55 protein-coding genes are annotated in these 55,198 nt (G+C 63.7%); 28 read left to right on the top strand and 27 right to left on the bottom strand.

Annotated elements, in window-relative coordinates; all coding sequences use genetic code 11:
* Positions 1–122 precede the first annotated feature (122 nt).
* The gene (mbfA, locus tag LB565_RS20765) at positions 123–1,106 is read right to left on the bottom strand and encodes an iron exporter MbfA (RefSeq protein ID WP_224587248.1); all 984 of its coding nucleotides are present in this window, start codon (positions 1,104–1,106) and stop codon (positions 123–125) included.
* A gap of 180 nt (positions 1,107–1,286) precedes the next feature.
* On the opposite strand from mbfA, the gene LB565_RS20770 reads away from it, so the two are divergent.
* Positions 1,287–1,610 carry a hypothetical protein gene (locus LB565_RS20770; RefSeq protein WP_224515182.1) on the top strand — a complete coding sequence of 108 codons (324 nt, stop codon included), beginning with the start codon at positions 1,287–1,289 and terminating at the stop codon, positions 1,608–1,610.
* Positions 1,611–1,739: 129 nt separating this feature from the next.
* Here LB565_RS20770 and LB565_RS20775 read toward each other — a convergent pair whose 3' ends face one another.
* Both LB565_RS20775 and LB565_RS20780 read right to left on the bottom strand, forming a co-directional pair.
* On the bottom strand, positions 1,740–2,144 hold the full coding sequence (locus tag LB565_RS20775) for a GFA family protein (RefSeq protein ID WP_224587250.1): 405 nt from the start codon (positions 2,142–2,144) through the stop codon (positions 1,740–1,742).
* A gap of 35 nt (positions 2,145–2,179) precedes the next feature.
* Positions 2,180–3,139 carry a cation diffusion facilitator family transporter gene (locus tag LB565_RS20780; RefSeq protein WP_224587252.1) on the bottom strand — a complete coding sequence of 320 codons (960 nt, stop codon included), beginning with the start codon at positions 3,137–3,139 and terminating at the stop codon, positions 2,180–2,182.
* A gap of 211 nt (positions 3,140–3,350) precedes the next feature.
* On the opposite strand from LB565_RS20780, the gene LB565_RS29875 reads away from it, so the two are divergent.
* Both LB565_RS29875 and sugE read left to right on the top strand, forming a co-directional pair.
* Complete coding sequence (locus tag LB565_RS29875; protein WP_140752416.1) at positions 3,351–3,476, top strand: hypothetical protein; 126 nt, start codon at positions 3,351–3,353, stop codon at positions 3,474–3,476.
* A gap of 197 nt (positions 3,477–3,673) precedes the next feature.
* Positions 3,674–3,988 carry a quaternary ammonium compound efflux SMR transporter SugE gene (gene sugE / locus LB565_RS20785; RefSeq protein ID WP_224587255.1) on the top strand — a complete coding sequence of 105 codons (315 nt, stop codon included), beginning with the start codon at positions 3,674–3,676 and terminating at the stop codon, positions 3,986–3,988.
* A gap of 70 nt (positions 3,989–4,058) precedes the next feature.
* Here the strand turns inward: sugE and LB565_RS20790 are convergent, their stop codons facing one another.
* A complete protein-coding gene (locus LB565_RS20790; RefSeq protein ID WP_224587257.1) occupies positions 4,059–4,487 on the bottom strand; it encodes a DUF6481 family protein in 429 nt (142 codons plus the stop codon).
* Between the two features lie 232 nt (positions 4,488–4,719).
* Between LB565_RS20790 and LB565_RS20795 the strand changes: the two genes are divergently transcribed.
* Positions 4,720–5,781 carry an LLM class flavin-dependent oxidoreductase gene (locus tag LB565_RS20795; RefSeq protein WP_224587258.1) on the top strand — a complete coding sequence of 354 codons (1,062 nt, stop codon included), beginning with the start codon at positions 4,720–4,722 and terminating at the stop codon, positions 5,779–5,781.
* Positions 5,782–5,808: 27 nt separating this feature from the next.
* Here LB565_RS20795 and LB565_RS20800 read toward each other — a convergent pair whose 3' ends face one another.
* Entirely contained in the window at positions 5,809–6,621 is an 813-nt protein-coding gene (locus LB565_RS20800; protein WP_411970680.1) for a helix-turn-helix domain-containing protein, read from the bottom strand.
* A gap of 162 nt (positions 6,622–6,783) precedes the next feature.
* A complete protein-coding gene (locus tag LB565_RS20805; protein WP_224587260.1) occupies positions 6,784–7,347 on the bottom strand; it encodes a carboxymuconolactone decarboxylase family protein in 564 nt (187 codons plus the stop codon).
* A gap of 261 nt (positions 7,348–7,608) precedes the next feature.
* Here LB565_RS20805 and LB565_RS20810 point away from each other — a divergent pair, with 261 nt between their 5' ends.
* The 4 genes from LB565_RS20810 (at position 7,609) to LB565_RS20825 (ending at position 11,635) form a co-directional block, all read left to right on the top strand.
* Positions 7,609–8,778, top strand: coding sequence for an AI-2E family transporter (locus tag LB565_RS20810; protein WP_224587262.1), 1,170 nt, complete (start codon positions 7,609–7,611; stop codon positions 8,776–8,778).
* 86 nt (positions 8,779–8,864) lie between these two features.
* A complete protein-coding gene (locus LB565_RS20815; protein WP_224587264.1) occupies positions 8,865–9,701 on the top strand; it encodes an arylamine N-acetyltransferase family protein in 837 nt (278 codons plus the stop codon).
* 3 nt (positions 9,702–9,704) lie between these two features.
* Positions 9,705–10,703 (top strand): LLM class flavin-dependent oxidoreductase, encoded by a 999-nt coding sequence (locus LB565_RS20820; RefSeq protein WP_224587266.1) that lies wholly within the window; start codon positions 9,705–9,707, stop codon positions 10,701–10,703.
* A 131-nt stretch (positions 10,704–10,834) separates the two neighbouring features.
* On the top strand, positions 10,835–11,635 hold the full coding sequence (locus LB565_RS20825) for an inositol monophosphatase family protein (protein ID WP_224587268.1): 801 nt from the start codon (positions 10,835–10,837) through the stop codon (positions 11,633–11,635).
* Here LB565_RS20825 and LB565_RS20830 read toward each other — a convergent pair.
* On the bottom strand, positions 11,625–12,644 hold the full coding sequence (locus LB565_RS20830) for a LacI family DNA-binding transcriptional regulator (protein WP_224587270.1): 1,020 nt from the start codon (positions 12,642–12,644) through the stop codon (positions 11,625–11,627). The genes LB565_RS20825 and LB565_RS20830 overlap by 11 nt on opposite strands.
* A gap of 219 nt (positions 12,645–12,863) precedes the next feature.
* Between LB565_RS20830 and LB565_RS20835 the strand changes: the two genes are divergently transcribed.
* The 9 genes from LB565_RS20835 to LB565_RS20875 all read left to right on the top strand — a co-directional run bounded on the left by LB565_RS20835 (position 12,864) and on the right by LB565_RS20875 (position 23,110).
* Positions 12,864–14,444, top strand: coding sequence for a sugar ABC transporter ATP-binding protein (locus tag LB565_RS20835; RefSeq protein ID WP_224587272.1), 1,581 nt, complete (start codon positions 12,864–12,866; stop codon positions 14,442–14,444).
* A complete protein-coding gene (locus tag LB565_RS20840; RefSeq protein WP_224587274.1) occupies positions 14,441–15,736 on the top strand; it encodes an ABC transporter permease in 1,296 nt (431 codons plus the stop codon). Before LB565_RS20835 ends, LB565_RS20840 begins: the two co-directional genes overlap by 4 nt.
* A gap of 18 nt (positions 15,737–15,754) precedes the next feature.
* Positions 15,755–16,723, top strand: coding sequence for a substrate-binding domain-containing protein (locus tag LB565_RS20845; protein WP_224587275.1), 969 nt, complete (start codon positions 15,755–15,757; stop codon positions 16,721–16,723).
* Positions 16,724–17,243: 520 nt separating this feature from the next.
* Positions 17,244–19,157, top strand: coding sequence for a molecular chaperone DnaK (gene dnaK, locus LB565_RS20850; protein ID WP_224587277.1), 1,914 nt, complete (start codon positions 17,244–17,246; stop codon positions 19,155–19,157).
* Positions 19,158–19,358: 201 nt separating this feature from the next.
* Positions 19,359–20,486: a molecular chaperone DnaJ gene (dnaJ, locus tag LB565_RS20855; protein WP_224587279.1), complete on the top strand. Its 1,128-nt coding sequence runs from the start codon at positions 19,359–19,361 to the stop codon at positions 20,484–20,486.
* A gap of 147 nt (positions 20,487–20,633) precedes the next feature.
* Positions 20,634–21,239, top strand: a complete 606-nt coding sequence (gene pmtA / locus LB565_RS20860; protein ID WP_224587282.1) for a phospholipid N-methyltransferase PmtA — start codon at positions 20,634–20,636, stop codon at positions 21,237–21,239.
* A gap of 106 nt (positions 21,240–21,345) precedes the next feature.
* Entirely contained in the window at positions 21,346–21,942 is a 597-nt protein-coding gene (locus tag LB565_RS20865) for an NADPH-dependent FMN reductase (RefSeq protein WP_224587283.1), read from the top strand.
* Positions 21,943–21,965: 23 nt separating this feature from the next.
* Complete coding sequence (gene pyrF, locus LB565_RS20870; RefSeq protein WP_224587452.1) at positions 21,966–22,649, top strand: orotidine-5'-phosphate decarboxylase; 684 nt, start codon at positions 21,966–21,968, stop codon at positions 22,647–22,649.
* A gap of 173 nt (positions 22,650–22,822) precedes the next feature.
* Complete coding sequence (locus LB565_RS20875) at positions 22,823–23,110, top strand: DUF1330 domain-containing protein (protein WP_224587284.1); 288 nt, start codon at positions 22,823–22,825, stop codon at positions 23,108–23,110.
* Here the strand turns inward: LB565_RS20875 and LB565_RS20880 are convergent.
* The 7 genes from LB565_RS20880 to LB565_RS20910 all read right to left on the bottom strand — a co-directional run bounded on the left by LB565_RS20880 (position 23,107) and on the right by LB565_RS20910 (position 31,154).
* On the bottom strand, positions 23,107–24,168 hold the full coding sequence (locus LB565_RS20880; protein WP_224587285.1) for a D-alanine:D-lactate ligase-like protein: 1,062 nt from the start codon (positions 24,166–24,168) through the stop codon (positions 23,107–23,109). The two genes, LB565_RS20875 and LB565_RS20880, sit on opposite strands and share 4 nt — an antisense overlap.
* A 98-nt stretch (positions 24,169–24,266) precedes the next feature.
* A complete protein-coding gene (locus LB565_RS20885; RefSeq protein ID WP_411970677.1) occupies positions 24,267–25,139 on the bottom strand; it encodes an SMP-30/gluconolactonase/LRE family protein in 873 nt (290 codons plus the stop codon).
* 2 nt (positions 25,140–25,141) lie between these two features.
* Positions 25,142–25,777, bottom strand: a complete 636-nt coding sequence (locus tag LB565_RS20890) for a 2-dehydro-3-deoxy-6-phosphogalactonate aldolase (protein WP_224587289.1) — start codon at positions 25,775–25,777, stop codon at positions 25,142–25,144.
* Entirely contained in the window at positions 25,774–26,709 is a 936-nt protein-coding gene (locus LB565_RS20895; protein WP_224587292.1) for a 2-dehydro-3-deoxygalactonokinase, read from the bottom strand. Before LB565_RS20895 ends, LB565_RS20890 begins: the two co-directional genes overlap by 4 nt.
* Complete coding sequence (locus tag LB565_RS20900) at positions 26,706–27,473, bottom strand: SDR family NAD(P)-dependent oxidoreductase (RefSeq protein WP_224587294.1); 768 nt, start codon at positions 27,471–27,473, stop codon at positions 26,706–26,708. The genes LB565_RS20895 and LB565_RS20900 overlap by 4 nt, the downstream gene beginning before the upstream one ends.
* A 265-nt stretch (positions 27,474–27,738) precedes the next feature.
* Complete coding sequence (locus LB565_RS20905; protein WP_224587297.1) at positions 27,739–29,088, bottom strand: putative bifunctional diguanylate cyclase/phosphodiesterase; 1,350 nt, start codon at positions 29,086–29,088, stop codon at positions 27,739–27,741.
* A 266-nt stretch (positions 29,089–29,354) separates the two neighbouring features.
* A complete protein-coding gene (locus LB565_RS20910) occupies positions 29,355–31,154 on the bottom strand; it encodes a GtrA family protein (protein WP_224587298.1) in 1,800 nt (599 codons plus the stop codon).
* A gap of 126 nt (positions 31,155–31,280) precedes the next feature.
* Here LB565_RS20910 and LB565_RS20915 point away from each other — a divergent pair, with 126 nt between their 5' ends.
* The 5 genes from LB565_RS20915 (at position 31,281) to LB565_RS20935 (ending at position 36,797) form a co-directional block, all read left to right on the top strand.
* Positions 31,281–32,285, top strand: a complete 1,005-nt coding sequence (locus LB565_RS20915) for a glycosyltransferase (RefSeq protein ID WP_224587300.1) — start codon at positions 31,281–31,283, stop codon at positions 32,283–32,285.
* A complete protein-coding gene (locus LB565_RS20920; protein ID WP_224587302.1) occupies positions 32,285–32,659 on the top strand; it encodes a GtrA family protein in 375 nt (124 codons plus the stop codon). The genes LB565_RS20915 and LB565_RS20920 overlap by 1 nt, the downstream gene beginning before the upstream one ends.
* A 385-nt stretch (positions 32,660–33,044) precedes the next feature.
* The gene (gshB, locus tag LB565_RS20925; RefSeq protein WP_224587304.1) at positions 33,045–33,986 is read left to right on the top strand and encodes a glutathione synthase; all 942 of its coding nucleotides are present in this window, start codon (positions 33,045–33,047) and stop codon (positions 33,984–33,986) included.
* A gap of 199 nt (positions 33,987–34,185) precedes the next feature.
* The gene (locus LB565_RS20930; RefSeq protein ID WP_224587306.1) at positions 34,186–35,136 is read left to right on the top strand and encodes a glycosyltransferase family 8 protein; all 951 of its coding nucleotides are present in this window, start codon (positions 34,186–34,188) and stop codon (positions 35,134–35,136) included.
* A 131-nt stretch (positions 35,137–35,267) separates the two neighbouring features.
* Positions 35,268–36,797, top strand: a complete 1,530-nt coding sequence (locus LB565_RS20935; protein WP_224587307.1) for a YifB family Mg chelatase-like AAA ATPase — start codon at positions 35,268–35,270, stop codon at positions 36,795–36,797.
* A gap of 130 nt (positions 36,798–36,927) precedes the next feature.
* Here the strand turns inward: LB565_RS20935 and LB565_RS20940 are convergent, their stop codons facing one another.
* The 11 genes from LB565_RS20940 to LB565_RS20990 form a co-directional block, all read right to left on the bottom strand.
* Positions 36,928–39,102: a malate synthase G gene (locus LB565_RS20940; RefSeq protein WP_224587308.1), complete on the bottom strand. Its 2,175-nt coding sequence runs from the start codon at positions 39,100–39,102 to the stop codon at positions 36,928–36,930.
* 266 nt (positions 39,103–39,368) lie between these two features.
* On the bottom strand, positions 39,369–41,387 hold the full coding sequence (locus LB565_RS20945) for a hydantoinase/oxoprolinase family protein (protein ID WP_224587309.1): 2,019 nt from the start codon (positions 41,385–41,387) through the stop codon (positions 39,369–39,371).
* 249 nt (positions 41,388–41,636) lie between these two features.
* Positions 41,637–41,939 (bottom strand): cupredoxin family copper-binding protein, encoded by a 303-nt coding sequence (locus LB565_RS20950; RefSeq protein WP_224587310.1) that lies wholly within the window; start codon positions 41,937–41,939, stop codon positions 41,637–41,639.
* Positions 41,940–41,992: 53 nt separating this feature from the next.
* Positions 41,993–42,619: a CDGSH iron-sulfur domain-containing protein gene (locus tag LB565_RS20955; RefSeq protein WP_224587311.1), complete on the bottom strand. Its 627-nt coding sequence runs from the start codon at positions 42,617–42,619 to the stop codon at positions 41,993–41,995.
* A gap of 158 nt (positions 42,620–42,777) precedes the next feature.
* On the bottom strand, positions 42,778–43,149 hold the full coding sequence (locus LB565_RS20960; protein ID WP_224587312.1) for an endonuclease domain-containing protein: 372 nt from the start codon (positions 43,147–43,149) through the stop codon (positions 42,778–42,780).
* Positions 43,150–43,276: 127 nt separating this feature from the next.
* Positions 43,277–43,648, bottom strand: a complete 372-nt coding sequence (locus LB565_RS20965; protein WP_224587313.1) for a hypothetical protein — start codon at positions 43,646–43,648, stop codon at positions 43,277–43,279.
* Between the two features lie 212 nt (positions 43,649–43,860).
* Positions 43,861–44,232 carry an endonuclease domain-containing protein gene (locus LB565_RS20970; RefSeq protein WP_224587315.1) on the bottom strand — a complete coding sequence of 124 codons (372 nt, stop codon included), beginning with the start codon at positions 44,230–44,232 and terminating at the stop codon, positions 43,861–43,863.
* Between the two features lie 129 nt (positions 44,233–44,361).
* On the bottom strand, positions 44,362–44,709 hold the full coding sequence (locus LB565_RS20975; protein WP_224587317.1) for a hypothetical protein: 348 nt from the start codon (positions 44,707–44,709) through the stop codon (positions 44,362–44,364).
* 237 nt (positions 44,710–44,946) lie between these two features.
* Positions 44,947–45,453 carry a hypothetical protein gene (locus LB565_RS20980; protein ID WP_224587318.1) on the bottom strand — a complete coding sequence of 169 codons (507 nt, stop codon included), beginning with the start codon at positions 45,451–45,453 and terminating at the stop codon, positions 44,947–44,949.
* 11 nt (positions 45,454–45,464) lie between these two features.
* Positions 45,465–45,977 carry a hypothetical protein gene (locus LB565_RS20985; RefSeq protein ID WP_224587320.1) on the bottom strand — a complete coding sequence of 171 codons (513 nt, stop codon included), beginning with the start codon at positions 45,975–45,977 and terminating at the stop codon, positions 45,465–45,467.
* Positions 45,978–46,058: 81 nt separating this feature from the next.
* Positions 46,059–46,505 (bottom strand): very short patch repair endonuclease, encoded by a 447-nt coding sequence (locus tag LB565_RS20990; protein ID WP_318012182.1) that lies wholly within the window; start codon positions 46,503–46,505, stop codon positions 46,059–46,061.
* Positions 46,506–46,539: 34 nt separating this feature from the next.
* On the opposite strand from LB565_RS20990, the gene LB565_RS20995 reads away from it, so the two are divergent.
* Together LB565_RS20995 and LB565_RS21000 are read left to right on the top strand one after the other, a co-directional pair.
* Positions 46,540–47,598: a DUF262 domain-containing protein gene (locus tag LB565_RS20995; protein WP_224587322.1), complete on the top strand. Its 1,059-nt coding sequence runs from the start codon at positions 46,540–46,542 to the stop codon at positions 47,596–47,598.
* Positions 47,595–48,269 carry an MAE_28990/MAE_18760 family HEPN-like nuclease gene (locus LB565_RS21000; RefSeq protein WP_224587323.1) on the top strand — a complete coding sequence of 225 codons (675 nt, stop codon included), beginning with the start codon at positions 47,595–47,597 and terminating at the stop codon, positions 48,267–48,269. The genes LB565_RS20995 and LB565_RS21000 overlap by 4 nt, the downstream gene beginning before the upstream one ends.
* Here LB565_RS21000 and LB565_RS21005 read toward each other — a convergent pair.
* Positions 48,256–49,419, bottom strand: a complete 1,164-nt coding sequence (locus tag LB565_RS21005; protein WP_224587332.1) for a DNA cytosine methyltransferase — start codon at positions 49,417–49,419, stop codon at positions 48,256–48,258. The two genes, LB565_RS21000 and LB565_RS21005, sit on opposite strands and share 14 nt — an antisense overlap.
* A 47-nt stretch (positions 49,420–49,466) precedes the next feature.
* Positions 49,467–51,272 (bottom strand): translation elongation factor 4, encoded by a 1,806-nt coding sequence (gene lepA, locus LB565_RS21010; protein ID WP_224587342.1) that lies wholly within the window; start codon positions 51,270–51,272, stop codon positions 49,467–49,469.
* Between the two features lie 326 nt (positions 51,273–51,598).
* Here lepA and LB565_RS21015 point away from each other — a divergent pair, with 326 nt between their 5' ends.
* The 4 genes from LB565_RS21015 (at position 51,599) to msrA (ending at position 55,167) form a co-directional block, all read left to right on the top strand.
* Entirely contained in the window at positions 51,599–52,696 is a 1,098-nt protein-coding gene (locus LB565_RS21015) for a TadE/TadG family type IV pilus assembly protein (RefSeq protein WP_224587344.1), read from the top strand.
* A gap of 344 nt (positions 52,697–53,040) precedes the next feature.
* The gene (locus LB565_RS21020; RefSeq protein ID WP_224587345.1) at positions 53,041–53,739 is read left to right on the top strand and encodes a DUF1223 domain-containing protein; all 699 of its coding nucleotides are present in this window, start codon (positions 53,041–53,043) and stop codon (positions 53,737–53,739) included.
* A gap of 88 nt (positions 53,740–53,827) precedes the next feature.
* Positions 53,828–54,112 carry a hypothetical protein gene (locus tag LB565_RS21025; RefSeq protein ID WP_224587347.1) on the top strand — a complete coding sequence of 95 codons (285 nt, stop codon included), beginning with the start codon at positions 53,828–53,830 and terminating at the stop codon, positions 54,110–54,112.
* Positions 54,113–54,423: 311 nt separating this feature from the next.
* Positions 54,424–55,167, top strand: coding sequence for a peptide-methionine (S)-S-oxide reductase MsrA (msrA, locus tag LB565_RS21030; protein WP_224587349.1), 744 nt, complete (start codon positions 54,424–54,426; stop codon positions 55,165–55,167).
* Positions 55,168–55,198: the final 31 nt, after the last annotated feature.

The following is a 55,198-nucleotide window of genomic DNA, read 5'->3' on the forward strand; positions in this document are numbered from 1 at the left end:
CATGCTGCGCAACAATCAGGAATGGAACCCTCAACACACCTGAAAAACACAGTTGCTCATCCGTCTCGGCGCTACGCGCCGATCCACCTTCTCCCACAAGGGGGAGAAGGGGAGCGCCGGCGCTACGCGTTCCCGATCAGCACGCCCGCTCCGAACACCAGCGCGCCGCCCAGCACCACCTGGAAGGCGGCGCGCCAAAAGGGCGTCTGCATGTAGCGGTTCTGGATGAAGGCGATCGCCCAGAGCTCGAAGAACACTACGACCGCGGCGACGATCGTCGCCGTCCAGAAATGGGGAATGAGATAGGGCAGCGCGTGGCCGAGCCCGCCCAGCGTGGTCATGATGCCGACGGTGAGGCCGCGCTTGATCGGTGAACCGCGCCCCGACAGCTTGCCGTCGTCGGAGGCGACTTCGGTGAAGCCCATCGAAATGCCGGCGCCGATCGAGGCGGCGAGGCCGACGAGGAAAGTCTGGAATGTCGCATGCGTGGCAAAGGCAGCGGCGAAGATCGGCGCCAGCGTCGACACCGATCCGTCCATCAGTCCGGCCAGTCCGGGCTGCACATAGGTGAGGATGAACTGGCGCTGTTCGGCCGTCGCCTCCTCCATCTTGACCGTGCCCGGCACATGCTCCTGTTCCAGTTCATGCGCCGAGCTTTCATGGCCCTGCTCGGCCACGGCGAGATCGTCGAGCAGCTTTCGCGTCGAGGCGTCGGTGGTGCGCTTGGCCGCCTCGACATAAAAGCGATAGGCCTGCCGCTCCATTTCCTCGGCCTGCCGCCGCACATGCTCGATGCCGAGCGGCTTCACCAGCCAGTCCGGCTTGCGCTCGAAATAGCCTTTCACATGCTCGCGCCGGATCAGCGGGATGCGCTCGCCGAAGCGCTTGCGGTAAAGCTCGATGAGGGAATCGCGATGGCCATCCTCCTCCTCGGCCATCGCCTCGAACACTTTTGCCGATTGCGGAAATTCCTGCGCCAGGCCGTCGGCATAGGCGCGGTAGATGCGCCCGTCATCCTCCTCGGAAGAGATCGCCAGCGCCAGGATCTCCTGCTCCGACAGCGAATCGAAGGAACGGCGGCCGAAGCCGAAAACACGGGAAAGCATGATGGGATCACTCTAGTTTAGAATTGTTCTAAACTAGGATCTTGGCCGCTTGCCGTCAATCGCCGGAGCCGCCGACGCGCTCGCAAATGATTGATCCCAGCGCGTTCGGGCCGCTCTTCATTATTGCCGAATGTTTGCCTATATGGACGGCAACGGCCGAAATTGAAGGAGACCAGCCGAATGACGGACAAGAAGCCTCCGCACGCATTCGATGCGAAGCCCGTTCTCGACCTCATCGCCAGCATCGAGGCCGACCTGCAGCGCCTCAAGGATTTGGTCGAGCAGCAGATCGAGAAATTCGATCCCGCCAATCCGCACAACAAGACGCCTGATGGCAAGCTCACCGAGGAAGGCGTCGAGTGCTGCTATCGCATGTTCGACGAGGGCAAGTCGCGCTACACCGTCGCCCAGCAGATGAAGATCTCCTTCGCCGCCGCCACCCACCGCTTCAACAATTGGCGCAAGCTGGGCGGCAGCAAAAGGACGAAGACGCTCTTGGGGTGAAGGGCGGTCCTTCGCTTCGTCAGGATGTCGATCCTTGCAAGATGTTGAGTCGTGCAAGGCGGGCGAAGGCGACGGCGGGCTTCTGCTAATTCCTGAGGTCCGGGACGCTCCGCCCGAATTGTATAGCCGCTACTGCTCCTCGATCGTCGTGATGCCTTCGATTTCCGGCAGCCAGTGCAACGCCGAGCGGTGCCAGACCTGTCTTCTCGGCACCAGTTGGTCGTGCTGGCGCGCCGTGCCCACCCTGATGCCATAGGTTTTCGGTCCATCGCCTACCGACGTCGCATAAAGATGCGATCCGCATTCGCCGCAAAACGCCTGCGCGCGCTTGGCGCCGCTGGATCCGGTCTTGATATACACTTTCGGCGTGCCCTTCGTGATCCTGTAGTCGCTTTCCGGCGCCGGAACGGTCACGCGAAAGGCCGTGCCGGTCAGCTGCTGGCAGTCCGTGCAGTGGCAGATCGAGGTCTTCTCAGGATCGACCTCCGCCTCATAGGTGATCGCGCCGCAATGGCATCCGCCGTCGATCTTCATCGGCCGTCCTCCTCACAAATTTCGCTGTGCTCAACCTAACTCTCGTCCGCAGCCTCGGCCATGGCCTTGCGCCGCCGCTCCCATGTGCCGGTGGCCTGCGGCTTGACGAAGAGCCTGGAGATTTGCGGCATTTCCTGCTGGAGCCTTGTTTCCAGGCGCTCGACGCATGCTTCGATCTCGGGCGCGGTGAGATGATCCTCGAATTCGATGCTCAAGCCCGCGACGATCTCCTCGGGCCCGATATGGACGCTCACTATGCCGTTCGCCCGCTGCACCGCCGGATCCGCCTGGGCGATCTCCAGGACCTGGCGCTGCACTTCCGGCGAGGCGGGCTCGCCCAAGAGCAGTCCCTTGCTTTCGCGCGCCAGGAAGACCGCCGTCGCTCCGAGAATGATTGCAATGCCGATCGAGCCGGCGCCGTCGAGCTCGGGGATTCCCAGGAGTTCGGCGGACAGGATGCCGGCGAAGGCGACGGTGAGGCCGAGCAGCGCGGCGCTGTCCTCGAACAGCACCGTATAGACGCTGGGATCCTTGCTGCGGCGCACCGCCTGGATCCAGCCTTGCCTGCCCTTCTGCTGCCGAAACTCCTTCAACGCGACCAGCCATGAGCTGCCCTCGAAGAGGAAGGAGAGGCCGAGCACGGTATAGTTGACCTTGGCATTGACGACCGGTTCGGGCGCTATGATGTGGATAACGCCCTCGTAGAAAGACGCGCCGGCGCCGAGCGCGAACACCAGAAGCGCGACGATGAGGCTCCAGAAATAGAGCTCGCGCCCGTGGCCGAGCGGATGCGTGCGGTCGGGCGGCCGCGCGGCGCGATGCATGCCGTAGAGGAGCAGCGTGCCGTTGCCGGTGTCGACCAGCGAATGCACGCCTTCCGATAGCATGGCGGACGAACCGGTGATGGCTGCCGCCGCGAATTTGGTGAGCGCGATTGCCAGATTGCCGGCAAGCGCAGCGTAGATCACCCGTCTCGATCCGCTATGTCCTGCCATCCGATCTCCGACCTGCCCCGCGCCCGAGCTTAGCGGGCCGCCCGCCGAAGCTCTACAGACAATGCGCCAGCCCATGCGAGGTTTCGAACCGGTGTCGAGCCGGAAAATCGGTTGACAGCCGATCGGCCGGCTTCGCAAAGCGGCACAGCCTCTTGCAGTCCGGCATTTCTCTTGTTTCACTTGGACCGCCCACAAACCGGAGGAGCGAATCATGGCAAAAGGTGCGATGAAGGCGGGCAAGGAACCCCGCAAGCCGAAGAAGGACGCCAAGAAGCCCGCCGCGGCCCCAGCTCCTAAGGCGCCGCCGGTCAAGGCGCTGCGCATCAAGGAAAAGTAGGCGGCCGGATTCGGTCGGCCCGGCTCGATCCAGGCTTCAACCGGCAGCATGACCATGCTGCCGGTGTTTTGTTGATCGTAAAAACAAGGGCATCCTATATCCAAGGGGCGAGGACGACCTCGCTTTGCCCGAAAAACCGGCCGGGACGACCCGCCACACCAAGCATCCCAACCGATGCTGGATGACGGAGTGTTTAGATGTCCTGGATCTTTCTTTTCTTCGCCGGCCTTTTCGAGATCGGCTGGGCGATCGGCCTCAAATATACCGACGGCTTCTCCAAACCGCTGCCGACCCTTCTTACCATCGGCTCGATGATCGTCAGCCTCGGCCTGCTCGGCCTGGCGCTGAAGACGCTGCCTGTCGGAACGGCCTATGCGGTGTGGACCGGCATCGGCACCGTCGGCACGGCGCTGCTCGGCATCTGGCTGCTCGGCGAGCCCGCGACCGCTGTCCGGCTCGCCTGTATCGGCTTGATCGTTTGCGGCATCGTCGGCCTCAAACTGGTAGCCTGAGCGTTTTCGGGCACAAACGCGTTCAGGGCCGCTTTCGGCGACCCTGACCCATTTTTCAGCAAACCCGAACTTAGCGGGCGGAGAAGCCCGGAGGCGTCCTGCCGACGCGCGCCTTGCGGGCGGCGTAACGTGCGTCACGCTTGGCCTTGCGCTCGGCCTCTTCGGCAAGCTGGAGCGCGATCCGCTCGGCCTCCTCGGCCTCGCGGCGCCTGGCCTCTTCGGCCGCCGCTGCTTCCGCCGCAAGACGCGCCGCTTCGGCAATCGCCTCGCGCTCGGCCTTCTCGGCCGCTTCACGCGCCAGCTTTTCCTGCTTCAGTCTCGCCTTTTCGGCCTCGCGGATGGCGCGGGCCTCGAGGATAGCCTTGCGTTCGGCCTGGCGGGCCAGAACGGCCGGATCATCCGCCGCCGGCTTTGCCTTGAAGCGCTCGAGCAGCGCCTTCTTTGCCTCGTTCGCGGCGTTGCGCCGCTCGAAAATGTCTTTTTCCCTGTAGATAGCCAAGTGTACTTCCCTGCAGTCTATTCGCGACGCTTACATACGCGCGAAAGCGGCGAGTTCAAGCGTCAATTCGGTATGCCAGCCATGAAAAATCCGGGCTTGTTGCCGCAGGGATACGACTCGGCGATGCATGATGCACTGTTCACAGATCGCACCTCTGGCGGTCGGCAAGGCAGATCGTTACGTCTAGCGCCGACAAGCAACATCCACATGCAAGCCGTTAGGACGCAACCAGATGGAACTCGGTCTCTACACTTTCGCCGATGTCAGCCCGGAGCCGGGCCCCGGCGCGATCGGCCCGCATGAGCGGCTGCGCAACCTCATGGAGGAAATCGAGCTGGCCGACCAGGTCGGCCTCGACGTGTTCGGCCTCGGCGAGCATCACCGCCCCGATTACGCGGCCTCGGCGCCTGTGGTGGCGCTGGCTGCGGCGGCCGAGCGCACGAAGCGCATCAGGCTCACCAGCGCGGTCACCGTGCTTTCCTCCGACGATCCGGTGCGCGTCTTCCAGCAATTCGCGACGCTCGACCTTCTGTCCAACGGCCGCGCCGAGATCATGGCGGGGCGCGGTTCCTTCATCGAATCCTTCCCGCTGTTCGGCTACAACCTCGAGGACTATGACGAGCTCTTCGCCGAAAAGCTCGACCTGCTTTTGGCCATCCGCGACCAGGTGAAGGTGACATGGCAGGGCAAGCTGCGCGCGCCGATCAACGGCCGCGGCGTCTATCCGCGTCCATTGCAGGAAAAGCTGCCGATCTGGATCGCCATCGGCGGCACGCCGCAATCCGCCGCCCGCGCCGGCGTGCTCGGCCTGCCTCTGGCGCTTGCCATCATCGGCGGCGAGCCGGCCCGCTTCGCGCCGCTGTTCGAGATCTACCGCGAGGCGGCGTGGCGCGCCGGCACCGATCCGGCAACGCTTGCCACCAGCATCAACGTGCACGGCTTCATCGCCGAGACGACCGAACAGGCGGCCGACGATTTCTACGGACCGCAGGCCGAGGTGATGAACCGCATCGGCCGCGAGCGCGGCTGGGGTCCGACCTCGCGCGCGCATTTCGATCAGGCGCGGGGCCCGAACGGCGCGCTCTTCGTCGGCAATCCTGAGGCGGTGGCGGAAAAGATCGTCGCCCAGCACAAGATCTTCGGCAATGACCGCTTCCTGCTGCAAATGGCGATCGGCACCATGCCGCACGCCAGGATCATGAAGGCGATCGAGCTCTACGGCACCAAGGTGGCGCCGATCGTGCGCAGGGAGACGGCCAAGGCCGCGCCCGCCATCGTGGCGCCGGTCGACTGAGCGGCAGTCGAAGCCGGTCTCCGGATGCTAGGCCTCTGGATGGCCGGCGCCGACGGCCATCATTTCAGCATGAAGCGTCTCGGTTGCCTCGTCAGCCGGGAACATGCACTCGACACGCAGTTCCTGGGCGGCGACGGTTTGCGGCGTCCCGACCGTGGTGACCATCGAAAAGTAGTTGAGGACCCTGCCTTCCCTGACGAACCCCAGCGGAATGACTGGCGTGAAGCCCAGTGCCACCGGGTTTTTCCATTCGTTTTCAACATCCGGATAGGCGAGCAATTCCGCCAGCAGGGTCTTCGTCTTCTCGTCGAGAACGCGGCCGATGGATTCGCGATAGACACGCTCGAACAAGCTTCTGGCGACATCGGGCCAATTGGCAATGAACGGACGCATGCCTTGCGGATCGAACATCAGATGCAACATGTTGCGCGGTCCCTGGCGGGCGGACATGTCGATGAAGCAGCCGAAGAAGCGCGGCGCGGATTCATTGGCCATGAGCACGTTCCAGTAGCGATCCATCACGATTGCCGGAAAGGGCTCATGCTGCCGCAGGATGCGCGTCAGGGCGTCGGTCACGCTTTTCATTTCCACCGAATCCCACGCGCTTTCGGAAAACATCGGCGCATAGCCCGCGGCGAGCAGCAATGTGTTGCGCTCGCGCAAAGGCACATCGAGCCCGCGGGCGATGGCCATCAGGGTTTCGCGGTTGGGCACGCTGCGTCCGCTTTCGATGAAGCTGATCTGTCGTTGGGAGATGCCGGTATCAAGCGACAGATCGAGCTGGCTCGCGCCGCGCAAATCGCGCCAGTGGCGCAGGAGCACACCCAGATCGGGCCTCATGCCTGTCCTGAGATTCGACGGGTTCATGGTCTGCAATCCTCGCGCGCCGCTACGATACCCTTCAATCCGGCTCAAGCTTTGGCGGCGCAGCGATCGTGCCGATCCATGCGCCGCCAATCACCCTGAAGTTCATAGCGCTCCAGGTCTCGGTTTTTACGCCGGTCAGGCTGCCACCGCGAGCGGAGACCATGCCTGCGCCCGGAAGCGCTCCTCGATCGGCGTGCCGGCCATGTTGGTCGTGGTTGCCGCCATTGTCGAAACGCCGACGCCGGTCACCACCTCCAGAACCTGGGCCTTCGAGTAACCCGCCGCGGTGAACGCATCGATGTCGGCATCGGTGACGTTTCCCTTTTTTTCGATCAACGCCTTCGTCAATGCCGAGAGCGCCGCGTATTTCGGGTTGGCTGGCAGCCCGCCCTTCCGGATCGCTTGGACTTCGCCCTCATCGATGCCGTCTTCGATGGCGAATGTCGAATGCGCGGCAACGGTCCAGGGGCACTTGATCGTCACCGCATTGGTAAGCAGCAGGACCTGCTTTTCGATTTCATCGAAGCTGCCGCTGTGAAAACTGCCGAAAGCGGCGACGAATCCGTTGAGAAGCACCGGACTGTTGGCCATCGTCGCCATGACGTTCGGAAGAAAGCCGAACTTCTCTTCCAGCGCCTTGAGCGCAGGCCTGGATTTTTCGGGTGCCGAGCCGATCGTCGGAAGGTCGAATCTTTGCATTGTAACGTCCTCTTGCAAAATCGGATGTGATCGCGCGGACGAAGTCGTCGCCGCGCCAGCCCTCTGCTCTGTCGTCGCAGAAAGCCTGCCCGTATTAGGCCCGGCCGTCGCAGCGGCTCAATTACACGTCATGTAATAGCGCGACCGCATGTGCGGTGCCGGGAGAGCCGGCTCATGGAACCTTGCCCGGAACTCCCGCGTTTCGCGCAGAAGCCTGCCATGCATTTCATTGTTTGGGTGACGGGCTTGCAAGGGGAACCGATGAAAGCCGAACCGATCGCTTCGGGCGCGAGCGTTGCCGAAAGCCCTGATCCGCGTGCCAACGCTCGGGCGGACATGCGCCTGACGCGGTCGCTGGTGATCGGGATTTTCATTCTGCTGACGATCGCAGCGCTCTATTTCGCCCGCGCCTTCTTCATGCCGGTGATACTTGCCTTCCTGCTGGCGTTGACGCTGACGCCGATCGTGCGCTTCCTGCGCAAGCGCGGCATTCCGGAAGTGGTTTCGGCGACGCTGCTGGTGCTGCTGTCGATCTTCATTTTCGCCACCGCCGGCTATCTGCTCAGCGGTCCGGTCATCGACCTCATCAACAACTCCTATTCGATCGGCCAGCAGCTCACCGAGCGGCTGGCGCCGTTCAAGCGGCCGCTCGAACGGGTGATGGATCTCGCGCATCAGCTGGAAGCGCTGACCGAGACTTCGCAGGAGCCGGGCGTGCAGCGGGTCGCGGTGGCGCCTTCCGGCGTCCTGTCGACGGCGGCGAGCAACATCCTGGAAGCCGGCACCTCGATCACCATCGTCTTCGTGCTGTCGCTGTTCCTGCTTGCCTCCGGCACGCTGTTCTACGAGAAGATCGTCCAGTCCTTCACCAGTATGACGCAAAAGAAGCGGGCGCTGCGCGTCGTCTATGACGTCGAGCGCGAGATTTCGCACTATCTGCTCACGGTTTCCATGATCAACATGGGCCTCGGCACGGTGATCGGGCTGGGTCTCTGGGCGCTCGGCATGCCCAATCCGCTGGTCTGGGGGGCGATGGCGGCATTGCTCAATTTCCTGCCCTATGTCGGCGCGCTGATGACCGTCCTGATCGTCGCCATCATCGCGCTGATCAGCTTCGATACGATCGCCTATGCGCTCCTGTCGCCGGCCTTCGTGGTGTTGTGCGACATCGTCGAAGGCCAGTTCGTGACGCCGATGGTGGTGGGGCGGCGCCTCGAGATCAATGCGGTGGCGATCTTCATCGCCATCGCCTTCTGGTCCTGGCTGTGGGGCTTCGTCGGCGCGCTGATGGCGGTGCCGCTGCTGGTCGTCATCAAGGTCTTTTGCGACCATTTCGAAAGCCTGAGCCCGGTCGGCAATTTCCTGGCGGCGCAGCACACGGCTGTCGTCGATGACGAGCCGGCCGGGAACAACCACAATCAAGCGGCCTGAGGCTGCCCGATCTCAAATCTCGCCATTGTTTGCGACACCGGTGACCAGTGCCTATATCGGACCGGTCAAGCCGGACCTGCCTCTGAATGAGCGACTTCGATCTCGATGGCTATTTCGCCCGCATCGGTTATGGCGGACCGGCCGACGCTTCGCTGGCCACGCTGCAGGCGCTGCATGCCGCGCACCCGCAGGCGATCCCGTTCGAGAACATCGACGCCTTGATGGGCGTTTCCGTCAGCCTCGACATCGCTTCGTTGCAGGACAAGATCTTTCGCCAGGGCCGTGGCGGCTATTGCTTCGAGCACAATCTCATCTTCATGCACGTGCTTGACGCGCTGGGCTTCGCCGTCGGCGGACTTGCCGCCCGCGTGCTCTGGGGCCAGCGGGACGACGCCGTTACCGCGCGCAGCCATATGCTGCTGCGCATCGAGCTTGGCGGCCGCACTTACATTGCCGATGTCGGCTTCGGCGGCCTGACGCTGACGGCGCCGCTGCTTTTGCAACCTGGGCTGGAGCAGCAGACGCCGCATGAAACCTTCCGCCTCGTCGAGACCGGCGGACAATTCCGCCTGCAGGCCGATATCGGCGGTGCCAACATCGCCGATAATTGGCGCACGCTCTATCGCTTCGATATGAGCCAGGCCCATGAGGTCGACTATCGGGTCGCCAGCCATTTCCTGTCGACGCATCCAAGCTCTCATTTCCTGTCGACGCTGGTCGCCGCGCTCGCTTTGCCCGAACGGCGCTATGCGCTGCGCAACAACCGGCTGTCGACGCACCATGCCGGCGGCCGCGACGAGCAGCGCGAGATCGCGACGGCCACTGAGCTCGCCGACGTGCTGGAGAACCAGCTCGCCATCGTCATCCCCGACCGCGCCGCCTTCGAGGCGAGGCTGCGGGAAAAACGCATCGTGGAGACCTGACCAATGACTGAGCTTTCGGTTCTCGACCTGTCGCCGATCACGCAAGGCAGCACCGCCTCGCAGTCGCTTGCCAATTCGCTTGACCTCGCCCGTCATGCCGAGCGTCTGGGCTACCGGCGCTACTGGCTGGCCGAGCATCACAACATGCCAGGCATCGCGAGCGCGGCGACCTCCGTCGTGATCGCGCATGTCGCCGGCGGCACCAAATCGATCCGCGTCGGCGCCGGCGGGATCATGCTGCCCAACCATGCGCCGCTGGTGATCGCCGAGCAGTTCGGCACGCTGGCGGCGCTTTTTCCCGGCCGCATCGACCTCGGTCTCGGTCGCGCGCCGGGCACCGACATGCTGACCGCGCGGGCGCTGCGGCGGAATCTCGAAAGCGCCGACAATTTCCCGCAGGACGTCGTCGAGCTGATGGGCTATTTCCAGCCGGCCGAGGAAGGCCAGCGCATCCGCGCCGTGCCCGGCGAAGGCCAGACCGTACCAGTCTGGATTCTCGGCTCCAGCCTCTATGGCGCGCAGCTCGCGGCGCTTCTCGGCCTGCCTTACGCGTTCGCCTCGCATTTCGCGCCGGCCGAGCTCGACCATGCGCTGGAGGTTTATCGCACGCGCTTCCAGCCGTCGGCGCAACTCGACAAGCCCTATGTGATGCTCGGCCTCAATGTCTTTGCCGCACCGACGGACGCCGAGGCGAAGCTTCTGTTCAGCTCGCTGCAGCAAGCCTTCATCAATCTGCGCAGCGGCCGGCCGGGACAGCTGCCGCCGCCGGTCGAGAATTACGACCGCGATCTCGATCCTATGGCGAAAACCATGCTTGCCCAGGCGCTGTCCTGCGCCGTCGTCGGTTCGCCGGAAACGGTGCGCCAGGGCATCGACGCCTTCATAAGCCGGACCGGCGCCGACGAATTGATGGTGACGGCGCAGTGCTTCGACCACGCGGCACGCGTGCGCTCCTTCGAGATTCTCGCCGACGTGCACAAGTCGATGTCGAAAGCGGCCTGACGGCGCAATGGTTTTTGCCTGACTTGTTGGTCAGCCTCTTTGTTTTCGACGCAATTCCAAACGGAAAACCGCTCACACTTTTCCTGGAATTGCTCTAAGGGCAGGCTCCCTGCCCAAGCGTGAGCCTGCTCATGACCCAAGATCTCGACGACCGCATGCATTTTGCCATCGATCTGGCGCGGCGCGCCGGCGAGCTGGGGCTGAAATATTTTCGCGACCTCGACAACCTGGCCGTCGAGAGCAAGGGCCACCAGGACCTGGTTTCCGAGGCCGACCGCGAGGTCGAGCTGTTCATCCGCGCCGCGATCGCCGAGGCCTATGCGCAAGACGGAATCGTCGGCGAAGAGCATGCGGCGGTGGCCGGAACAACCGGTCATGTCTGGGTGATCGACCCGATCGACGGCACCGCCAATTTCGTGCGCGGCATTCCCGCCTGGTGCGTGGTGATCGCCTGCGCCAGGGATGGCGAGACGATCGTCGGCGTCACCCACGAACCCTCGACCGACGAAACGTTCTACGCCCGCCTGGGCGGCGGCGCCTTCGTCAACGGCAAGCCGATCAAGGCCAGCAATGCGACGTCGCTTTCCGAGGGCGCCGTCGGCACCGGGCTTTCCAATCGCGCCTCGACCACGAATGTCGTCGTGCTTATCGGCCTGATCATGGGCGAAGGCGGCGTCTTCTTCCGTAACGCCTCGGGCGCGCTGATGCTTGCCTATGCAGCGTCCGGCCGGCTGCTCGGCTATATCGAGGAGCACATGAATGCCTGGGACTGCCTCGCAGGCATGCTGCTGGTCGAAGAGGCCGGCGGCACGGTGCTGAAAGCCGATCCGAAGACGGTGCTCGGCCGAGGCACACGGGTGGTCACCGGCGGCAGGCACATCTTCCCCAGGTTGCAGCTGCTGTGCGAGACCGCCTTCGGATTTACGCGCTGACGCTCTGCGCGATCGCGCCGAGCGGCCGGCAGGAATTGCGGATCATCAGCCGGCCCTTCAGCACGAGCCTGCGCGGCGGCGCGTCGCGGTTGCCGGCCAGCCGGTCGAGCAGAAGGTTCGCCGCCTGCTCGCCGATTGCCTGCACCGGCTGCGCCACGGTGGTCAGCTGCGGCACGAACACGTCCGACCAGGGAAAATCGTCGAAACAGGCGACCGAAATGTCCTCGGGGCAGCTGAGACCTATGTCGCGGATCGCCTTCATGGTGCCGATCACCATCGGATTGTTGGCAGAGAAGATCGCGCTCGGCCGGTCGTGCAGCGATAAGAGCTGCATGGTTGCGTTGTAGCCGTCGACCTCGTGGAAATTGCCGGAGCGCACGAGCTCCTCCGCCACCGGCAGGCCGGCTGCCTGCAGCGCCTCGCGATAGCCGATCATGCGGTCATGCATTGGGGATATGTCGGATGTGCCGGTGATGTAGCCGATGCGGCGATGGCCAAGATGGATCAGATAGGTGACGGCGTCGAACACGGCGCGCCGATTGTCCAGCACCACCGCGTCGGTATCGACGCCTTCGCAGAGACGATCGAGCAGCACCACCGGCACATTGGCGTCCTCGACGATGCCCTTCAGGATGCCGCCGTCGCCGACACGCGCCACGATCAGCCCGTCGACCATGCGGTCGAGCAGCAGGCGGATCTGCTCGTCCTGGGTGTTCAGATCCTCGTCGGTGCAGCACAGCATGACGGCATAGCCGGCGCGGTCGAAGGCCTGCTGGATGACCGAGACGACATCGGTGAAGAACGGGTTGGTGATGTGCGGCACGGTGAGGCCGATGGTGCGCGTGGTGCCCATCTTCAGGCTGCGGGCAATGGCATTGCGCTTGTAGCCGATGTCGCGGATCGCCTGCTCGATGCGTTGCGTAAGCTCGGGGCTGACGGTGGCGGTGCCGTTGAGCAATGCCGATACGGTGGCCACCGACACACGCGCCGCCTCGGCTACGTGCAGCATGGTCGGCGCCGTGGATTTCCGCTGGTTTTTCCGCCCTGACACCGTCATTTTCGAAACGTTTAGCCGCCCCTATTCGACCAACCCTACGTAAAGCCGGCATTTTTCGCAAGAATTGAAATGCGTTAATCCTCAGTGACCTAGATAGGCGCTTGACAGATTCGAAACGTTTAGATTAGCGTTCGGGCAATCGAAGACGACGGAGGGAGGCCGTCCTTTGCCATGCAGCGCGCTGATTCCATCACGACTGGCAATGTGGCCGCCGACGGTCCCGTCGTCGTCCTGAGCGCGACCGGCATTTCCAAGCGGTTTGGCGGCATCACCGCGCTGTCCGATGTGAGCCTGGACCTCAGGAGCGGCGAGGTGCAGGCGCTGATGGGCGAGAACGGCGCCGGCAAGTCGACGCTGATGAAGATCCTCTCCGGCGTCTATACGGATTACGAAGGCACTGTTGCCGTCGACGGCCAGGCGGCCCGTTTCGCTGGTGTCCGCGACGCCGAGGACGCGGGCATCGCCATCATCCACCAGGAGCTCAACCTCGTTCCCGAGCTCAGCGTCGCCGACAACATCTTCCTCGGCCGCGAAAAGCTGATCGCCGGGCTGGTCGTCGACCGCAAGGCGAGCAGCCGTGCGGCCAGCGCGCTGCTGCAGCGTCTCGGCATCGAGCTCGATCCGGAAGCGCGCATCGGCGCGCTGAGGGTCGGCGAGCAGCAGCTGGTGGAGATCGCCAAGGCGCTGTCGAAGTCGGCGCGCATCCTGATCATGGACGAGCCGACCTCGGCGCTGTCGGCGGCCGAGTGCGAGCGACTGTTCCGCATCATCCGCCAGCTAGCGGCAAGCGGCGTCGCCATTGTCTACATCTCGCATCGCATCGACGAGGTCATGCACCTGGCGAGCCGGGTGACGGTGCTGCGCGACGGGCGCCATGTCTTCACTGAGGACATGGCGGGACTGGGCGAAGACGCCATCATCTCGGCCATGGTCGGGCGCGACCTTTTGGCGTCCTCCGATCATGAGCGCGGCCCCGGCGGCAAGGTGGTGCTCTCCGTCAGGGACCTGTCGCTGTCGAAACCCGACCGGCATGGCTGGCGCACGGTGATCGACGGCGTCGGCTTCGATCTTTGCGCCGGCGAGATCCTCGGCATAGGCGGGCTGCTGGGTTCCGGCCGCACCGAAATCCTGGAGGCGATCTTCGGCTCCAGCGACGGCCGCATCGGCGGCGAGATCCGGCTGGACGGCCTGCCGGTCGAGATCGGCTCGCCGCGCGAGGCCCGCCGGCTCGGCATCGCCTTGGTCACCGAGGACCGCAAGACGCAGGGCCTGCATCTCAAGGCCTCGATCACCGACAATGTCGCGCTGCCGCTGGTTGGCGCGCTAGCGCGCTTCGGCCTGCGCTCGCGTTCGGGCGAGCAGGGCCTGGCGCGCGAGGCGGTGAGCGCGCTCGGCATACGCTGCGGAAGCATCGAGCAGGCCGCCGGCACGCTGTCCGGCGGCAACCAGCAGAAGGTGGTGATCGGCAAATGGCTGGCGACGCGGCCGCGCGTGCTTTTGCTCGACGAGCCGACGCGCGGCATCGATGTCGGCGCCAAGCGCGAAATCTACGACCTCATCTTCAAGCTCGCCGGCGACGGGCTGGCGATCGCCGTGATCAGCTCCGAACTGCCCGAGCTCCTGCATCTGGCCGACCGCGTCCTGGTTATGGCGGAGGGCCGTCAGCGCGGAATCCTGTCCCGCGCCGAGGCCAGCGAGGAGGCGATCATGCGGCTTGCCGCACCAAGACGGGCAGCGAGAACAGCCGCATGAACCTCATCAGCCTTCTCTCTCGCACCAAGCTCTACTGGGGGCTGATCGCCATCTTCCTGATCGGCGTCTTCGGCTCGCCGATCAGCTCCAAGGGCAACAACATCTTCTTGTCCTACGGCAACCTGCTCGACGTGCTGCGCCAGGTGTCGACCACCGGCCTCATCGCCACCGGCATGACCGCGGTGATCCTGACCGGCGGCATCGATCTTTCCGTCGGCTCGCTGATGGCGATTTGCTCGGTCGTCTGCGCCATGCTTCTCACCGTGCCGGGCGCCACCCCGTCGGCGGCGCTCGGCGTGCCGACGACCGCGCTGGCGGCTCTCTGCCTCGGCGCGCTGGCCACGCGCTTCATCCTGCTCAACATCGAGAAATCCCGCGCTGGCGCGCAAGCCGGCCGCGAGGTGCGGCTGGACAAGGCGCGCGGGCTTGTCATCCCGGGTATCGTCGGCGTGGTGCTGTGCTGCCTTTCGCTGTGGTACCTGCTGCCGCAGGTGGAGACCAAGTTCGGCGTGCTCGGCGTGCTTCTGGTGGCGCCTTGCGTCGGCCTCCTGTTTGGCACCATCAACGGCTTCATCATCGTCGCGGGCCGCCTGCAGCCCTTCATCGTGACACTTGCGATGATGGTGACGGCGCTCGGCATCGCCAGGCTGACGGCCGGCCAGAACAACGCGGTGCTGCCGGTCTATACCGGCTCCAACGCCACCGCCGACTTCGAGATCTTGCGCTCGCTGGTGTTCGGTGTCGTGCCGATGCCCGGCCTCTTCTTCCTCGGCGCGGTCGTGATCTACGGCGCGGTGCTGCGCTTCACCCCCTTCGGCCGCTATGTCTACGCCATCGGCGGCAATGAGGAGGCGGCGCGGCTCTCCGGCATCGCAGCCGGGCGGGTCAAGATCGCCACTTATGCTATGTCCGGCCTGCTCGCCGGCATCGCGGCGGTGCTTTACGTGGCGCAATACCGGCAAGGCAAGCCGGATGCCGGCGCCGGGCTGGAGCTCGATGCCATCGCCGCCGTGGTCATCGGCGGCACCAGCCTGATGGGCGGCCGCGGCAGTCTCATCGGCACCTTCTGCGGCGTGCTCATCTTCGGGCTGCTCTCCAACATCCTGCAGCTGCACAACATCAACTCGAACCTTCAGTTGGTGCTGAAGGGGGCGATCATCATCGGCACCGTGCTCGTGCAGGAGCGCAACGCCGGCGACATCTTAAGCTATCTGCGCCTGCCCGGCGGACGGACGGCGCAAAAGGAAACGGCCGCGGCAAAACGGCCGTCACAGGAGACCTCGTCTCTATAATCCGGAGGAAACAGGACCATGAAACGACGTGATATGCTGAAGCTCGCCACCTTCGCGGCGGCACTTCTGACGACGACCGCTCTCTTTTCCAGCAACCACGCCTTTGCCCAGGACAAGAAGTGGAAGATCGGCTTTTCGCAGGTGACGACCATCGAACCCTGGCGCGCCCAGTTCAACAAGGACATCATCGCCGAAGCCGCCAAGCACCCAGAAGTCGAGCTGATCATCACCGACGGCGAGGACAAGACCGAAAAGCAGGTCGCCGACGTCGAGAACCTGATCCGCCAAGAGGTCGACGCGCTGCTGGTGTCGCCGAAGGAATCGGCAGGTCTCACCGGCGTCGTGCAGCAGGCGATCGACGCCAAGATCCCGGTCTTCGTGCTCGACCGCAATGTCGACACCAAGGATTACACGCAGTTCGTCGGCGGCGACAACAAGCTGATCGGCCGGGCCGCGGGCGAATATGCCGTCGAGCTCCTGGGTGGCAAGGGCAAGGCGGCCGGCAACGTCGTCGAGATCTGGGGTGGCATGGGCACGCAGCCTGCGCATGACCGCCATGACGGCTTCCATGAATTCACCGACAAGGAGCCGGGCATCAAGTACCTGCTCGACCAGCAGTCGGGCGACTGGAAGCAGGACCAGGCCTACAACATCATGGCCAACGCACTGAAGACCAACGAGAAGATCGACCTCGTCTATGGCCACAACGATCCGATGGCCTATGGCGCCTATCTCGCTGCCAAGGACGTCGGGCGCGAGAAGGACATCAAGTTCATCGGCATCGACGGCCTGCCCAACGAAGGCGTGCAGATGGTGAACAAAGGCGAGCTGACGGCGACCTTCACCTACGTCACACCGGGCGCCGAGGGCCTGCGCCAGGCGATCAAGTTCCTGAAAGGGGAGAAGGTCGAGAAGACCATCACGCTGCCCACGGAAAAGATCACCAAGGACAACGCCGCCAAGGTCCTCAAGGACAACGGGCTCTAGGTTCTGTTTTGACGCAAATTCGAACGGAAAACCGCTGCGGTTTTTCCTGGAATTGCTCTAAGTCCCCAACCCTGCCGGGCCACGCGCCCGGCAGGGCCTTGCCCGAGCGCCAGGCGCTCCTCACAGCTTGCGCCATATGCGCGAAGCGTCGCCGCAACGCTGATTTTCCGCTCTTTCGCGACCGAAAGTCACGCCCGAAACAGCAAGTCCCGACCTTGCCGGTCGGCAGATCTGCGAGCCCTAAGCGGCACCGCTTTAAAAAAACCAAGCCGGAACAGTGAGATAGATCGATCTCGGATCGGCTCTGGCGTAAAGCGCGGCAGGTCTCTTCCCGGTCGCCGCCAAGACGACGGACAGCTTGCGCAGAATGCTTGCGCCTTGTGTCGCCTGTTCTTATATACGCGCCAGCCGTCCAGCCCTAAAAAGCGGGGACCATGACGGGATTTCTTGTGAACAGGGGCTTTCGTCGGAACGCCTTTTGAAGGGTCCAGAGAGCCTGCTTAGAGGAGAGATTAGAACAATGGCAAAAGTTATCGGTATCGATCTCGGCACCACCAACTCGTGTATCGCCATCATGGATGGCAAGGACCCCAAGGTGATCGAGAACGCTGAAGGCGCGCGCACGACACCTTCCATCGTCGCCATTTCGAGCGACGGCGAACGTCTCGTCGGCCAGCCGGCCAAGCGCCAGGCGGTCACCAATCCGGAAAACACCATCTTCGCGGTCAAGCGCCTGATCGGCCGCCGCTATGACGACCCGGTGACGGAGAAGGACAAGAAGCTTGTCCCCTACAAGATCGTCAAGGGCGACAATGGCGACGCCTGGGTCGAGGCCGGCGGCAAGAAGCAGTCGCCCAGCCAGATCTCGGCCATGATCCTGCAGAAGATGAAAGAGACGGCGGAAGCCTATCTCGGCGAGAAGGTCGAGAAGGCGGTCATCACCGTTCCGGCCTATTTCAACGACGCCCAGCGTCAGGCGACCAAGGACGCCGGCAGGATCGCCGGCCTCGAGGTGCTGCGCATCATCAATGAGCCCACGGCCGCCGCGCTTGCCTACGGCCTGGAAAAGAAGGACGGCAAGACCATCGCCGTCTATGACCTTGGCGGCGGCACCTTCGATATTTCCGTGCTGGAAATCGGCGACGGCGTGTTCGAGGTGAAGTCGACCAATGGCGACACCTTCCTCGGCGGTGAGGACTTCGACATGCGGCTCGTCGAATATCTGGCGGCCGAGTTCAAGAAGGAACAGGGCATCGACCTCAAGGCCGACAAGCTCGCGCTGCAGCGCCTGAAGGAAGCGGCCGAAAAGGCCAAGATCGAGCTGTCGTCGACGACGCAGACCGAGATCAACCTGCCGTTCATCACCGCCGACGCCAGCGGCCCGAAGCACCTGACGATGAAGCTCACCCGGGCGAAATTCGAAAGCCTGGTCGAGGACCTCGTGCAGCGCACCATCGACCCCTGCAAGGCGGCGCTCAAGGATGCCGGCCTGAAGGCTGGCGAGATCGACGAGGTGGTCCTGGTCGGCGGCATGACCCGCATGCCCAAGATCCAGGAGATCGTGAAGCAGTTCTTCGGCAAGGAGCCGCATAAGGGTGTCAACCCGGATGAGGTCGTGGCGCTTGGCGCCGCCATCCAGGCCGGCGTGCTGCAGGGCGACGTCAAGGACGTGCTCCTGCTCGACGTGACGCCGCTGTCGCTGGGCATCGAGACGCTGGGTGGCGTGTTCACCCGACTGATCGAGCGCAACACGACGATCCCGACCAAGAAGAGCCAGACCTTCTCGACCGCCGAGGATTCGCAGTCGGCGGTGACGATCCGCGTCTTCCAGGGCGAGCGCGAAATGGCGGCCGACAACAAGCTGCTTGGCCAGTTCGACCTGGTCGGCATCCCGCCGGCTCCGCGCGGCGTGCCGCAGATCGAGGTCACTTTCGACATCGACGCCAACGGCATCGTCAACGTCTCGGCCAAGGACAAGGGTACCGGCAAGGAGCACCAGATCCGCATCCAGGCTTCGGGCGGTCTGTCCGACGCCGACATCGAGAAGATGGTGAAGGACGCCGAGGCCAATGCCGACGCAGACAAGAAGCGCCGCGCCCTCGTTGAGGCCCGCAACCAGGCCGAGGCGCTGGTGCATTCGTCCGAGAAGTCGCTGAAGGATTATGGCGACAAGGTCTCGGAGGCTGACCGCACCGCGATTTCGGACGCGATCGCCGCCCTGAAGACCGCCGCCGAAGGCGACGACCCGGCGGACATCGAGGCTAAGTCGCAGTCGCTCGCCGAAGTGTCGATGAAGCTCGGCCAGGCCATGTACGAGGCCTCGCAGAAGGAAGCGGCAGCCGACGCCAAGGCGGATGCCGCCAAGGATTCGGATGTGGTCGACGCCGACTTCGAGGAAATCGACGAAGACGACGAGAAGAAGAAGTCGGCCTGAGCCGGCTGACGGCGGATTATGCGAAAAGCCCGGCGCACGGCCGGGCTTTTTTGCAACCCCAATCGAAAAAATGACAGAAAAACCCGGAGCGACCCGGCTTGGTACTAGCATCCGGCAAACATCGCTCCTAAATCCAAGAACGTGCCGGCAAACGTCGCCAACAATGCTTGAAGACATTGAGCATCCGGACAGCGGGAAAAAATGAAAGCTGATTTCTACGAAACGCTGGGCGTGCAAAAAGGCGCCGACGACAAGGAACTCAAGAGCGCTTTCCGCAAGCTCGCCATGCAGTTCCATCCCGATCGCAACCCTGGCGACCATGCCTGCGAGCACAAGTTCAAGGAAATCAACGAAGCCTACGAGACGCTGAAGGACCCGCAGAAGCGCGCCGCCTATGACCGTTTCGGCCACGCCGCCTTTGAGGGCGGCATGAACGGCGCGGCACACGGCTTCGGCGCCGGCGGCTTCGCCGACATATTCGAGGATATCTTCGGCGACATGATGGGCGGCCGGCAGCGCCGTTCGTCGGGCGGCCGCGAACGCGGCGCCGACCTGCGCTACAATATGGAAATCACGCTGGAAGAAGCCTTTTCCGGCAGGACGGCGCAGATCCGCGTGCCGGCCTCCATCTCCTGCGCGGAATGCTCCGGCAGCGGCGCCAAACCCGGCACGCAGCCGGTGACCTGCTCGATGTGCCACGGCCACGGCAAGGTGCGCGCCACGCAGGGCTTCTTCTCGATCGAGCGGACCTGCCCGCAATGCCAGGGCCGCGGCCAGACGATCAAGGACCCTTGCCCGAAATGCGCCGGCCAGGGCCGCGTCACCGAGGAACGCTCGCTGTCGGTCAACATCCCGGCCGGCATCGAGGACGGCACCCGCATCCGGCTTGCCAACGAGGGCGAGGCGGGCCTGCGCGGCGGACCATCCGGCGACCTTTACATCTTCCTGGCGGTCAAGCCGCACGAATTCTTCCAGCGCGACGGCGCCGATCTCTATTGCAAGGTGCCGATCTCGATGACGACGGCCGCCCTTGGCGGTTCCTTCGAGGTCACCACGCTGGACGGCACGCAGACCAAGGTGAAAGTGCCGGAAGGCACCCAGAACGGCCGCCAGTTCCGCTTGAAGGGCAAGGGCATGCCGGTGCTGCGCCAGCCGAATGTCGGCGACCTCTATATCCAGACGGCGGTCGAGACGCCGCAGAACCTGACGCGCCGCCAGCGCGAATTGCTGGAAGAGTTCGAGCAGCTTTCGTCCAAGGACAACTCGCCCCAGTCGAGCGGCTTTTTCGCCCGCATGAAGGACTTCTTCGAGTCGTTCGGCGAAAACTGATCGCCACAGCCCGCATTACGCACGGCATCGGAAGGGCGACCCGCTGCCCAAGCGTCATCAACACCTTATGCCAGCTTGACGCCTTGCCTTGTTCCACCCACCTGCTAAGTAGCGGAGCGGGAGGCTGAGCATTGAGGAGAGCTCGTGATGGCACGTAGTCCCGGGTTGCGCAAAGCGCTGGCCGAAAAATTCGACGACGAGCTGAAGTTCTTCAAAGGCTGGATCGACAAGCCGAAAACGGTCGGCTCGATCGTCCCCACCAGTTCCATCACCGCGCGCAAGATGGCGTCGATCGTCGATCCGAGATCGGGCCTGCCGGTGCTCGAAGTCGGGCCCGGCACCGGTGTCATCACCCGCGCCATCCTTGCCCAGGGCGTGAAGCCCGAAAACCTCTACGCGGTCGAATATTCGACCGACTTCGTGCGCCATCTGCGCGGGCTCTATCCCGGCGTCAACGTGATCGAGGGCGACGCCTTCAATCTCAATGCCACGCTCGGCGACAAGCGCGATATGGTGTTCGATTCGGTCGTTTCCGGCGTGCCGCTGCTCAACTTCCCGGTCGCCCAGCGTGTCGCCTATATCGAAAGCCTGCTCGACCGCATTCCCGCCGGACGGCCGATCGTGCAGCTGACCTACGGCCCGCTGTCGCCGATCCCGGCCGGGCGCGGCGACTACACGGTTGAGCATTTCGATTTCATCTTCCGCAACATCCCGCCGACGCAGCTGTGGATCTACCGGCGCGCAGGGCATTAGGGATAAGGGAGCAAGGCAGCAGGGGAATAGGGATGAACGGTTCAGCTTCCACGCCCACCCTGCTGCCCTACTGCCTTACTCCCCATTCCCTTAGCGAAGCGAGCCAATGGCAGTGATCCCAAGAATCCTCGTCTTCGCCGGCTCGGCCCGGAACGGCGCCTTCAGCGGCCGGACCGCCGATGTGGCGCAGAAGGAACTGGCCTTGCAGGGCGCGGAGGTGACGCGCATCTCGCTCGGCGACTATCCGCTGCCGATCATGGACGAGGACCTGGAAAAGGAAAAAGGCATCCCCGAGAACGCGATCAGGCTCGGCCGCCAGATCGCCGCGCATGAAGGCTTGCTCATCGCGACGCCCGAATATAACGGCTCGATCCCGCCATTGCTCAAGAACGCGATCGACTGGGTGAGCCGGATACGGCTCGAGGGCAGCCGCACGTTCAGGCCGCTGGCCGGCAAGCCGGTCGGGCTCTGCTCGTCCTCCGGGGGCAAGTTCGCCGGCATACGTTGCATCAACCATCTGCGCGCGGTGCTGGTGCGCTGCCAGATGGAGGTGATCACGCCCGAATGCTCGGTCTCCGAGGCAGGCGAAGCCTTCGCCGAGGACGGACAATTCAGGGACGCCAGACTACACCAATCGATGGAGCGCCTATGCCGCACACTGATCGAAACCTCGCGCATGCTATCCACCCGGATCGAGGCGTGATCAATTTCGCGGAGGCCGACACCATGCGAGACAGGCTGATCGTTGGGCTGGACCTGCCGACGCTGAAAGAGGCCGAGAGAGCGGTGCGCGAGCTCGAAGGCACTGTTTCCTTCTACAAGATCGGCTACCAGCTCGCCTTTGCCGGCGGGTTGGATTTCGCGCGGGAGCTCGCCAGCGGCGGCACCAAAGTGTTCCTCGACATGAAGCTGCTCGATATCGACAACACGGTCGCCAAGGGCGTCGAGAACATCGTCAAGATGGGCATGACGATGCTGACGCTGCATGCCTATCCCAAAACCATGAGAGCGGCTGTCGAGGCGTCCAAGGGCAGCGAGCTCTGCCTGCTTGGCGTGACGGTACTGACCTCGATGGACGAGCAGGACGTGATCGACGCCGGCTATGAATACGACCCGCACACGCTGGTGCTCAGGCGCTCCGAACAGGCGCTGCATGCCGGCATGGGCGGCATCGTCTGCTCGGCGGAAGAGGCCGAAGCGGTGCGCCGCATCGTCGGACCCGACCTGGCTGTGGTGACGCCGGGCATCCGGCCGGCGGGCAGCGACCATGGCGACCAAAAACGCGTGGTGACGCCGGCGCAGGCGATCCGCAATGGCTCCAGCCATCTGGTCGTCGGCCGGCCGATTGTCGCCGCGCCTGATCGCCGCGCCGCGGCAGAGACGATCCTCGCGGAAATGCAATCGGCCTGAGGACCAGTTCGGAAACTCTACTGCGGCGGTCATCCGGCGGCGTTTTCTGCGCTTCCGGTGCTCACGTACTTTAAGTACGCTCCGCTCCGGTTCTCGAAAACACCACCAGCTGCCTCACCGGAGCGACTTTCGGAACTGGTCCTCGTTCGCGAAAAACAGACAGGAGAAAAAGAATGCCGAAGGGATATTGGATCGCCCGCGTCGATGTGCGCGACGCCGAGGGCTACAAGGACTATGTCGCCGCCGCGAAGCTCGCCTTCGATCGCTTTGGCGCCAAATTCCTGGCGCGCGGCGGTGAGCATGAAAAGGCCGAAGGGCCGGGGCGCGCCCGCAACGTCATCATCGAGTTCGAATCGCTGGCGGCGGCGCATGACTGCTACCACTCGCCGGAATACCAGCACGCCGTCGCCATCCGCCAGAAAGTGGCCGACGGCGAGATCGTGCTGGTCGAGGGCGTTTAGTCAGCAAAAAGCCGGTTGGCGGCGGTCTCTGCCAGCGCGTCGGCCAGGCTCATGCCCCATTGCTTTCGGCAATAGTCGCGGAAATCGAAGCAAGGCAGGCCGGGGCAGACTTCGAACTCGATGAGATGGACGGTGTCGTCGGGCTCGACCCTGAAGTCGACGGAAAAGACATCTTTCAGGCCGAGACCGCATATCAATTTCTGCGCGATGGCGCGGATTTTCCGATCCGCCTCCGGCTGACTGGCGCCGACGGCCTCAAGTTCCGGCTCGGCATAGATGCCAGCATCCTTCGCCGCCTGGCCGGTCTCGCCATAGAGCGCCATCGAGTCGGCCATGGTCTGGAAGTCGCCGCCGGAATCGACGAAGAAAATGCCCAAAGCCTCGACGCCGGCTTCTTCCTTCAACCCAAGAAAGCTCGCCCGCACGTTGCGGCCGGCGACATAGGGCTGGACGACGACATCGTCGCGGTAATGCGAAAAAACGCGCCGGCTAAGCTCCAGCGCATGATCGAGATCGGCGATGCGCGAATCCGGCCAGATGCCGATCTTGGCGCCGAGCCGGTTGGGTTTCACGAACCAGCCCTTGGGCGAAGCAGGCGGCTCGACCAGCCATGCGCCATTGCGCGCTAGGCCGGCCCGTGGCGCCGGCAGGCCGAGCGCGCCGAGCACGGCGCCTGAACGCAGCTTGTCCTGGCAGAGCGCGAACAGCGAATCGTCTGCGCCGATGGTGCGCAGCCCGTTCAGCCGCGCCAGCGCCGGCGCCACACCGCCACGGAAATAAGCGATGCCGTCGGTCAGCGTCCAGACCAGCGTCGTTGCCGGATCGGCTTTCGCCAGGATCGGCGTCGCGTGGTCGAGCTCGACAGGCTCGAAGGCGAGGCCGCGCTTTTCGCAAGCCCCGGCGAGCCGGCCGAACTCCGGCTTAAGGTCGGTCGATTGCGCCAGATAGGACGAGATTTCCAGGGCACGATCCGCCGGGTAGCCGTCGGCGGACAGGCGGTCGAGGCAGGCCTTTTCCGGTTCGTAGACGAGGATGAGAGTCGGCTTGTCCTGCGGCATGGACGTCTGCCCTGGTCAAAATCAGAGCGCTACCATCGCACGGCCGCGGCAATCGGCTTGCGGGAAACCGACCGGCGCGGGCGGATGCGTGACAGCGTTCAGGCGATCAGCACGCGCGGCTCGAAGCGGCCTTTGACGGGAATGTCGAGCAGGAAGGTCATGCCGGCCTGCGGATCGAGCGCGCGCTGCTTCTCGTCCTTGCCTTTCCAGGCGGAGGTAACCGCCAGCCGGTCCGCTTTTGCACCGACAAAGGCCGGACAGGAGGCCTGTGTCACCGGCATGGCGATCTCGCGCAGCAGCGTGCCGTCCGGCGCATAGGCCTTCACCGCCTTGCCGCCCCAGACGGCATTCCACAGCACGCCGTCGCGGTCGACGACCGAACCGTCGACATAGCCTTTCGAGGAGCGATGATCGACGAACACCTTCGGCTCGCCCTCGGGTAGGCCGGTCGCCGGATCGCAGGCAACGCGCATCAGAAGCCCGGTCGCGGTGTCGGTGTAATAGGCGATCGTCCCATCCTCGGAAAAACAGATCGAGTTCGAGACGGTGATGTCGGAAAACAGCCGGCGCAATTCGCCCTTGAAGAACCAGTAGATCGAGCCGGCGCCCTTCTCCTCGCCCTTGCCCATCGTGCCGGTCCAGAAAGCGCCGCAAGGATGGACGCGGGAATCGTTGGAGCGCGTCAGCGGATTGTCGGCCTCGATCGGCGTGTGCAGCGTCAGCCTACCGGTTTTCACATCCCGGACCTGCAGGCCGATCTCCGTCGCGATCAGCTGGCGGTCGGCGTCGATGACGGCGATGGCGCTGGCCATGACGCCGAGATCATGGATTTTCAGCGCGCGGGCGAGCGGCTTTTCCAGAAGCTTGCCATTGACGATGTCGAACCAAAACAGCGTGTCGGTGGCGGGATCGTAGCTCGGGCCCTCGCCGAGCTCGCAGATATGGTCGGAAAAAACCGAAACGCCGTCCATTGTCATCCTCCGAAGGCTTCGTCCCAGGCGGCGACCGCGGCGCGGGCGCGCTGCCCCACCTCCTCGACCGTCATGCCTGGCTTGTAGAGGCTGGACCCCAGGCCGAAGACGCGGATGCCGACCGCCTTGTAGCCGGCAAAATCTCTGTCGGAAACGCCGCCGACCGCGCCGATCAAGGTGGCCGGCGGCAGGACGGCACGCACCGCCGCAATGCCGCTCGATCCAAGCACGCTCGCGGGGAAGAATTTCAGCGCCGAGGCCCCTAACCGGATCGCCTGGAAGGCTTCGGTGGGCGTGAACACGCCGGGCATGGTCACCATACCGTGATGCATGGCGCGCCCCATGACCTCGGCATCGATGTTGGGGCTGACGAGCAACTTGCCGCCGGCCTTATGCAAGGCATCGACATCTGCCGCCGTCAGCACCGTGCCGGCGCCGATCAGCGCGCTTTGCGGCAGCGCCTTGACCAGATCGGCGATGGAGACGAACGGCTCCGGCGAATTGAGCGGCACTTCGATCGCCTCGATGCCGGCGTCGTAGATCGCCCGGCCGATCGCCACGGCCTCGGACGGCTTCAGGCCGCGCAGGATGGCGACAAGCCCGCGCTTGAGCTTCGGGAAGGGTGCGGTCTGGCTCATGAAGCGCCTCCAATCATGCCGTTCTCGCGCGCGGCCTCGACAAGGCCGGCACGCACCGCTTCATCGGCGTCCACGCTGCGGAAAGCAAGGCCGGCAAAACCGAGCGCCGCGCCATAAAGCGTGGCCAGCGCGCCCGAGGCGATGAGCGCCACCGGCGCTTCGCTGGCGCCGTAGCGCCGCTTCGCCGAGGCGATCTCGCCGCCGATCAGCAGCCCGGACAGGCATGCCGCGGCGTCGGCGGGCTGCAGATCCTGCAGAAGTCCGGCGGCGCGGATGGCAAACAGTTTCGAGGTGACGTCGCCGCCTTCGCCCAAGGCCCGCTCGCACCATTGCCGGAAGAACGGGCTGTCCGCCGCGACCGGAGCGGGATGCTCGCCCAGCGAATGTTTCAGGATCGAGTGCGTGGCCAGGACGGAAAACAATTCGCCGGTCGGCCAGGTGCAAAAACCTTCGACCGCGCCGTCCGCGACCGCGACCCATTTCGAATGCGTGCCCGGCATGCAGACGAGACGGCGTCCTTTTGCCGGCAAACCGGCGCCGGCAAGCTGGGTTTCCTCGCCGCGCATGACGTCCGGCGCGTCGGCCAGGCGCTGCGCGAGGCCGGGCACGATGCGGATGTCGCGGCTCGAGCCCTCGACGCGGGCGGCGCCGCGCAAAATGGCGCCGATCGGCGCCGGCACGGTGACGTAGGGCGCCTCGATCCAGCCCTGCCGCGAACCGGCCATGCCGCAGATGATGACGGGCAGCGTGTCCGGCGCGCCCATGGCGGCAAGGTGGCCTTCCAGCACACTGGCAAAACCCTTTTCGCGGGCGGTGATCAGCCCGTCATCGCCGCGCCGCTCGGCAAGCACCTTGCCCGTGCCGTCGAGCAGCCAGGCCCTGAGCCTGGTCGTGCCCCAGTCGAGCGCGGCGACCGCCGGTGCCGGGCTCACAGGAAGCCTCCATCGACGATCAGCATCTGGGCGGTCAGCATGCGCGAGGCGTCCGACGCCAGGAACAGCACCGTGCCCACCATGTCGTCGGGCTGCATGACATCCTTGATGCATTGCTTGGCGACATGGGCGGCGAGCGCCTCGTCGGTGACCCAGAGCTCGCGCTGCCGTTCGGTGATGACCCAGCCTGGCGCCACCGCGTTGACGCGGATGCGGTCCTGCCCAAGCTTGCCGGCAAGGCCCTTGGTGAGGCCGAGTATGCCCGCTTTGGCCGCGGTGTAGGCCGGCATATCGGGGTGGTTGATCAGATACGAGGTGGAGGTGAAGTTGATGATCGAGCCGCCGCCGGCGCGCTTCATGCCGGGCGCCACGGCCTGGGCGGTGAAGAAATGCGGGCGCAGGTTGATGGCAAGATTGTTGTCCCAGAACTCGACGGTGACGTCTTCCACCGCGTGACGCTCGTCGAGCGCGGCGTTGTTGACCAGCACGGTGACGTCGCCATGCGCCTCGGCCGCCTTGACAACGGCTGCACGCAGCGCCTCGATGTCGCGCAGGTCGGCCTTGAGATAGAGCGGGCGGCGGCCAAGCTCCTTCTCCAATCGGTCGGCAAGGGCCAAGCTTGGCTTGTCAGCGATGTCGATGAAAGCGACCCTGGCGCCCTGCCGCACAAAACCTTCGGTCAGCGCCGCGCCGATGCCGGAGCCGCCGCCGGTGATCAGCACCGAGGCGCCGTCGAGGTCGGCGAAACGCGCCGATGGCATCATGATCTCTTCTCCCGTTTTGCCGGCGCGCATCCTAGCCACGCCGGGCCCGGGGGCAAGGACGAAATGGTGGGTTCGGTAGCTTATGTCCGACAAATGAGCGCTGCTCCTCACCCAACCTCCGCTTCGCTCGGCCGACCTCTCCCCGAGGGGAGAGGAGATTGCCGGCGTTGGCGCCAGTCTTTTCTCCCCTCGGGGAGAAGGTGGCCGCGAAGCGGCCGCATGAGGGGGCCGGCGCAGTCACATGCGGTTAGTCGCCGCGAATTGGTCAGATCGCCTTGGCGTGCAGCGCGCCACGATAGGAATCGCGCAGATAGCCGAGCGTGGCGTCGGCATCGGCCGGCTTGCCGAACAGGTAGCCCTGGCCGCCGGCGCAGCCGAACTGGACGAGACGGTCGGCCTGCGCCTCATCCTCGATGCCCTCGGCGACGACATCCATGCCGAGCCCTTCGCACATGGCCAGGATGGCGCGGATGATATGTTCCGAGGGCCGGTCGTCGAGGATGGAGGAGACGAAGGCGCGGTCGATCTTGAGCTTGTCGAAATGGAACTCGCGCAGGCGGCCGAGCGACGACTGGCCGGTGCCGAAATCGTCGAGCGAGACGCGGATGCCGACGCGGCGCAAATCCTCGACGATCTTCTCGGCCGAGGCCGGGTCGTTCATCAGCCCGGTCTCGGTGATCTCGATCTCCAGCCGGCGCGGATCGAAGCCGGTGCGGTCGAGGATGGCCAGGATATGCAGGCCGGTGTTCTGGTCGACAAGCTGCGAGGGCGACAGGTTGAAGGACAAGAACAGCTCCTTCGGCCAGCTGCGCGCCGCTTCGGTCGCCTTGCGCAGCACCAGCTGCGACAGCGGGCCGATGATGCCGCGTTCCTCGGCGATCGGGATGAAGACGGATGGCGGCACCACGCCGAGGTCGCGGTCGGTCCAGCGCGCCAGCGTCTCGAAGCCGATGGTGCGGCGGCTGTTCAAATCGACGATCGGCTGGAAATGCGGTTCGACCTCGCCGGCCGAGACTGCGCGGCGCAGCGCCTGCTCGATGCGAGTGACGCGCTTGGCCGCCTCCTCCATCTCGCGGGTATAGACGACGACGCGGCCGCGCCCCGAGCGCTTGGCGTGGTAGAGCGCGGTCTCGGCCTTGTTGAGGAGGATCTCGGTGGTCTCGTCGCCGGAATAGAATAGCGAGCAGCCGACCGAGGCGGAGAGCCTGGCGGTGCGCTCGCCGACGTCATAGGGCGCCGACAATATCTCGATCAGCATGCGCGACGTCTCGGCCGCTTGCTCCTCCGAGAACACCATCGGGTAGAGGAAGGCGAACTCGTCGGCGCCGATGCGGCAGACGGTGGAATAGCCGTCCATCGAGGCGCGCAGCCGCATCGCCACCTGGACCAGGATGTCGTCGCCGGCCTTGTGGCCGAACAGGTCGTTGATCGGCTTGAAGCCGTCGAGGTCGAGGATGCCCACGGTAAAGGGCGCGGGATCGTCGGCGCGGTCGCCGATCAGGCGATCGACCTTGTCGAAGAATCGACGATGGTTGCCGAGCCCGGTCAACGAATCGGTGAAGGCCAGATCCGTGCTTTCCGTGGCCGGCCGACCGGTGCCAAACGTCGTTTGCATCATATCTCTGTTCTGATGTCGGTATTTTCAGCCAGACTGGCAGCAAAGCGTTTAGGAAACGTATCGGAAAATCGATTTTTCCATCGTCCGGAAGTTGCCTGCGTCGCGGACGGTGGTTCAGCTTCGGGCAAAGAAGGCTAGGCCAGCCCAAATATGCGTTTATGCGTAATTTCTAATGGAAGTGTCGAACAGTTCTTTTCCGGCGATGCAGCTTCCATTCAAGTAATTGCGATCCAAAGGCCGTTTCGCACTTTCGGGACATTGCTCTAGCCGGCTTGCTTTACGCGATAGAGCTCGATCGGGCTGCCCCTGGTCTCGCTGACCGGCTTGAGCCAGTCCGGCACGGAGCCGCGCAACAAGCCGGCAAGGAAGCCCTGCGGCGCTTTCCGGGTCAGGATCAGGGTCTCGACATTGCCGGGGCAGATGGCGACGAGGCCGACGCGATGCGCCTCGACGATTGCGCGCGCGTCATCGGCCGAGCCGAGAAAGGCATCCAGCGCCAGCAGATTGCCGGCGACATTGCGGTGATAGGGGCCGGCGAAGACGCGATGGCCGCTATAGACGAGGATCGGCGCTCCAAGATTGGAGATCGTCAGCACGGTGGTATCGGCCATGGCGCCGAGCAGTGCGAAGGTGGCCTTCTTCTCGCAAGTCTTGTCCGCGGTGCCGCCGTCGGCGACGTCCTTACCTTTTTCCAATGCGACCGAGGCGGCCGCGGCGACGCCTGTCCAGACCGGGTTCATCGAGACCAGCCACACGGCCGCAAGGCGCAGCGCCACGCCGAGCGAGGAACTGGTTTCGGCCCGCGCCCGCCATTTGGCAATCCAGACTGACAGCGGGACGACCGCGAAGGCGATCGAGAAGGTAGTGCCGCGGACCTGCCAGGCGCCGACCACGAAAGCGACGACGAGCAGTGCGGCGACGAGGCTGTCCTGCCGCCGCCAGCCGCCGCGGCGCAAACGCAGCGCCATCAGGACGATCGCGACCAGCGGCGTGGCGTAACGCGCCGCCACGCGCGCCGGATCGCGGACAAGCAGCGTGAACAGCGACTGGGCTTCGTCGACATGGTCGAGCCACAGTTCCTTGAGGCGCGGATCGAGGGAGCCATAGGGCGCGGAGAGGCATTGCGGGAACAGCACCGCGACGACCACGCCGAGGACAACCCCTAGCGCGGCGAGCGACCCCAGCCTGCGCCGCCAGCTGCCGGCGGCAGGCTCGACGGAGGCGATCGCCGCCAGCCCCGCGCCGGCAACGGCCGCGACGAGGAACTGGACGACCGAGAAGGCGTCGCACTGAGCCGCGCCCCATGCGGAAGGCGAAACCGTCATGACGAAGACAAGCGCCGCGACCCCGGCAAAGCCGAGGCCGAAATCCCGGGCGATCATCCGCTCGCCAGCCGGATCCGCGACGAACAGCAGCGCCACGCAAACGCCGATGGTGGCGACATAGGGCACGGTCTCCATGCCGACGGCGAGCGTCAGCGCCGCGCAAAGGCCGGACAAAAATGCGGACCAGCGCCGCGCGGGCGCCTCAAGCAGTAAAGCGAGGCTCGCCATGGTGAGCATCAGCTGGACGTTATGGTGATCGAGCGCGCCGGGGTCGTAGATGCCGATGAAGTAATAGCCGGCGGCGCCGACCAGTATGGCGGGCAGCACCGCGCCGCCGCCGCCGAAGCTGCGCGCAGCGCGGGCGGTGAAGAACAAGGTCGACCAAAAGAGCAGCGCCGGCCACAGCACCTGCGCCACGTCCTCGCCAAGCGGCCTGCTGCCGGTGAGCGCCGAGGCGGCAAGCGCGATGGCGGCGATCGGCGCGTCGACCAGCCGCGACCAATGCATGACGAAGCCGCCTTCCAGCCCCATCCGGTACTGGTGCAGGTCGAACCAGCCCTGGCCGGCCAGCAGGTCGCGGACCTCGACGAGGCGCAGCAGATTGTCGTTGTCGCCGCCCGCATCGGTCAGCTGGCCGAAGCCGGCCCACGCATCGATGGCGAAGGCGAGCAGGGCGACCAGCAGGGCCAGCACCAGATCGGACTTCCAGGTGGCGGCGCCGTTCTCGGCTGTGCCCATTGCGGTGGCCTTTGAAGGAGAGGATCGGTTTTAAACCTAGCCTTAACGGCTTCAATAAATAGTAAAACGGCTCGACGGGGCCGGCATAGGTGCGGCCGGGGCTGGATCGGGCGCCCGGAGACAGACATGCCGCATGCAGTCCGCCATGAGCCGGTCATCGCCGTGCTCCTGCCTTGCTACAATGAGGAGCTGACGATCGGCGAGGTCGTGCGGCGCTTCCGCGAGACGCTGCCTTCGGCCGCGATCTATGTCTACGACAACAATTCCAAGGACCTCACGGCGCTGAAAGCCCGCGCCGCGGGCGCCACCGTCGTGCGCGAGCCGCGCCAGGGCAAGGGCAATGTGGTGCGGCGCATGTTCGCCGACATCGACGCCGACATCTATGTGATGGCCGACGGCGACGGCACCTATGCGCCGGAGGATGCGCCGCAGCTGATCAATATCCTGCAGACCGAACGCTCCGACATGGTGGTGGGCACCAGGCGCGGCGTGACCGACGATGCCGGCCGCAACGGCCACGCCTTCGGCAATCGCGTCTTCAACCGCCTCTACAAGGGCCTGTTCGGAACCGACTTCACCGATATCTTCTCCGGCTACCGGGTGTTTTCGCGCCGCTTCGTCAAGAGTTTCCCGGCCGTGTCCGGCGGCTTCGAGATCGAGACCGAGATGTCGGTGCATGCCTCGCAGCTGAAGCTGCCGGTGAGCGAGATGGCGCTCGATTACGGCCGCCGCCCGGAGGGCTCGTCGTCGAAACTGTCGACCTTCCGCGACGGCGCCAGGATCCTGTGGATGTTCGCCATGCTGGTGAAGGAGACGCAGCCGCTGCGCTTCTTCGGCACGTTCGCGCTGTTCTTCTTGGCGGCCAGCATCGGCCTGATGATCCCGGTGCTGATCGAATTCGCCGAGACGGGGCTGGTGCCGCGCATGCCGACCTGGGTGCTGTCGATCGGCATGCTGCTTCTGGCCATGCTCTCGATGATGACTGGCTTCATCCTCGATTCCGTATCGCGCGGCAGAGCCGAGCAGAAGCGCATCTTCTACCTGTCGATTTCCTCCGGCCGCGCCGAGCGCGGGATACTGGCGCAGGCCTCGCCCAAGAGCGAGCCGGGCAAGTCCTCGCGGGCGGCATAGTGGGCCGCCTCTTCCGCTTCGCCCTTGCCGGCGGCATCGGCTTCGTCGCCGACGCGGCGGCGCTCTGGCTGCTGCTTGCCGCGACGCCGCTCGGCGCGCTCTCAGCGCGCGTGCTGTCGATCGGCTTCGCGCTCTGCGTCACCTGGCAAGTGAACCGCCATCTCACCTTCGCGCCATCGAGCCGGGGCATCGCGCAGGAAGGCGCCCGGTACGGCGGCGTCGGCATCGCCACCAGCATCGTCAATTACCTGGTCTACTGCGCGCTGCTCTTCGCGCTGCCGGCTCTGCCGCCACTCGTGGCGCTTGCCGCCGCCTCGATCATTGCGATGGCGTTGTCCTTCCTCGGCTACTCGCGCCTAGTCTTCGACCGCTGAGACCGTTTGGAAATTCTACTCTGGCGGCCATCTGATGGCGTTTTCTGCGCTTCCTACAGCGCCGCGCGTCCTTCGGACGCAAAGGACGCTGTACCGCTTTGATTTTGCACATGATCCTTTCCGAAATCGGTATCGATTTCGGGGTCATGTGCGGCTCACGGACCCAAATGTCCGCTCCGCTCCGGCCTTCGCCGACCGAAGCCCTCATAAGTGTCTCCGCCATATGAAGGCTACGGCCGGCTTAGGCCGGTTCTCGAAACCACCACCATATGACTCGCCAGAGCGAATTTCGAAACAGGTCTCTGAGCTTCTGCACCAAGCGAGCACGATTGGCAGGCGCCGCCGATTTCCTTATATCGGGCGTCTGAGTTCCCGGAGACCGCAAATGCCGCTGAAGATCGCCGTCCAGATGGACCATGTCTCGACCGTGTCGATCGCCGGCGACACGAGCTTCGCGCTGTCGCTGGAGGCGCAGCGGCGCGGCTACAAGCTTTTCCACTACACGCCCGACCAGCTGTCGATGCGGGACGGCAAGGTGTTCGCTCGCGTCGAGGAGATGCAGGTGCGCGACGAGAAGGGCAACCATTACTCGCTGGGCGAGAAGGTGCGCACCGACCTCTCCGAGATGGACGTCGTGCTGCTCAGGCAAGACCCGCCCTTCGACATGAACTACATCACCACCACGCACATTCTGGAGCGCATCCATCCGAAGACGCTGGTGGTTAACGACCCGGCCTGGGTGCGCAACAGCCCGGAAAAGATATTCGTCACCGAATTCCCGGACCTAATGCCGGAGACGCTGATCACCAAGGACCCTCAGGAGGTGGCCGCCTTCCGTAAGGAATTCGGCGACATCATCGTCAAGCCGCTCTACGGCAATGGCGGCGCCGGCATTTTCCATCTGCACGAGGCCGACCGCAACCTCGCCTCGCTGCTCGAAATGTTCGGCCAGCTGTTCCGCGAGCCCTATATCGTGCAGCGCTATCTCAAGGACGTGCGCAAGGGCGACAAGCGCATCATCCTGATCGACGGCGAGCCCGTCGGCGCCATCAACCGCGTGCCGGCCGAGCACGATTCCCGCTCCAACATGCATGTCGGCGGCCGCGCCGAGAAGACCGAGCTGACCGCGCGCGAGCGCGAGATCTGCGCTCGCATCGGACCGGCGCTGAAGGAGCGCGGCTTCATCCTGGTCGGCATCGACGTGATCGGCGACTACATGACCGAGATCAACGTCACCTCGCCGACCGGCGTGCGCGAAGTGCAGCGTTTCGGCGGCGCCGATATTGCCGCCCTGTTCTGGGATTGTGTTGAGGGGAAGCGGGGGTAATTCTCTTCATGATGCAGGCGGCGCTCCATGCATCGGGCCCGTCGTGTCGCCGAATAAGGCAACTGGGGCCCCCGCCTGCAGCGGACGATGAGCTATTTGAGGGGCGAACTGCCAATGTGCTGCCTGTGACCGGGAACGCTCTCGCGCTCTATCCACCCCGGCAGGGCATGGCTCCCCGTTTTCCAGGGGTCGCAGTTTCATGATAATTGTCACTGCAAGCGACAATAACTTTGTGCCTGGGCTTTTTTTATTCATCTTTTCTGCTTGGATTCATAATCGAGAGGCGAAATTCGTCGTTATCGACGCGGGAATAGAGCCCGCGACCGTGACAGAGCTTCGTCGTTTTTGTGAACGAAAAGGAATTGACTGCCAGATCGTCCAGGCAGACGCCGAGCGGATTTCCGATCTGCCGACAAGAGGCAAGCTGCTGACGACTGCGGCATATGCCCGAATACTCATCCCCGGGATATTGCCCGATTGCGACAAGGCCATCTACATGGATGCGGATACGCTGGTGGTATCCGATCTCGGCGGTCTCTGGTCGGTGGACTTGGGCGACAATTTGGTCGCCGGCGTGATTGACGGCTTCGTCGAGCAGGAGGAGCTCGACGATATCGAAATGTCCCGGAATGAATATATAAATTCCGGCGTTCTGGCGATGAATCTCGTCGCCTGGCGCAGGGAAGGCATTGCAGACAAGATCTTTGCAAAAGTTCGAGAAACAGCCAAGTCGCGATACCTCGACCAGACAGCCTTGAATACGGTGGTGCGCGGACGGGTTCTTTTCCTGGGCAGGGAATGGAATTTCTTTTCAGAGCGGTATGTGGAAATCGAACGGCGGCTTCCCAAGGTGATCCACTATGCGGGATCGGCCAAGCCCTGGCGCTACAGGCGCGTGCCTTTCGCCGATGTTTTCAATTTCTACAGAATCCTGTCGGGTTTGGATATTCCGGAAGGGACGCTTATTTTGAAATCCGCCCGTAGGCGGAAGATGATCCTTGGCCTTATCGGGTTGCGAAGAAAATACTGGTCCTCCGCCCTGGCCACTCACTATTATCGCAGTCGATTCACCAAGCCGCATCTACGAGGCCTGGGTAGGATGTTCTCGAAGGTTCCGTTGCCGCCGCAACATTCGACTGCTGCGCCGTAACGAGAAGCGCGGTTGCATCCGTTCTCGTAATGTTCTTGCCGAAAACGAAAATCTGTGGTTGTCTAGCCTGACCTCGCTCGCGGCCTGATCGCAGAGCCGCGTGCGAGCCGGTATCGGGGGGCTTGGACAAAATGGTGGCGCGGGTTCGCACGGTCGCTTTCCAGGGCATCGAGGCTTTGCCGGTCGATGTCCAGGTGATGGTCGGGCCGGGCAAGGTCGGCATGCAGATCGTCGGCCTGCCGGACAAGGCGGTGGCCGAAAGCCGCGAGCGCGTGCAGGCCGCACTCCACGCGTCGGGCCTGTCGATGCCGTCGAAGAAGGTGACGGTGAACCTCGCGCCGGCGGACCTGCCCAAGGAAGGCAGCCATTACGACCTGCCGATCGCGCTCGGCTTGATGGCGGCGCTCGGCGCCATCCCTGGCGACATGCTGGCCGGTTACGTGGTGCTTGGCGAATTGTCGCTCGACGGCACCATCGCAGGCGTGGCCGGCGCGCTGCCGGCGGCCATCGGCGCCAATGCCGAAGGCAAGGGCCTGATCTGTCCCTTCGCCTGCGGGCCGGAGGCGGCCTGGGCGGGCAAGGATTTCGACATTCTGGCGCCGCGCAGCCTGATCGCCATCGCCAATCACTTTCGCGGCACGCAGGTGCTGTCGCGGCCTGAAGCCGGCATCCAGCTCGCCGCGCGCGACCTGCCCGACCTCGCGGACATCAAGGGCCAGGAAAGCGCCAAGCGGACGCTGGAAGTGGCGGCGGCTGGCGGGCACAATCTGCTTATGATCGGCCCGCCAGGCTCGGGCAAGTCGATGCTGGCGCAGCGCCTGCCTTCGATCCTGCCGCCGCTGGCGCCCAAGGAGCTCCTGGAAGTCTCGATGATCGCCTCCGTCGCCGGCGAGCTGGGCGAAGGCAAGCTGACCGACCGGCGGCCTTTCCGCGCGCCGCATCACTCCGCCTCGATGGCGGCGATGGTCGGCGGCGGATTGCGCGCGCGTCCGGGCGAGGCTTCGCTCGCCCATCACGGCGTGCTGTTCCTCGACGAGTTGCCGGAATTTTCGCCACAGACGCTGGATGCGCTGCGCCAGCCGCTGGAAACCGGCGACTGCATGATCGCGCGCGCCAATCACCGCGTCACCTATCCGGCGCGCATCCAGCTGGTGGCGGCGATGAATCCGTGCCGCTGCGGCATGTCGGGCGAGCCCGGCTATCGCTGCCTGCGCGGCGACCGCTGCCGCACCGAATACCAGGCGCGCATTTCCGGCCCGTTGCTCGACCGGATCGACCTCAGGATCGAAGTGCCGGCGGTCTCGGCGAGCGACTTGATCCGGCCGGACAAGGCCGAGACGAGCGCGGCGGTGGCGCAGCGCGTTGCGCGTGCGCGCGCCATGCAGCGCGAACGACTGGAGAAGCTCGGCGCCGGCGCCACCACCAACGCGCATTGCCCGCCGTCGATCATCGAAGAGATCGCCAAGCCCGATGCCGCCGGCCTGACGCTGCTCAAGGACGCCAGCGAAAAGCTCGGCTTTTCGGCGCGGGCCTATCACCGCGTGCTCAAAGTGGCCCGCACCCTGGCCGACCTCGATGCCAGCGAAACGGTCGGCCGCATCCATCTGGCCGAGGCGATTTCCTATCGCATGAGCGCGCAGCGGATGGCGCAGGCGGCGTGAAGCGGGCGCGGTTAGCCGCTTCTCCCCGTAAACGGGAAGAAGGACGCTCTGGCCGGTGATTTCGCCAATCACCAAAGCCGCAGGTTTCGTAACACGCAAGCTGTGACGTTGGTCGAAACGGGCGCGGGCGCTACCTCATCCGCTCGCGTGCCTTCAGCTCCAGCCGCCGCGCATGCAGCACCGGCTCCGTATAGCCGTTGGGCTGGACCGTCCCCTTGAACACCAGATCACACGCCGCCTGGAAGGCGATGGAAGTGTCGAAGTCCGGCGCCATCGGCCTGTAGAGCGGATCGCCGACATTCTGGCGGTCGACGATCGCCGCCATGCGCTGCAGCGAATCCCTCACCTGGATTTCCGAGCACACCTTGTGGCGCAGCCAGTTGGCGATGTGCTGCGAGGAGATGCGCAGCGTGGCGCGGTCCTCCATCAGCCCGACGTCGTTGATATCGGGCACTTTCGAGCAGCCGACGCCCTGGTCGATCCAGCGCACGACATAGCCGAGGATGCCCTGCGCATTGTTGTCGAGCTCGCGCTGGATCTCGTCCGGCGTCCAGTTCGGTCGCACCGCGACCGGCACCGACAGAATGTCGTCGAGCTTCGCCTTCGGCCGGCTCTTCAGCGCCGCCTGCACGGCGTGCACGTCGACCTTGTGATAGTGCGTGGCGTGAAGCGTCGCGGCCGTCGGCGACGGCACCCAGGCGGTGTTGGCGCCGGCCTTGGGATGCGCGATCTTCTGCTCGAGCATCGCCGCCATCAAATCCGGCATCGCCCACATGCCCTTGCCGATCTGGGCGTGGCCGGCGAGCCCGCATTCGAGCCCCGTATCGACATTCCATGCCTCGTAGGCGGAAATCCAGGCGGCCTGCTTCATATCGCCCTTGCGGATCATCGGGCCGGCTTCCATCGAGGTGTGGATCTCGTCGCCGGTGCGGTCGAGGAAGCCCGTGTTGATGAACACCACGCGCTCCTTCGCGGCGCGGATCGCTTCCTTGAGGTTGACGGTGGTGCGCCGCTCCTCGTCCATGATGCCCATCTTGATGGTGTTCTTCGCCATGCCGAGCAGCGCCTCGACGCGGTCGAAAATCTCGACGGCGAACGCGACCTCTTCCGGCCCGTGCATCTTGGGCTTCACCACATACATCGAGCCGGCGCGGGAATTCATCCGCCGCCCGTTCGGGCCGACATCGTGCAGCGCGATCAGCGCCGTGATCGCCGCATCCATGATGCCTTCCGGCACCTCGTGGCCGTCGCGGTCGGTGATCGCCGGATTGGTCATCAGGTGGCCGACATTGCGCACCAGCATCAGCGAGCGGCCGGGCAGCGTAAGCGTTCCGCCGCCGCGCGAGCTGTAGGTGCGGTCCGGGTTGAGCTTGCGGACGAAGGTCTTGCCGCCCTTGGTGATCTCTTCCGCGAGGTCGCCCTTCATCAGGCCAAGCCAGTTGCGATAGACGACGACCTTATCCTCGGCGTCGACGGCGGCGACCGAATCCTCGCAGTCCTGGATGGTGGTCAACGCGGCCTCGAGGAGGACGTCGGCGATGCCGGCCGGATCGGTCCTGCCTATCTGGTTGGCACGGTCGATGACAATCTCGATATGCAACCCGTTCTTCACCAGAAGCACGGCTTCCGGCGTTGCGGCATCGCCGCGATGGCCAACGAACTGCCTTGGATCGGCAAGCGTCGTGGCGCCGGCGCCCTCGCCCGCTTTCAGCGCGCCATTCGCCACCGACAGCCCGTTGACACCGGCCCATTTGCCGGTGGTCAGCGGCACCGACTGGTCGAGGAAATCCTTCGCCCAGGCGATCACCTTGGCGCCGCGCGCCGGATTGAAGGCCTTGCCCTTCTCGGCGCCGCCGGTTTCGGGAATGGCGTCGGTGCCGTAGAGCGCATCATAGAGCGAACCCCAGCGGGCATTGGCGGCGTTGAGCGCATAGCGCGCATTCATCACCGGCACGACGAGCTGCGGCCCGGCGACAACGGCGATCTCGGGATCGACATGTTCCGTCGAGACGCTGAAGGCCGGCCCTTCCGGCACCAGATAACCGATCTCCTTGAGGAAATTCTTGTAGGCCTCGATGTCGATCGGCGCGCCGTTTTCGCGATACCAGAAGTCGAGCTTTTCCTGCATGGCGTCGCGCTTGGCGAGCAGCGCGCGGTTCTTCGGCGCGAGATCGTGGACGATGGCCGAAAAGCCGGTCCAGAATTTTTCCGGGTCGATGCCGGTGCCGGGCGTGGCCTCCTCGGCCACGAAGTCATGGAGCTCCCGGGCAATCTGCAACCCGGCGATCTCGATGCGGTCGGTCATCTGCTCGTCTCCAGATAGGTGGCTTGCCGGGCGTTTGGCATGTTTGGGGTTGCGGGGTCAATTCGGCTTAGGATTTAGGCTTCCTTCTCCCCGTTCCACGGGGAGAAGGTGGCGGCAGCCGGATGAGGGGCAGCGCGGCGCTGACAATTAGCATGCGTTGATCGGCCGATTGAAGTCGAGGAGAACAGCAACATACGCTGGCGCCGCCCCTCATCCGCCCTTCGGGCACCTTCTCCCCGTGAAACGGGGAGAAGGGGAAGCCGCGCTCACACCGCAATCCGCGGCCGCCCCGACGCCACCGCCACCACATGCGCCTCGATGAACATGCGCTGGCCCTCGATGGTCGAGACCTTGAAGTCGGTGGCGATTTCGATCTCGGCGCTGTCGGTGCCGGCGTCTTGCGCGCGCTTGGCCGCGATCGCGCGCACATCGGCTTGCGCCGCTTCGATCGCCTTTTCCTCCTCGGTGAAGTCGCGCACCGTCTGGCCCGATGCCAGCCTAAACAGGCCTTCCTTGGGCTGGCTGACGCGGGCCTCGGCCGAGACGCGCACCTGGCCGACGACGGCGCCGAGCGCGTTGGCGACATCGGTGTCTTCCGGCACGATGCAGCCATTGCCGATCAGCGGCGGCAGGCCGGCATAATGCAGCGGCGCCGAGGCGCCGAGGCCGATGACCGGGCGGTCGAGCGCGACGGTGAAGCGGGCGATGCCGGGATGCGCGTCGACGGCGCGCTGCACCAGCGCATGCGCGACGGTGGCGGCACCGTCCAGCCCGTCCTCGGCGAAGGCGGTTTCGAGGATATATTCGGCCGACCAGCGGGTCAGCGTGACGAGCACGCGCTGCGAAATCTCCTCCGGCGTCGCCGCGATCGTCTGGCCGCGGCCGTCGCGGCGGCGGGAAAACAGCTCGGCGCCGAGCCGGGCGGTGGCGGCGTCCCAATTGGCCTGCTTGCCGAGCACATGGGCAGCGTCGGACGGCGTGAAGCCGGAGATATGCACGAGACCGCGCGCGACCAGCCGGTTCAGCGTGGCGTTCTGCGCATTCGAAGCGAGCAGCCTGTCGAGCGCCAGCGGCGTGGCGCCGATCGCCTCGTAGAGCTTCGCCTCCGGCGCGGTCAGGCCAGCGGCGAGCCGGTCCGGCACGCCGGTGCGCAGGGCGAAGCGCCCGTCCATGCGGCCGGGATTGGGCGCGCGGAGTTGTCTTTCCAGTTCGATAGTCACGGCCTCGCCATGCACCATGCCCGCCAGCGCCAGCGGCACCAGGCGGCGCGGCCCTAGCAGGATCTTCGGGTCGAGCGCGCCGTCTTCCAGCGTCACTTCGGAGTCGCCGCCAAGGCCGAAAGTCCGCATGGCGACAGCCTCGACCATGGTGCGGAAGCCGCCGACGGTGGCGCCTTCCGGATCGAGGCGCGGCCGGCCGCCATCGAGCACGGCGATATCGGTGGTGGTGCCGCCGATATCCGAGACCATGGCGTCGTCCAGCCCGGTCATGTGCCGGGCGCCGACAAGGCTGGCGGCCGGGCCGGACAGGATCGTCTCGATCGGCCGCTGGCGGGCAAACGCCGCCGACACCAGCGCGCCGTCGCCGCGCACCACCATCAGCGGCGCGGCAATGCCGCGTTTGCCAAGAAACCCTTCGGTCGCCGCCACCAGCCGGTCGATCATCGAGATCAGCCTTGCATTGAGCAAGGTGGTGAGCGCCCGGCGCGGGCCGCCGAGCTTGGCCGAAAGCTCGTGGCTGGCGGTGACCGGCAGGCCTGTCTTCTCGCGGATCAGGTCGCGAGCGGCAAGCTCATGCGCCGGGTTGCGGGTGGCAAAATAGGCGCAGACGGCGAAGCCCGACACCGAACGCCCAAGTTCCGGCAGCGCCGCCTCGAGCCCGGAAAGGTCAAGTTTTGCCGCATTGCCGTGCACGTCATGGCCGCCGGGGCAGAACACCACCGGATCGGTGCCCAGCGCCGTCTTCAGCCCGTCGCGGGCGAGGTCGGCCTCGGAAAAGCCGATCATCACCAGCGCCACGCGCCCGCCCTGGCCCTCCACCAGCGCATTGGTGGCGAGGGTCGTCGACATCGAAACCAGTTTTATCGAGGCAGGATTGGTCTTGGATTTTTCCAGCACCGCATCGACCGCGCCGGAAATACCGACGGCGAGGTCGTGGCGTGTGGTCAGCGACTTCGCCTTGGCCAGCACCTTGCCCTTCGGGCCTTCCTCCGACCACAGCACCGCATCGGTGTAGGTGCCGCCGGTGTCGATGCCGAGGAAGAGGGGGTGAGACTTGGCGGTCATTTTGCAGGCAGTCCGGGGCGAGAGGTTTGCTGTCTGCCCCTTAGCGGATACCGGCTGGCGGATAAAGGCGGGAGGGATGGGCCAGGTAATCTCCCCCCTTGAGGGGGAGATGTCGCCGAAGGCGACAGAGGGGGTGCTGGCGCATCGAACGCCGGCGTCTTCTGCGACGACAAACGACGTCGGCACTCCACGCGCGGCGACCCCTCTGGCCGCTTTGCGGCCATCTCCCCCTCGGGAAGATTCCCCCGCCTACTTCGCCGTGACGGTGCCCGTCATCGAGCTGTGGATCGAACAATGGAACGGATGCGCGCCGGCGGCCGATATCTTGACCTTGGCGCGCTTGCCCTTGGCGAGTTGGCCGGTATCGAAGGAACCGTCATCCGCCGTGGCGGTGTGCGTCTTGGAATCGGCGTTGGTGAAGGTCACCGTGTCGCCGACGGCGACACTGATCTTGGCCGGGTGGAATTTCATGTCCTTGATCTCAACCGCGTGGTTTGCGGCGAAGGCGGGCATTGCGAAGGCAAGCAAGGCAAGGGTGAGCATGGTGCGCATGGTGGATTCCTCCTGAGAGTCCCCACCTTAAACTAAGGCGGGCGCAGCATTTGTCATGCCACGAAGCCCACCCTTTTATGCGACCCGTCACAAAACGGCTTGTTGGCCGAATGCCCGCAGCGGCAGAGAAAAACTTTTGTGGTGCGGGCGATGGTATGCCCGGTGCCGGTGACGATCTCCGCATTGCCTTCGACCTTGAGCGGGCCGTTGACAGTGGGGGTGACCGTCAGCGGGCCGTCCCGCGCTTCGAGCACCTGCGCCTCCTTCAGCGGCGGCTCGCCGGTGGCGGTGAAGCCGGCCTTGATGTGGCTGTTGTCGCAGAACGGCTTGTTCTGGGACAGGCCGCAGCGGCAGAGCGTGGCGCGGAAGAGGGTCTCCTCGCCGAGCACGATCTCGGCATGCACGGCCAGCGGTCCGTTCTCGCGCAGCCGCACGGTGTTGACCACCGGCGGCCTCTCCTGCGGCCCGCCATCCTTGCGGGTGTAGGTGATGGCGCCCGACGGGCAGTTTTCCGCCAGCGCCACGACCCGCTCGACGATTGCCGCGTCAGGGTGGATCCACTCGCCCGGCGCGTTGGGCACGAAGACATGCGGGTTGCCGAGCACGCAATTGCGCGAATGGATGCAACGCTTGCCGCTGAAAGAAACGTCGATCTTCTCGCCTTCGACCGTGCCTGCCATGGGGTGGGTCTCCTGTTGGGTCGAGGCGAGGCTAGGGCGGGGGCGAGAGGGGCGTCAAGAATGAACTCCCCTTCTCCCCTTGTGGGAGAAGGTGGCTCGGCGCGCAGCGCCGAGACGGATGAGGGGTGCTCCAGCTTGGCAAGAACGCGTGCGCCCCGCTACCGCCAAGGCTGCAGACTCTCGTCCCGCACATAGGCGATGATGGTGTCGCATACCCCGTTCATGTCCTTCAGGACATCGTCGTTCCAGAACCGCAGCACGCGAAAGCCCCTGACTTTCAGCTCGGCATCGCGTTCCTGGTCATGGCGCGATTCCGCATGCTGGCTGCCGTCAATCTCAACGACGAGCTTGGCCTCGGCGCAAAGGAAATCCGCCACGAATCGACCAATCGGCACTTGCCGCCTAAATTTGGTGTTGTCGAGACGACGACCGCGCAATTCCTGCCATAGACGGTCCTCCGCGTCGGTCGACTCACGGCGCATCGACCTAGCGAAATTCCTTTTGGCCGAGGTGACGGGTTGGTGCGGCATGGTAGAAGATTAGCCGACGTAGGTGACCGCTCAAAATATCCGAGGTCGCACTCCGCTGGAGCACCCCTCATCCGACTCGGCGCTGCGCGCCGAGCCACCTTCTCCCACAAGGGGAGAAGGGGAAGCCCTACTCCTCAAGGTCGATCTCCTCGGTTTGGCCGCCGCTGCAGGTGTAGCAGCAGTCCTCGCAGGTTTCCTTGTTGTTCGGGCCGACGCCCCAATAGGTTTCTTCATCGCCATCGACCCAGGCGCCGTAGCAGATCTTCTCGCCCTCGTTGCAGGAGATCGGCAATTGCTTGGTCTCGCCGTCGTCGAGATAGAAATCCTTGCCGTTGCCCGGCCAGACATAGTCGCGGTCCTGGCTGTAGAGTTCGACTCGCATGGCGTTGGGATGATTGTTCTTGATCTGGAAGGTGACGTCGCCGGCGTGAGCGGCGGGCGCGATGAGGACGGCTAGCGAAAGCGCGGCGGCAACGCGGCGCGCGAAGGTGATGGACATGAGAACCCCCGAGGTAGAATCGGCCCCCACGGCCGATGGTTGGATGATGACATGGCCGGCGCGTATGCCAAGGGGCGGCAGCGAAAATGGCTGACGGAATTTGGGGGGAATGGCGCGACTTCCCCTTCTCCCCTTGTGGGAGAAGGTGGCTCGGCGCGCAGCGCCGAGACGGATGAGGGGTGTTCCAGCCTGGCAGGAACGCGTGCGCCCCACTACCGCCAAGGGTGCAAACTTTCATCCCTCACGTAGGCGATTATCGTGTCGCATACCCCGTTCATGTCTTTCAGCACATCGTCGTTCCAGAACCGCAGCACGCGAAATCCCCTTGCCTTTAGTTCGGCGTCGCGCTCCTGATCGCGACACGATTCCGCGTGCTGGCTGCCGTCGATTTCGACGATAAGTCTGGCCTCGGCGCAGACGAAATCCGCCACGAAGCGGCCGATCGGCACCTGCCGCTTGAACTTGATGTTGTCGAGTCGCCGGCCGCGCAATTCGTGCCACAAGCGGTCTTCCGCCTCTGTCGGCTCACGGCGCATCGACCGAGCGAAATTGCGTTTGGCCGGGGTTACGGGTTGGTGTGGCATGGCGCGCGATTAGCCAATGTTGTGGACTTGAACAGCCGGCGCCCCACTCCGCTGGAGCACCCCTCATCCGTCTCGGCGCTTCGCGCCGATCCACCTTCTCCCACAAGGGGAGAAGGAGAGGGCGCCCCGCTACTCCGCCAGGTCCACCGTCTCGGTCGAATGCCCGGTGCAGATGAAGCAGCAGGTGTCGCAGGGCTTGTCGTTGTCGGGGCCGACGCCGGCGGTGACGGAATCGTCGCCGTTCACCCAGGCGCCCCAGCAGATATGCTCGCCCGGCTCGCAGGAGATCGGCACGGACTTTCGCGCCTTCGGCCGGATGAGAAAAACCTTGTCGTCGCCCGGCCAGACTTTTTGGCTGTCGCGGCTGAACAGCTCGACCGCGACCCCGTCCGAGCGCTGGTTGCGCACGAAGACCGACATGTCGGCGGCGAAGGCCGGCGAGGTGAGGAGAAGGAAGGCGAGCAGAGCGCGAATCATGGCGAGGTCCCCAGGGGAAGTAGAGCACGGGAGCGGAAGCGGCGCGACCTCCCCTTCCCCCCTTGTGGGGGAAGGTGGCTCGGCGCGCAGCGCCGAGACGGATGAGGGGTGCTCCAGCTTGGCGAGGCGTTCGCTACAAGCGCAGCATTGTACCCAATCGCCGATGCCTCATTCCTTCCAACACCCCTCATCCGGCCGCTTCGCGTCCACCTTCTCCCACAGGGGGAGAAGGGAAAGTCAGCGCCTCACCACATGCGGCGCGAATGTCTTCACCGCATCCACCATCTCCTCCGCACGCACGTCGAGCGAGGAGATCTCCATATGCACAATGGTCTTGCCGAAGGGCATCAGGCCGTAGGCATTGGCGGAGGAATAGCGGATTGCGTCGGGCGGCTCTTCGGTGAGCTCGAAATTCAGCATCGCCGCGCCCTTGCCGCCGGCGGCGAGCCGCACGCTTTTCACCTTGCTCCACGGCACCAGCACGTCGCCGGCGCGACTATCGCGGAAGCCGTGGCTGTCCAAGATCACCTTGACCGAAGTATCGAAAGCGCCGCGGGCAATGAAAGCGCCGAGCCCCAGGCAGGCGGCGCTAAGCAGCGCGATCCACAGCACATGCCCACTGTTTGCCCCCGACGCCACGCCCTGCAGCGCGCCGAAGCCGAAAATGCCGCCAAGCAGGAACGGTCCGAGTGCGGGCAGGATCTTTCCAGAGGGGCTGTTGCGGAGTTCGAGCGGCGCGGCCATCGCCTTCCCACTCAACGCTCGGCTTTGAGCAAAGTCCAGATCCAGCCGATGAAGGTCAGCACCAGGAACGGGTAGCCGAGCGCCGGCAGCGGCGCGGAGGTGGGCAAAAGCGGCGCGCCCCACAAGATCATGAGGACCGAGAGGGCGAACAGCGCGGCGGCGACGGAGGCCGTGAGCCGCATCCACAGCGCGAAGGTCGCTTGCGCGCTGACCATGACCAGCCCCGCCGCCCACAGCGCAATGCCGCCGGCATAGGAAGGCACGCTCGCCTGCAATCCCGCCGCATTGCCGGCCAGAAGCAGGCTCTCGCCGACGAGGAAAGTAAGGAAGCCGGCCGCGACGAGCTCATTGCCGAGCCGCTGGTATTTCATGGTGAGCAGCGCCGTGGCGACGACGATGCCGACGCCATCGATGGTCCACAGCGTCTCGCGCAGCGCATCGCCGGCAACGAACGTGCCCGCGATGCCCAAAGCGCCGCCGATGGCGAGGCCGATCGCGGCGATGGTGTCCGAGGTGGAGCGCATGTGACGTCTCCCCAAGCTGGGGAGAGGATACGCCGATGTGGAGCGCTGGAGAAGCGAGATTGAGGATGAAAGTATGTCGATCTAACTATGTGCCTCAAGGAAGCTGGCAACTTTTGGGTTAAGCGACTCTAAGTCCAACGTCTCGCATTCCCATACTATCATAACTCTCCAACCGAGCTGACTTAGCTCAGAAATCTTCCTCGCATCTCGCTCTATGTTCGCTCGAAATTTGGCTTCCCAAAACTCTTTTCTGGCTTTTGGGGTTGTCGCTTTTGGGCAACCGTGATGCCGGTGCCAGAAGCAGCCATGCACAAAGATGGCAGCTTTTCTAGGCCCAAACACGATGTCCGGTGACCCAGGCAACTTGGCCTGATGCAATCGATATCGATATCCAAGGGAGTGAAGGTGCCTTCGAAGGATGAGTTCCGGCTTGGTATTTTTCGAGCGCACCTTCGACATCAGGTGACGTCTGGCAGCGGGAACGTTTTCAAACAGCGTCATCTTTTGAAAGGATGTTTTCTGTGGCATTAGAAATGCATCGGCTCAGCAATGCGATGACATTATGACGAATCAGGAACTCAGTGAATCCGACATCCAGGATGCGGTGGAAACAGCTCGTAACGAGGTCCGCTACCTGGTTACCGATTTTCCGGTGGACACGCTAATACGGAAATATAAAGACGATAACCCTGATGAGGGCGATATATATGTTCCAACGTACCAGCGCACGCTACAGTGGAACAATGATCAGAAATCGTATTTCATAGAGAGTTTACTGCTGCGTATTCCCATACCCCCGATCTTTTTCTACGAAGTTGGCGGGAGACTTGAGGTCGTTGACGGATCGCAGCGGATACGTACCCTTGTCGATTTTAAGAATGATGTTTTTCGGCTTGTTAACTTAGAGAAACTTGACTCGTTAAATGGTCTTAAGTTCAGCAAACTACCCTCAGTTACGAAAAAACGCTTTCTAAATAGCCCAATTAGGTCGTTTGTCCTCGAAGAAGGTACCGATGAAAGCTCCCGTGTCGAACTGTTTCGTAGGATAAATACGTCATCGAAGCAATTAAGTGACGCCGAAATAAGAAAAGGAGCGTACCAGGGACCATTCCTCGATCTCGTTATTGACTGTGCAAATCGAGAGGTTTTTAAGCTGCTCGCCCCAGGCAAAGGCTCCCGCGGAAATAAAAACTGGGAAAGTGAGCGACAGGAATTGGTGGCTCGATTTTTTGTGTACTCTAATTACTATAAACTATTTACACATGACGTTCGTCGGTTTATTGATAACTATTTTAAGAAGTATAATCAAGGCCTTACTCCAAACGAGGCAAGCGCCATGTCCGCGGAATTTGATCGAGTTATGAATTTTATCGCCGATAACTCAGCAAATGCGTTCTTTCGTAACGAGAAAACGCAGCAGGTTCCGAGGGTCCGATTCGAAGCGATCTCCGTGGGAACCTGTTTGGCGTTGCGCGAACGTCCTGAATTAGACAGTGCGAATTTTGATTGGTTGGATGAGCCAGATTTCTACCAACTTGTACGAACAGATGCTAGCAATAGCGGCCCCCGCCTCAGGTCTAGAATTGAATTCGTGCGAGACAAAATTTTAGAACAGGCATGAACGAGACTGTTACCCTTAGGGCAAAACTGGATGAGCTTGAGGCTATTTTGGACTCCACGCGGGAGCTGGAAAAGCGTCAGAAAGCAAATACCAGGAGCTATCACCAGAAGCGGCAGTTGATTGCCTCTCTAAGAGCAACGACATATGTGATGCTTTATAATGCCCTTGAGAGTGCGATGCGCTCCGTCATGAGATCTATCCGCGAGCAGATCGAGCTAGAGAATATTCCATCCAGCGACGTAACAGACTACTGGAGGTTGGACGTCGTACAGGCGGCATTTCTCGATAAGATGCAGGCAGGAACTAATCACGGCAATCTTCTGACAGATTTCGTGCCATTCATGACTGGGCGGCCGTCTTGGGAAGAATCCAAAAAAGACCGCCTTCCGTTCAGCGGAAACTTTGGCCAGACAACTGCCGTGCGATTGAAGGACAGCTTGGCGATTACCTGGGCAGCGCCTCCGCATACTTTAGGCGGTAGCGATCTTGAAAATGTGCGAGAAAGACGCAATGCTTTAGCTCACGGTCTAGAATCGTTTGCGGAGGCGGGCGAGAAGGTCACTGCTTCCGACCTTCTTGAGATGCTAGGCCGTGTGAGAGAATTTATGCTTTCCTATGTGACAGCGCTTGAGCATTACAGAGACTCGAAGGGCTATCTCAAGCAGCCTTAGGGAGGCTCAAATACCGGCGCAAGTCCTGAAGGAATTCTTGATTTTTCCGAAGTGGGGCAACTTCAAAGCGACCGGTGAAGCCTGCGATTGCCCTTTTTGACACTGGATAGAAATCACTAAGTTCGAAGTCGCTCAGATTCGCGATATCTGGGTGTGCCGGCCCCTCGCTGGTCACAGACAGTTCCGTAACCGGGGAATTTGGACCACCGTATGCAGCCTTTGGAAGGCGATCGCTATGCGGCACTGTTTTCCAGTCGTCCACACCTGTTCTTGCGCCTATAATCCTTTGGCCGATCCATCGGGCAACGGGCACGCTTACAGCGTTCCCAACCAATAGCCACCTTTTTCTAGTTCCCTTTGGAAAAGCGTCAGCGACCTCAGTCCAATCTCGTTCGAAGCCCTGTAGACGTTCAGCATCTTTGATACCTGGCGAGACGAAACTCGATGTGTGACGATCCCAGATAGCAGGCGGAGAAGGTATACTGAGACCCGACCCACCTTTCAAAGGAGGGATAGCTTCAGGGGACCATCCAAGACCCCGGTTTCCCTCAGTCCAATAAAATCCAACCATTTTCGGCTCTGGCGAATTCGATCGGGCTTCGCCCTGAATGCCGTCCAACAAGATTGCTTCTGGCTTGTCGTGGAGTGATGCTAGCACGAACAAACGGCGACGACGTTGTGGAAGGCCAAAGTACCTAGTGTCTAGTATCCGGTACGCCCAGCGATAGCCAAGTTGCTCAAGTTGAGTGGTTACGAACCTGACGGACTCTCCCTTGTGCAAATCAAGAGCAAATGCCACGTTTTCAAGCAAGACGTACTCTGGCTTGTGATCGCTTTCTGCAATCAAGCGGAAAACATCGCCTATTAAACTGGAACGATCTCCCCTCAAGCCCTTCATGCCGCCCGCCAAGCTAATATCCTGGCAAGGCCATCCAGCCGTTACTATATCGCAATTGGGAATTGAGTTGAGCTTCGTCACATCGGGTGCGATCTCAACTTCGGGAAAGCGATGGGCCAGAACCGCTCTTGCAACAGGATCCGACTCACACATCAGAGTCGTGCTGAATCCAGCCTTCTCCAAGCCTTGCTCGAAACCGCCAATCCCGCTGAACAGACTAACCAGGCGCAAAGGTTTAGATTCTCGAATCATTTCGGCATTTTAGCCGTACCGTTGATAGAACTCGAGGAATAAAATTCTCAATCCCCCATCTTCAGCGCCTGGATAAACGCCTCCTGCGGGATATCCACCTTCCCGAACTGCCGCATCCGCTTCTTGCCCTCTTTCTGCTTGTCGAGCAGCTTGCGCTTGCGGGTCACGTCGCCGCCATAGCATTTGGCGGTGACGTCCTTGCGCAGCGCCGAGATGGTCTCGCGGGCGATGACCTTGCCGCCTATTGCCGCCTGGATCGGGATTTTGAACAGGTGGTGCGGGATCAGCTCCTTCAGCTTCTCGCACATGGCGCGGCCGCGCTTTTCGGCCGCCGTGCGGTGCACCAGCATGGACAAAGCGTCGACCGGCTCCTCATTGACCAGGATCGACATCTTCACCAGGTCGCCCTCGCGATAGTCGGTCAGGTGATAGTCGAAGGAGGCGTAGCCCTTGGAGATCGATTTCAGCCGGTCGTAGAAATCGAACACCACCTCGTTGAGCGGCAGGTCGTAGGTGAGCATGGCGCGTTTGCCCACATAGGAAAGATCGGCCTGGATGCCGCGCCTGTCCTGGCAGAGCTTCAGGATGCCGCCGAGATAGTCGTCGGGGGTCAGGATGGTGGCGCGGATCCACGGCTCCTCGATCGAGGCGATCTTGACCACGTCGGGCATATCGGCCGGATTGTGAAGTTCCTTGACCGAGCCGTCATTGAGGTTCAGGCGGTAGACGACGCTGGGCGCCGTGGCGATGAGGTCGAGGTTGAACTCGCGCTCCAGCCGCTCCTGGATGATCTCCAGATGCAGCAGGCCGAGGAAGCCGCAGCGATAGCCGAAGCCGAGCGCGGCGCTGGTTTCCATCTCATAGGAAAAGCTCGCATCGTTGAGGCGCAATTTGCCGACGGCGGCGCGCAGATCCTCGAAATCGGCGGCGTCGACCGGGAACAGGCCGCAAAACACCACCGGCTGCGCCGGCTTGAAGCCGGGCAGCGCTTTTTGCGTCGGGCGGCGGTCCTCGGTGATGGTGTCGCCGACGCGGGTGTCGGCCACTTCCTTGATCGAGCCGGTGAAGAAGCCGAACTCCCCGGGGCCGAGCTCGTCGACATTGACGCGGGCCGGCTTGAACACGCCGGTGCGCTCGACGAGATACTTTGCGCCGGTGCCCATCATGCGGATGGTCTGGCCCTTCTTCATCACGCCGTCGATGATACGCACCAGAACGATGACGCCGAGATAGGCGTCGTACCAGCTGTCGACCAGCATCGCCTTCAAGGGTGCTGCGATATCGCCCTCGCGCGGCGGCGGCAGCTGGTGGACGATCGCCTCCAGCACGTCGGGCACGCCAAGCCCGGTCTTGGCCGAGATCAGCACCGCGTTGGAGGCGTCGAGGCCGATCACCTCCTCCATCTGCTCGCGGATGCGCTCCGGCTCGGCCGCCGGCAGGTCGACTTTGTTCAGCACCACGACGATCTCGTGGTTGTTGTCGATGGCCTGGTAGACATTGGCCAAAGTCTGCGCCTCGACACCCTGGGAAGCGTCCACCACCAGCAGCGAGCCCTCGCAGGCGGCCAAGGAGCGCGACACCTCATAGGCGAAGTCGACATGGCCGGGCGTGTCGATGAGGTTCAGCACATAATCCTCGCCGTTCTTGGCGCGGTAGTTGAGCCGAACGGTCTGGGCCTTGATGGTGATGCCGCGCTCGCGCTCGATATCCATCGAGTCCAGCACTTGCTCCTTCATGTCGCGCTCCTCCAGCGCGCCGGTGAGTTGGATCAGCCGGTCGGCAAGCGTGGATTTGCCATGGTCGATATGGGCGACGATGGAGAAATTGCGGATATGGTCGAGGGGCGTCGTCATGCGGCGGGCTTTAGCAGGGGCGGGGTTGAGGGGCAAGCGGAACGCCCTTTTCCCCTTCTCCCCTTGTGGGAGAAGGTGTCGCCGAAGGCGACGGATGAGGGGTGCTCCAGGGAAAGCCAGCGTCTCACTCCGCTGGAACACCCCTCATCCGTCTCGGCGCTCCGCGCCGATCCACCTTCCCCCACAAGGGGGGAAGGGAGACCTTGCGCCACTTCACATCCCGCTCACGAAACATTCAAAGCCGCTTAAATGTTCATACACCGCTTTCGCGCATGCTTCGCGCCCGGATGGTAAATCGACTTAGCCGCGACGACGAAGGCCCTGAAATGCCCAGTTCTGCCCGAAAGTTCAGCCCGGCCGCGCTTGCCGGGACGTTGAAGCAATTTCTTGCTCGCCGCGACGGCTCGATCATGCCGATGATGGCCATCCTGACGATCCCGTTGATGGCGGCGGTCGGCTTTTCGGTTGACTACACCTCGGCGGTGACGACGCGCAGCGACATGCAGAACGCGCTCGATGCGGCGATCATCGCGGTCACCACGCTGCCCACCACGACAAGCTTCTCCGACCGCCAGACAACGCTGCAGCAGGCCTATGCGGCCAATGCCGGCCAGGGCACGGCGACGCTGACCGGCGTCAATGTCGATGCTACCGGCACGGCGACCTTCACCGCCACGGCGAGCTACCCGATGCCGACCAGCTTCATGCAGGTCGCACGCATCGACACGGTGCAGGTCGGCGTCGGCTCGTCGGTGCGCAAGACGCCGGCACTGGCGCAGACCACCTTCAAGATCGGCAAGGCGTCCGGGTGGTGGAACAAGACCATCACGCTCTACGGCACCCAGTTCGGCCAGACCGCGCCGCAGAAGCTGATGCAGATCAACTATATCTACAACGGTGCCGGCGACCCCAAGGGCTACGGCACGACCACCGCCTACACGGTCAGCGGCACCAAGCTGACCCAAGTGCAGCAGCAAGTCTGCAACACCAGCAAGGTCAAGAACTTCAATAATGCCCCGGCCGGGGCGATCCTGCAGACCAGCAGCAACGGCACGGATTACCAGACGACATGCACGACCTCGCCTTCGAACGGCTCCGGCGCGGTGATCGACGTGAGCCTGATGGACAAGCTGTACCTGGAAATGGACGTTCCGTCAGGCTCACCGACCGTGCTCAAGTCGAACGATCCGGCTACCTCGGACCGGCTGTTCATGGGGCCGACCGAATCCGCCATGGTCGAGGTTGGGGCCGGCCAGACGGTCGACATCTTTACCGCGGTGCCGTGCAACCAGACCAGCACCCAGGCCTGGGAAGACGGCGGCTCGCATGTGCCGGAAGCGTACACCGACACGGACTTCACCTACACCGTGCAAGGCAAGTGCGACTACAACCAGCGCCCGTCGGCGACGGTGCTGACGCAGTAGCTCTTCCCTCCCCCTTGCGGGGAGATGGCTGTCAGGCAGAGAAGGAGCTGTCCCGCCGGCGTTTCAATCCTTGGTTCCTCGCCCCCGCCAGAGGCGGGGGAGAGGTGTCCGCGAAGCGGACGGAGAGGGGGCCTTCGTAAGGCGCTCCCCTCTCCGTCTCGGCTTCGCCGAGCCACCTCTCCCCACTTTCGTGGGGCGAGGAACCTTGATCCTGCGGCGCCACGATCCTTCACACACGTCCAGCGTGCCGCACGAAAGCCCCCACATCACAAACCGGTGAAGCTGTAACGAACCCATCCACCCCGGCGAAATCGGAGCATGACCCGCTACGGAGACTGCTTCCCATGACCGGATTGAAGACAAGCCTGCTCGCCGGCGCGATGCTTGCCGCCACGTTCGGCGCCGCTTCCGCGCAGCCGCTGACCGTGGTCGAGCTGTTCACCAGCCAAGGCTGCTCGTCCTGCCCGCCGGCCAACGCCAATCTGATCAAGGTCAAGGACCAGCCAGGCGTGCTGGCGCTGTCGTTCAACGTCACCTATTGGGATTATCTCGGCTGGAAGGACACGTTCGGCCGCAAGGAATTCACGGACCGCCAGGTGACCTACGAGCCGTCGCTCGGCCATGACGGGCCGTTCACGCCGCAAGTGGTGGTGAACGGCAGCCACGACGGCGTGGGCGCGGCCCCGGGCGAGATCCAGAGCCTGATCGCCCGGAGTAAGATTAATAAGGGCGGCGCGCAGGGGCCGGAGCTTTCGCTTGGGCAGGGCAAGGTCAGCATCGGCGCCGGCAAGGCGCCGGGCGGCGGCGCCGACATCTGGCTGGTGCGCTACAAGAGAGGCGTCGTCGAGGTGCCGGTGGCGCGCGGCGAGAACACCGGCCGCACCCTGCCGCACGCCAATGTCGTGCATGCGCTCACCAAGCTCGGCAGCTGGAACGGCGAGGCGACGACGCTGCCGCTGCCGGCGGCCGCGGGCGGCTTGAGCACCGCGGTGCTGGTGCAGGGTCCGAACGGCGGACCGATCCTGGCCGCCGCCGCCAACTGATTTCCTTCTCTTCGCGCGGGGCCGCATGAAAGCGGCAACGCTTCACCAAGGCCCGCTTCCGCGCGCCACAACCCAAGGAGTACGACCCATGACCAAGTTCCTCACGCTGCCGGCGCTGGCCTTCGCGCTTTCCGCTTCGCTCTTCGTTGCCGGCGCCCGTGCCGACGACGCGACCAATGCGATGAAGCCCGCCAATGCGATGGCGACCGACGCCATGAAGCCGGCGACGGACGCGATGAAACCGGCCGATGCCATGAAGCCCGACGCGATGAGCACCGAGGCGATGAAGCCTGCCACGGATGTGATGAAGCCGGCGGATGCAATGAAGCCTGTGACGGATGCGATGAAGCCAGCGGACACCACCGCTCAGTAAGGTGAGCTGGCGATCCGCTTGCGTCGCCGGCCTGCGAGGCAATCGCACAGGGCAGCGCAGCCCCCGCTCCGTCTCGGCGCTGCGCGCCGATCCACCTCTCCCCCGCTTTGCGGGGGCGAGGAAACGCCAATCGCCAAGGGCGCGGCCTTCGCAAGCCTGAGTTCCTCGCCCCCGCCAGAGGCGGGGGAGAGGTGGCTCGGCGAAGCCGAGACGGAGAGGGGGAGCGCCCTCGGCCATTGGCCGCACGGCAAAGTGAGAACCGCTTGGCGGCTGCGTTCGTATATAATGAAGCAACAACAGGAGATCAGGACATGAACGGCATAAGGACAAAGGCCGCGCGGCGATCGCCATTTTTCGCCCGCGGCACGTTGGCAGTGCTCGGCCTTGCGGCCGTGGCGGCAGCGGCGCTGTGGCAAACACCGGCCCGATCGGCCGAGGACGCGGTGGTGATCCCGCCGCCGGCTTTGGACGAAAAGGCGACGAGCGGCACCGAGAAGGCGATCTTCGCCGGCGGCTGCTTCTGGGGCGTGCAGGGCGTGTTCCAGCACGTCAAGGGCGTGAGCAAGGCCGTCTCCGGCTATACCGGCGGCAGCGCCGAGAACGCCGTCTATGAGGTGGTGGGCACCGGCCGCACGGGGCATGCCGAATCCGTCGAGATCACCTACGACCCGTCGAAGGTCACCTACGGCCAGCTCTTGCAGGTCTATTTCTCGGTCGCGCACAACCCGACGCAGTTGAACTACCAGGGGCCGGACCAGGGCACCCAGTACCGTTCGACGATCTTCGCCGAGAATGACGAGCAGAAAAAGGTCGCCGAGAGCTACATCGCCCAGCTTGACAAGGCCAAGGTGTTCCCGAAGCCGATCGTCACCACGCTCGAAACCGGCAAGACCTTCTACCCGGCCGAGGATTACCATCAGGACTTCCTGACGCTGAACCCGACCTATCCCTATATCGTCTACAATGACCTGCCCAAGATCGAGAATCTGAAGGCGCTGTTCCCTAAGCTCTACAGCGAGAAGCCGGTGCTTGTGCTGGCCTCCAGCAAGAGCTGAGAGAGCGTTTGGAAATTCTACTCCGGCGGTC

This window comes from Mesorhizobium sp. CA14 (assembly GCF_020165195.1).
Classification (GTDB): domain Bacteria; phylum Pseudomonadota; class Alphaproteobacteria; order Rhizobiales; family Rhizobiaceae; genus Mesorhizobium.

What these genes read in the sequence shown, in the direction of transcription:
- mbfA (WP_224587248.1), bottom strand. Translation starts at nt 1,106, where the DNA reads ATGCTTTCCCGTGTTTTCGGCTTCGGCCGCCGTTCCTTCGATTCGCTG.
- LB565_RS20770 (WP_224515182.1), top strand. Translation starts at nt 1,287, where the DNA reads ATGACGGACAAGAAGCCTCCGCACGCATTCGATGCGAAGCCCGTTCTC.
- LB565_RS20775 (WP_224587250.1), bottom strand. Translation starts at nt 2,144, where the DNA reads ATGAAGATCGACGGCGGATGCCATTGCGGCGCGATCACCTATGAGGCG.
- LB565_RS20780 (WP_224587252.1), bottom strand. Translation starts at nt 3,139, where the DNA reads ATGGCAGGACATAGCGGATCGAGACGGGTGATCTACGCTGCGCTTGCC.
- LB565_RS29875 (WP_140752416.1), top strand. Translation starts at nt 3,351, where the DNA reads ATGGCAAAAGGTGCGATGAAGGCGGGCAAGGAACCCCGCAAGCCGAAG.
- sugE (WP_224587255.1), top strand. Translation starts at nt 3,674, where the DNA reads ATGTCCTGGATCTTTCTTTTCTTCGCCGGCCTTTTCGAGATCGGCTGG.
- LB565_RS20795 (WP_224587258.1), top strand. Translation starts at nt 4,720, where the DNA reads ATGGAACTCGGTCTCTACACTTTCGCCGATGTCAGCCCGGAGCCGGGC.
- LB565_RS20800 (WP_411970680.1), bottom strand. Translation starts at nt 6,621, where the DNA reads ATGAGGCCCGATCTGGGTGTGCTCCTGCGCCACTGGCGCGATTTGCGC.
- LB565_RS20805 (WP_224587260.1), bottom strand. Translation starts at nt 7,347, where the DNA reads ATGCAAAGATTCGACCTTCCGACGATCGGCTCGGCACCCGAAAAATCC.
- LB565_RS20810 (WP_224587262.1), top strand. Translation starts at nt 7,609, where the DNA reads ATGAAAGCCGAACCGATCGCTTCGGGCGCGAGCGTTGCCGAAAGCCCT.
- LB565_RS20815 (WP_224587264.1), top strand. Translation starts at nt 8,865, where the DNA reads ATGAGCGACTTCGATCTCGATGGCTATTTCGCCCGCATCGGTTATGGC.
- LB565_RS20820 (WP_224587266.1), top strand. Translation starts at nt 9,705, where the DNA reads ATGACTGAGCTTTCGGTTCTCGACCTGTCGCCGATCACGCAAGGCAGC.
- LB565_RS20825 (WP_224587268.1), top strand. Translation starts at nt 10,835, where the DNA reads ATGACCCAAGATCTCGACGACCGCATGCATTTTGCCATCGATCTGGCG.
- LB565_RS20830 (WP_224587270.1), bottom strand. Translation starts at nt 12,644, where the DNA reads ATGCTGCACGTAGCCGAGGCGGCGCGTGTGTCGGTGGCCACCGTATCG.
- LB565_RS20835 (WP_224587272.1), top strand. Translation starts at nt 12,864, where the DNA reads ATGCAGCGCGCTGATTCCATCACGACTGGCAATGTGGCCGCCGACGGT.
- LB565_RS20840 (WP_224587274.1), top strand. Translation starts at nt 14,441, where the DNA reads ATGAACCTCATCAGCCTTCTCTCTCGCACCAAGCTCTACTGGGGGCTG.
- LB565_RS20845 (WP_224587275.1), top strand. Translation starts at nt 15,755, where the DNA reads ATGAAACGACGTGATATGCTGAAGCTCGCCACCTTCGCGGCGGCACTT.
- dnaK (WP_224587277.1), top strand. Translation starts at nt 17,244, where the DNA reads ATGGCAAAAGTTATCGGTATCGATCTCGGCACCACCAACTCGTGTATC.
- dnaJ (WP_224587279.1), top strand. Translation starts at nt 19,359, where the DNA reads ATGAAAGCTGATTTCTACGAAACGCTGGGCGTGCAAAAAGGCGCCGAC.
- pmtA (WP_224587282.1), top strand. Translation starts at nt 20,634, where the DNA reads ATGGCACGTAGTCCCGGGTTGCGCAAAGCGCTGGCCGAAAAATTCGAC.
- LB565_RS20865 (WP_224587283.1), top strand. Translation starts at nt 21,346, where the DNA reads ATGGCAGTGATCCCAAGAATCCTCGTCTTCGCCGGCTCGGCCCGGAAC.
- pyrF (WP_224587452.1), top strand. Translation starts at nt 21,966, where the DNA reads ATGCGAGACAGGCTGATCGTTGGGCTGGACCTGCCGACGCTGAAAGAG.
- LB565_RS20875 (WP_224587284.1), top strand. Translation starts at nt 22,823, where the DNA reads ATGCCGAAGGGATATTGGATCGCCCGCGTCGATGTGCGCGACGCCGAG.
- LB565_RS20880 (WP_224587285.1), bottom strand. Translation starts at nt 24,168, where the DNA reads ATGCCGCAGGACAAGCCGACTCTCATCCTCGTCTACGAACCGGAAAAG.
- LB565_RS20885 (WP_411970677.1), bottom strand. Translation starts at nt 25,139, where the DNA reads ATGGACGGCGTTTCGGTTTTTTCCGACCATATCTGCGAGCTCGGCGAG.
- LB565_RS20890 (WP_224587289.1), bottom strand. Translation starts at nt 25,777, where the DNA reads ATGAGCCAGACCGCACCCTTCCCGAAGCTCAAGCGCGGGCTTGTCGCC.
- LB565_RS20900 (WP_224587294.1), bottom strand. Translation starts at nt 27,473, where the DNA reads ATGATGCCATCGGCGCGTTTCGCCGACCTCGACGGCGCCTCGGTGCTG.
- LB565_RS20905 (WP_224587297.1), bottom strand. Translation starts at nt 29,088, where the DNA reads ATGCAAACGACGTTTGGCACCGGTCGGCCGGCCACGGAAAGCACGGAT.
- LB565_RS20910 (WP_224587298.1), bottom strand. Translation starts at nt 31,154, where the DNA reads ATGGGCACAGCCGAGAACGGCGCCGCCACCTGGAAGTCCGATCTGGTG.
- LB565_RS20915 (WP_224587300.1), top strand. Translation starts at nt 31,281, where the DNA reads ATGCCGCATGCAGTCCGCCATGAGCCGGTCATCGCCGTGCTCCTGCCT.
- gshB (WP_224587304.1), top strand. Translation starts at nt 33,045, where the DNA reads ATGCCGCTGAAGATCGCCGTCCAGATGGACCATGTCTCGACCGTGTCG.
- LB565_RS20930 (WP_224587306.1), top strand. Translation starts at nt 34,186, where the DNA reads ATGATAATTGTCACTGCAAGCGACAATAACTTTGTGCCTGGGCTTTTT.
- LB565_RS20935 (WP_224587307.1), top strand. Translation starts at nt 35,268, where the DNA reads ATGGTGGCGCGGGTTCGCACGGTCGCTTTCCAGGGCATCGAGGCTTTG.
- LB565_RS20940 (WP_224587308.1), bottom strand. Translation starts at nt 39,102, where the DNA reads ATGACCGACCGCATCGAGATCGCCGGGTTGCAGATTGCCCGGGAGCTC.
- LB565_RS20945 (WP_224587309.1), bottom strand. Translation starts at nt 41,387, where the DNA reads ATGACCGCCAAGTCTCACCCCCTCTTCCTCGGCATCGACACCGGCGGC.
- LB565_RS20950 (WP_224587310.1), bottom strand. Translation starts at nt 41,939, where the DNA reads ATGCGCACCATGCTCACCCTTGCCTTGCTTGCCTTCGCAATGCCCGCC.
- LB565_RS20955 (WP_224587311.1), bottom strand. Translation starts at nt 42,619, where the DNA reads ATGGCAGGCACGGTCGAAGGCGAGAAGATCGACGTTTCTTTCAGCGGC.
- LB565_RS20960 (WP_224587312.1), bottom strand. Translation starts at nt 43,149, where the DNA reads ATGCCGCACCAACCCGTCACCTCGGCCAAAAGGAATTTCGCTAGGTCG.
- LB565_RS20965 (WP_224587313.1), bottom strand. Translation starts at nt 43,648, where the DNA reads ATGTCCATCACCTTCGCGCGCCGCGTTGCCGCCGCGCTTTCGCTAGCC.
- LB565_RS20970 (WP_224587315.1), bottom strand. Translation starts at nt 44,232, where the DNA reads ATGCCACACCAACCCGTAACCCCGGCCAAACGCAATTTCGCTCGGTCG.
- LB565_RS20975 (WP_224587317.1), bottom strand. Translation starts at nt 44,709, where the DNA reads ATGATTCGCGCTCTGCTCGCCTTCCTTCTCCTCACCTCGCCGGCCTTC.
- LB565_RS20980 (WP_224587318.1), bottom strand. Translation starts at nt 45,453, where the DNA reads ATGGCCGCGCCGCTCGAACTCCGCAACAGCCCCTCTGGAAAGATCCTG.
- LB565_RS20985 (WP_224587320.1), bottom strand. Translation starts at nt 45,977, where the DNA reads ATGCGCTCCACCTCGGACACCATCGCCGCGATCGGCCTCGCCATCGGC.
- LB565_RS20990 (WP_318012182.1), bottom strand. Translation starts at nt 46,505, where the DNA reads ATGCCACAGAAAACATCCTTTCAAAAGATGACGCTGTTTGAAAACGTT.
- LB565_RS20995 (WP_224587322.1), top strand. Translation starts at nt 46,540, where the DNA reads ATGACGAATCAGGAACTCAGTGAATCCGACATCCAGGATGCGGTGGAA.
- LB565_RS21000 (WP_224587323.1), top strand. Translation starts at nt 47,595, where the DNA reads ATGAACGAGACTGTTACCCTTAGGGCAAAACTGGATGAGCTTGAGGCT.
- LB565_RS21005 (WP_224587332.1), bottom strand. Translation starts at nt 49,419, where the DNA reads ATGATTCGAGAATCTAAACCTTTGCGCCTGGTTAGTCTGTTCAGCGGG.
- lepA (WP_224587342.1), bottom strand. Translation starts at nt 51,272, where the DNA reads ATGACGACGCCCCTCGACCATATCCGCAATTTCTCCATCGTCGCCCAT.
- LB565_RS21015 (WP_224587344.1), top strand. Translation starts at nt 51,599, where the DNA reads ATGCCCAGTTCTGCCCGAAAGTTCAGCCCGGCCGCGCTTGCCGGGACG.
- LB565_RS21020 (WP_224587345.1), top strand. Translation starts at nt 53,041, where the DNA reads ATGACCGGATTGAAGACAAGCCTGCTCGCCGGCGCGATGCTTGCCGCC.
- LB565_RS21025 (WP_224587347.1), top strand. Translation starts at nt 53,828, where the DNA reads ATGACCAAGTTCCTCACGCTGCCGGCGCTGGCCTTCGCGCTTTCCGCT.
- msrA (WP_224587349.1), top strand. Translation starts at nt 54,424, where the DNA reads ATGAACGGCATAAGGACAAAGGCCGCGCGGCGATCGCCATTTTTCGCC.